The organism is Streptomyces sp. NPDC048257, assembly GCF_043201855.1.
Taxonomy (GTDB): Bacteria; Actinomycetota; Actinomycetes; order Streptomycetales; family Streptomycetaceae; genus Streptomyces.
On sequence record NZ_JBICZI010000021.1, the window covers coordinates 1 to 52,651 of the forward strand.

The 52,651-nt window shown below is 73.0% G+C and carries 51 protein-coding genes; 22 read left to right on the forward strand and 29 right to left on the reverse strand.

Annotated elements, in window-relative coordinates:
* Positions 1 to 283 precede the first annotated feature (283 nt).
* Positions 284 to 742 (reverse strand): hypothetical protein, encoded by a 459-nt coding sequence (locus ACGFZK_RS29135; protein ID WP_393851833.1) that lies wholly within the window; start codon positions 740 to 742, stop codon positions 284 to 286.
* 159 nt (positions 743 to 901) lie between these two features.
* Here ACGFZK_RS29135 and ACGFZK_RS29140 point away from each other — a divergent pair, with 159 nt between their 5' ends.
* Positions 902 to 1,396: a hypothetical protein gene (locus tag ACGFZK_RS29140; RefSeq protein ID WP_393851834.1), complete on the forward strand. Its 495-nt coding sequence runs from the start codon at positions 902 to 904 to the stop codon at positions 1,394 to 1,396.
* A gap of 51 nt (positions 1,397 to 1,447) precedes the next feature.
* Here ACGFZK_RS29140 and ACGFZK_RS29145 read toward each other — a convergent pair whose 3' ends face one another.
* The 3 genes from ACGFZK_RS29145 to ACGFZK_RS29155 are packed head-to-tail and all read right to left on the reverse strand — an operon-like array spanning position 1,448 to position 3,832.
* Positions 1,448 to 2,224, reverse strand: a complete 777-nt coding sequence (locus tag ACGFZK_RS29145) for an enoyl-CoA hydratase/isomerase family protein (RefSeq protein WP_393851835.1) — start codon at positions 2,222 to 2,224, stop codon at positions 1,448 to 1,450.
* Positions 2,221 to 2,676: a Zn-ribbon domain-containing OB-fold protein gene (locus ACGFZK_RS29150; protein WP_393851836.1), complete on the reverse strand. Its 456-nt coding sequence runs from the start codon at positions 2,674 to 2,676 to the stop codon at positions 2,221 to 2,223. The genes ACGFZK_RS29145 and ACGFZK_RS29150 overlap by 4 nt, the downstream gene beginning before the upstream one ends.
* Before the next feature lie 4 nt (positions 2,677 to 2,680).
* Positions 2,681 to 3,832 (reverse strand): lipid-transfer protein, encoded by a 1,152-nt coding sequence (locus ACGFZK_RS29155; protein ID WP_393851837.1) that lies wholly within the window; start codon positions 3,830 to 3,832, stop codon positions 2,681 to 2,683.
* Between the two features lie 94 nt (positions 3,833 to 3,926).
* Here ACGFZK_RS29155 and ACGFZK_RS29160 point away from each other — a divergent pair, with 94 nt between their 5' ends.
* The gene (locus ACGFZK_RS29160; protein ID WP_393851838.1) at positions 3,927 to 5,561 is read left to right on the forward strand and encodes a FadD3 family acyl-CoA ligase; all 1,635 of its coding nucleotides are present in this window, start codon (positions 3,927 to 3,929) and stop codon (positions 5,559 to 5,561) included.
* 6 nt (positions 5,562 to 5,567) lie between these two features.
* Here ACGFZK_RS29160 and ACGFZK_RS29165 read toward each other — a convergent pair whose 3' ends face one another.
* From ACGFZK_RS29165 to ACGFZK_RS29180, 4 genes are all read right to left on the reverse strand, one after another.
* Positions 5,568 to 6,140 (reverse strand): Uma2 family endonuclease, encoded by a 573-nt coding sequence (locus ACGFZK_RS29165; protein WP_393851839.1) that lies wholly within the window; start codon positions 6,138 to 6,140, stop codon positions 5,568 to 5,570.
* A 77-nt stretch (positions 6,141 to 6,217) separates the two neighbouring features.
* A complete protein-coding gene (locus ACGFZK_RS29170) occupies positions 6,218 to 6,949 on the reverse strand; it encodes a class I SAM-dependent methyltransferase (RefSeq protein WP_393851840.1) in 732 nt (243 codons plus the stop codon).
* A 125-nt stretch (positions 6,950 to 7,074) separates the two neighbouring features.
* On the reverse strand, positions 7,075 to 7,257 hold the full coding sequence (locus ACGFZK_RS29175) for a hypothetical protein (RefSeq protein WP_393851841.1): 183 nt from the start codon (positions 7,255 to 7,257) through the stop codon (positions 7,075 to 7,077).
* A gap of 178 nt (positions 7,258 to 7,435) precedes the next feature.
* Positions 7,436 to 10,618, reverse strand: a complete 3,183-nt coding sequence (locus tag ACGFZK_RS29180) for a BTAD domain-containing putative transcriptional regulator (protein ID WP_393851842.1) — start codon at positions 10,616 to 10,618, stop codon at positions 7,436 to 7,438.
* Positions 10,619 to 10,750: 132 nt separating this feature from the next.
* Between ACGFZK_RS29180 and ACGFZK_RS29185 the strand changes: the two genes are divergently transcribed.
* On the forward strand, positions 10,751 to 11,977 hold the full coding sequence (locus ACGFZK_RS29185) for an amidohydrolase family protein (protein WP_393851843.1): 1,227 nt from the start codon (positions 10,751 to 10,753) through the stop codon (positions 11,975 to 11,977).
* Between the two features lie 40 nt (positions 11,978 to 12,017).
* Here ACGFZK_RS29185 and ACGFZK_RS29190 read toward each other — a convergent pair whose 3' ends face one another.
* Complete coding sequence (locus ACGFZK_RS29190; RefSeq protein WP_393851844.1) at positions 12,018 to 13,334, reverse strand: MFS transporter; 1,317 nt, start codon at positions 13,332 to 13,334, stop codon at positions 12,018 to 12,020.
* A 302-nt stretch (positions 13,335 to 13,636) separates the two neighbouring features.
* On the opposite strand from ACGFZK_RS29190, the gene ACGFZK_RS29195 reads away from it, so the two are divergent.
* Complete coding sequence (locus tag ACGFZK_RS29195; RefSeq protein ID WP_393851845.1) at positions 13,637 to 14,131, forward strand: GNAT family N-acetyltransferase; 495 nt, start codon at positions 13,637 to 13,639, stop codon at positions 14,129 to 14,131.
* 90 nt (positions 14,132 to 14,221) lie between these two features.
* Positions 14,222 to 15,082, forward strand: coding sequence for a trypsin-like serine peptidase (locus ACGFZK_RS29200; protein ID WP_393851846.1), 861 nt, complete (start codon positions 14,222 to 14,224; stop codon positions 15,080 to 15,082).
* 74 nt (positions 15,083 to 15,156) lie between these two features.
* On the opposite strand, the gene ACGFZK_RS29205 is transcribed toward ACGFZK_RS29200, so the two are convergent.
* From ACGFZK_RS29205 to ACGFZK_RS29225, 5 genes are all read right to left on the reverse strand, one after another.
* Positions 15,157 to 15,600 carry an NUDIX hydrolase gene (locus ACGFZK_RS29205; RefSeq protein WP_393851847.1) on the reverse strand — a complete coding sequence of 148 codons (444 nt, stop codon included), beginning with the start codon at positions 15,598 to 15,600 and terminating at the stop codon, positions 15,157 to 15,159.
* A 159-nt stretch (positions 15,601 to 15,759) separates the two neighbouring features.
* Positions 15,760 to 16,986, reverse strand: coding sequence for an ABC transporter permease (locus ACGFZK_RS29210; protein WP_393851848.1), 1,227 nt, complete (start codon positions 16,984 to 16,986; stop codon positions 15,760 to 15,762).
* On the reverse strand, positions 16,983 to 17,699 hold the full coding sequence (locus ACGFZK_RS29215; protein WP_393851849.1) for an ABC transporter ATP-binding protein: 717 nt from the start codon (positions 17,697 to 17,699) through the stop codon (positions 16,983 to 16,985). Before ACGFZK_RS29215 ends, ACGFZK_RS29210 begins: the two co-directional genes overlap by 4 nt.
* A gap of 5 nt (positions 17,700 to 17,704) precedes the next feature.
* Complete coding sequence (locus ACGFZK_RS29220) at positions 17,705 to 18,808, reverse strand: peptidoglycan-binding protein (RefSeq protein ID WP_393851850.1); 1,104 nt, start codon at positions 18,806 to 18,808, stop codon at positions 17,705 to 17,707.
* Positions 18,805 to 19,284: a hypothetical protein gene (locus ACGFZK_RS29225; RefSeq protein ID WP_393851851.1), complete on the reverse strand. Its 480-nt coding sequence runs from the start codon at positions 19,282 to 19,284 to the stop codon at positions 18,805 to 18,807. Before ACGFZK_RS29225 ends, ACGFZK_RS29220 begins: the two co-directional genes overlap by 4 nt.
* A gap of 90 nt (positions 19,285 to 19,374) precedes the next feature.
* Between ACGFZK_RS29225 and ACGFZK_RS29230 the strand changes: the two genes are divergently transcribed.
* The 3 genes from ACGFZK_RS29230 to ACGFZK_RS29240 all read left to right on the forward strand — a co-directional run bounded on the left by ACGFZK_RS29230 (position 19,375) and on the right by ACGFZK_RS29240 (position 22,249).
* Entirely contained in the window at positions 19,375 to 20,037 is a 663-nt protein-coding gene (locus ACGFZK_RS29230) for a response regulator transcription factor (protein WP_393851852.1), read from the forward strand.
* Between the two features lie 116 nt (positions 20,038 to 20,153).
* Entirely contained in the window at positions 20,154 to 21,374 is a 1,221-nt protein-coding gene (locus ACGFZK_RS29235) for an ATP-binding protein (RefSeq protein WP_393851948.1), read from the forward strand.
* 41 nt (positions 21,375 to 21,415) lie between these two features.
* Positions 21,416 to 22,249, forward strand: coding sequence for a hypothetical protein (locus ACGFZK_RS29240; RefSeq protein ID WP_393851853.1), 834 nt, complete (start codon positions 21,416 to 21,418; stop codon positions 22,247 to 22,249).
* Here the strand turns inward: ACGFZK_RS29240 and ACGFZK_RS29245 are convergent.
* Positions 22,221 to 22,850 (reverse strand): hypothetical protein, encoded by a 630-nt coding sequence (locus tag ACGFZK_RS29245; protein WP_393851949.1) that lies wholly within the window; start codon positions 22,848 to 22,850, stop codon positions 22,221 to 22,223. The genes ACGFZK_RS29240 and ACGFZK_RS29245 overlap by 29 nt on opposite strands.
* A gap of 251 nt (positions 22,851 to 23,101) precedes the next feature.
* On the opposite strand from ACGFZK_RS29245, the gene ACGFZK_RS29250 reads away from it, so the two are divergent.
* The 5 genes from ACGFZK_RS29250 to ACGFZK_RS29270 all read left to right on the forward strand — a co-directional run bounded on the left by ACGFZK_RS29250 (position 23,102) and on the right by ACGFZK_RS29270 (position 30,008).
* Positions 23,102 to 24,049, forward strand: a complete 948-nt coding sequence (locus tag ACGFZK_RS29250) for an LLM class F420-dependent oxidoreductase (RefSeq protein ID WP_393851854.1) — start codon at positions 23,102 to 23,104, stop codon at positions 24,047 to 24,049.
* A 13-nt stretch (positions 24,050 to 24,062) separates the two neighbouring features.
* Complete coding sequence (locus ACGFZK_RS29255) at positions 24,063 to 24,848, forward strand: SDR family NAD(P)-dependent oxidoreductase (protein WP_393851855.1); 786 nt, start codon at positions 24,063 to 24,065, stop codon at positions 24,846 to 24,848.
* Between the two features lie 94 nt (positions 24,849 to 24,942).
* Positions 24,943 to 26,064 (forward strand): LLM class flavin-dependent oxidoreductase, encoded by a 1,122-nt coding sequence (locus ACGFZK_RS29260; protein ID WP_393851950.1) that lies wholly within the window; start codon positions 24,943 to 24,945, stop codon positions 26,062 to 26,064.
* 738 nt (positions 26,065 to 26,802) lie between these two features.
* A complete protein-coding gene (locus tag ACGFZK_RS29265) occupies positions 26,803 to 28,542 on the forward strand; it encodes an amidohydrolase family protein (protein ID WP_393851856.1) in 1,740 nt (579 codons plus the stop codon).
* A complete protein-coding gene (locus ACGFZK_RS29270) occupies positions 28,539 to 30,008 on the forward strand; it encodes an aldehyde dehydrogenase family protein (protein WP_393851857.1) in 1,470 nt (489 codons plus the stop codon). The genes ACGFZK_RS29265 and ACGFZK_RS29270 overlap by 4 nt, the downstream gene beginning before the upstream one ends.
* Before the next feature lie 71 nt (positions 30,009 to 30,079).
* Here the strand turns inward: ACGFZK_RS29270 and ACGFZK_RS29275 are convergent, their stop codons facing one another.
* From ACGFZK_RS29275 to ACGFZK_RS29285, 3 genes are all read right to left on the reverse strand, one after another.
* Positions 30,080 to 31,921 (reverse strand): hypothetical protein, encoded by a 1,842-nt coding sequence (locus tag ACGFZK_RS29275; protein WP_393851858.1) that lies wholly within the window; start codon positions 31,919 to 31,921, stop codon positions 30,080 to 30,082.
* A gap of 54 nt (positions 31,922 to 31,975) precedes the next feature.
* Complete coding sequence (locus tag ACGFZK_RS29280) at positions 31,976 to 33,064, reverse strand: DNA alkylation repair protein (RefSeq protein WP_393851859.1); 1,089 nt, start codon at positions 33,062 to 33,064, stop codon at positions 31,976 to 31,978.
* 185 nt (positions 33,065 to 33,249) lie between these two features.
* A complete protein-coding gene (locus tag ACGFZK_RS29285; RefSeq protein WP_393851860.1) occupies positions 33,250 to 33,939 on the reverse strand; it encodes a hypothetical protein in 690 nt (229 codons plus the stop codon).
* A gap of 335 nt (positions 33,940 to 34,274) precedes the next feature.
* Here ACGFZK_RS29285 and ACGFZK_RS29290 point away from each other — a divergent pair, with 335 nt between their 5' ends.
* Positions 34,275 to 35,834, forward strand: a complete 1,560-nt coding sequence (locus ACGFZK_RS29290) for an APC family permease (protein ID WP_393851861.1) — start codon at positions 34,275 to 34,277, stop codon at positions 35,832 to 35,834.
* A 171-nt stretch (positions 35,835 to 36,005) separates the two neighbouring features.
* The gene (locus ACGFZK_RS29295) at positions 36,006 to 36,296 is read left to right on the forward strand and encodes a hypothetical protein (RefSeq protein ID WP_393851862.1); all 291 of its coding nucleotides are present in this window, start codon (positions 36,006 to 36,008) and stop codon (positions 36,294 to 36,296) included.
* Positions 36,297 to 36,298: 2 nt separating this feature from the next.
* On the opposite strand, the gene ACGFZK_RS29300 is transcribed toward ACGFZK_RS29295, so the two are convergent.
* Together ACGFZK_RS29300 and ACGFZK_RS29305 are read right to left on the reverse strand one after the other, a co-directional pair.
* Positions 36,299 to 36,766, reverse strand: a complete 468-nt coding sequence (locus ACGFZK_RS29300; RefSeq protein WP_393851863.1) for a nitroreductase/quinone reductase family protein — start codon at positions 36,764 to 36,766, stop codon at positions 36,299 to 36,301.
* Complete coding sequence (locus ACGFZK_RS29305) at positions 36,763 to 37,383, reverse strand: NAD(P)-dependent oxidoreductase (RefSeq protein ID WP_393851864.1); 621 nt, start codon at positions 37,381 to 37,383, stop codon at positions 36,763 to 36,765. The genes ACGFZK_RS29300 and ACGFZK_RS29305 overlap by 4 nt, the downstream gene beginning before the upstream one ends.
* Before the next feature lie 59 nt (positions 37,384 to 37,442).
* Here ACGFZK_RS29305 and ACGFZK_RS29310 point away from each other — a divergent pair, with 59 nt between their 5' ends.
* The 3 genes from ACGFZK_RS29310 (at position 37,443) to ACGFZK_RS29320 (ending at position 39,005) form a co-directional block, all read left to right on the forward strand.
* Positions 37,443 to 37,856: a winged helix-turn-helix transcriptional regulator gene (locus tag ACGFZK_RS29310; protein WP_393851865.1), complete on the forward strand. Its 414-nt coding sequence runs from the start codon at positions 37,443 to 37,445 to the stop codon at positions 37,854 to 37,856.
* 7 nt (positions 37,857 to 37,863) lie between these two features.
* A complete protein-coding gene (locus ACGFZK_RS29315) occupies positions 37,864 to 38,658 on the forward strand; it encodes a DUF4239 domain-containing protein (RefSeq protein ID WP_393851866.1) in 795 nt (264 codons plus the stop codon).
* Positions 38,659 to 38,786: 128 nt separating this feature from the next.
* The gene (locus ACGFZK_RS29320) at positions 38,787 to 39,005 is read left to right on the forward strand and encodes a hypothetical protein (RefSeq protein WP_393851867.1); all 219 of its coding nucleotides are present in this window, start codon (positions 38,787 to 38,789) and stop codon (positions 39,003 to 39,005) included.
* On the opposite strand, the gene ACGFZK_RS29325 is transcribed toward ACGFZK_RS29320, so the two are convergent.
* Positions 39,002 to 39,400: a VOC family protein gene (locus tag ACGFZK_RS29325; protein WP_393851868.1), complete on the reverse strand. Its 399-nt coding sequence runs from the start codon at positions 39,398 to 39,400 to the stop codon at positions 39,002 to 39,004. The two genes, ACGFZK_RS29320 and ACGFZK_RS29325, sit on opposite strands and share 4 nt — an antisense overlap.
* 343 nt (positions 39,401 to 39,743) lie before the next feature.
* Between ACGFZK_RS29325 and ACGFZK_RS29330 the strand changes: the two genes are divergently transcribed.
* Positions 39,744 to 40,274, forward strand: coding sequence for a hypothetical protein (locus ACGFZK_RS29330; protein WP_393851869.1), 531 nt, complete (start codon positions 39,744 to 39,746; stop codon positions 40,272 to 40,274).
* Between the two features lie 58 nt (positions 40,275 to 40,332).
* Here ACGFZK_RS29330 and ACGFZK_RS29335 read toward each other — a convergent pair whose 3' ends face one another.
* From ACGFZK_RS29335 to ACGFZK_RS29355, 5 genes are all read right to left on the reverse strand, one after another.
* Positions 40,333 to 40,575: a hypothetical protein gene (locus ACGFZK_RS29335; RefSeq protein WP_393851870.1), complete on the reverse strand. Its 243-nt coding sequence runs from the start codon at positions 40,573 to 40,575 to the stop codon at positions 40,333 to 40,335.
* Between the two features lie 173 nt (positions 40,576 to 40,748).
* Positions 40,749 to 41,609, reverse strand: a complete 861-nt coding sequence (locus tag ACGFZK_RS29340) for a TIGR03619 family F420-dependent LLM class oxidoreductase (RefSeq protein ID WP_393851871.1) — start codon at positions 41,607 to 41,609, stop codon at positions 40,749 to 40,751.
* 89 nt (positions 41,610 to 41,698) lie between these two features.
* Positions 41,699 to 43,039: an ADP-ribosylglycohydrolase family protein gene (locus ACGFZK_RS29345; RefSeq protein WP_393851872.1), complete on the reverse strand. Its 1,341-nt coding sequence runs from the start codon at positions 43,037 to 43,039 to the stop codon at positions 41,699 to 41,701.
* Between the two features lie 238 nt (positions 43,040 to 43,277).
* The gene (locus ACGFZK_RS29350) at positions 43,278 to 45,854 is read right to left on the reverse strand and encodes a bifunctional FO biosynthesis protein CofGH (protein ID WP_393851873.1); all 2,577 of its coding nucleotides are present in this window, start codon (positions 45,852 to 45,854) and stop codon (positions 43,278 to 43,280) included.
* Positions 45,855 to 45,894: 40 nt separating this feature from the next.
* Positions 45,895 to 46,677 (reverse strand): SDR family oxidoreductase, encoded by a 783-nt coding sequence (locus tag ACGFZK_RS29355; RefSeq protein WP_393851874.1) that lies wholly within the window; start codon positions 46,675 to 46,677, stop codon positions 45,895 to 45,897.
* Between the two features lie 274 nt (positions 46,678 to 46,951).
* Here ACGFZK_RS29355 and ACGFZK_RS29360 point away from each other — a divergent pair, with 274 nt between their 5' ends.
* Together ACGFZK_RS29360 and ACGFZK_RS29365 are read left to right on the forward strand one after the other, a co-directional pair.
* A complete protein-coding gene (locus ACGFZK_RS29360; RefSeq protein ID WP_393851875.1) occupies positions 46,952 to 48,307 on the forward strand; it encodes a diacylglycerol/lipid kinase family protein in 1,356 nt (451 codons plus the stop codon).
* Positions 48,308 to 48,335: 28 nt separating this feature from the next.
* Positions 48,336 to 48,584 (forward strand): amphi-Trp domain-containing protein, encoded by a 249-nt coding sequence (locus tag ACGFZK_RS29365; RefSeq protein ID WP_393851876.1) that lies wholly within the window; start codon positions 48,336 to 48,338, stop codon positions 48,582 to 48,584.
* A 9-nt stretch (positions 48,585 to 48,593) separates the two neighbouring features.
* Here ACGFZK_RS29365 and ACGFZK_RS29370 read toward each other — a convergent pair whose 3' ends face one another.
* A complete protein-coding gene (locus tag ACGFZK_RS29370; RefSeq protein WP_393851877.1) occupies positions 48,594 to 49,811 on the reverse strand; it encodes a PLP-dependent aminotransferase family protein in 1,218 nt (405 codons plus the stop codon).
* A gap of 130 nt (positions 49,812 to 49,941) precedes the next feature.
* Here ACGFZK_RS29370 and ACGFZK_RS29375 point away from each other — a divergent pair, with 130 nt between their 5' ends.
* Positions 49,942 to 50,856 carry a hypothetical protein gene (locus ACGFZK_RS29375; RefSeq protein ID WP_393851878.1) on the forward strand — a complete coding sequence of 305 codons (915 nt, stop codon included), beginning with the start codon at positions 49,942 to 49,944 and terminating at the stop codon, positions 50,854 to 50,856.
* A 214-nt stretch (positions 50,857 to 51,070) separates the two neighbouring features.
* Here the strand turns inward: ACGFZK_RS29375 and ACGFZK_RS29380 are convergent, their stop codons facing one another.
* Positions 51,071 to 51,280, reverse strand: coding sequence for a DUF397 domain-containing protein (locus tag ACGFZK_RS29380; protein ID WP_393851879.1), 210 nt, complete (start codon positions 51,278 to 51,280; stop codon positions 51,071 to 51,073).
* 241 nt (positions 51,281 to 51,521) lie between these two features.
* A complete protein-coding gene (locus ACGFZK_RS29385; protein WP_393851880.1) occupies positions 51,522 to 52,406 on the reverse strand; it encodes a helix-turn-helix domain-containing protein in 885 nt (294 codons plus the stop codon).
* Between the last annotated feature and the right edge of the window lie 245 nt (positions 52,407 to 52,651).

Consider the following 52,651-nt stretch of genomic DNA (forward strand, 5'->3'; position numbering starts at 1 on the left):
TCCCGGTAGGCGTCCTCGTCCACATTCGGCCAGGCCACACCGATCAGATCCAGCAGTGTGTCCGCCCAGTCCGGCACCGTGACAGACATGCTCCCGCACCCCCCGTGCTCATGGGAATTCCCCCGACGCTTCTGCGAATCATCCTTACATGGAGTCCGACAACACGGCAGGAAGGGGTCGGCAGTTGGGATCGTTAGGAGACATGGAGGGGCTGGTTCGGCTTCTCTGTGCTCGTTTGCTCAGGCGATCTGCGGTGATGGCCGAGCCGCTGTCCGCGCCACCCCTAGACGGGGGTCGTCGGGGGGAGGGGGCGGGCGCGGCGGGTGGGGCGGCCGCGCATGACCGCCGCGCCCAGGAGGATGAGGGCACCCGCGCCGAAGGCGTTCGCGAGGCCGTCGCCGAGCCCCGAGGCGTCGCCGCCGACCGTGAGGCTTCCGGCGGCCTGTCCCTGGCGGACCGTCCACAGGACGGTGAAGCCGAGGACGACGATCCCGGCCAGGGCCATGAGCAGCCGCGAGCGGAGCAGGACCGCGCACAGGGTGAGGACGGCGGCGAAGAGGTACGGGAGCAGGATCGAAGCCAGCAGGGTCGACCCGCGGTCGGTGATCCCGGCGGAGCCGAAGAGCTCCTGGACGCGGTAGTCGCGTCCGAGACGGCCGTCGTACCAGGCACGGAAGGGGCTCCAGACGGCGGCCGCCGCTCCGATCAGACCCATCAGGGAGCCGAGTGCGTTGCGGAGCATGCCCGGCCCTCCGGGATAGGGGTCTCGATCCCGACGCTACGCCCGGCCCCCGCGGCCCGCACCCCGGACGGGGTGGGAATCGGCCCGTCCGCCCCCCTTGCGGGGCGCGCCCCGGCTGGTAGCGTGGCCCGCCGTTGTCCCAGGGGAGGAATTCGGGCCATGGTGGCTGGGCGTCGTATCAGGTTCACCGCGGTGCTGGTGGCCGTCGTGTTCGCACTGACCGGGTTCTCGTCGCACGGCGGGAGCAGCAGCAGCGGGAGCAGTGGCAAGAGCGGCAAGAGCAGTAAGAGCAGCAGCGGTGGCGGGTGCTCCAGCTCCAAGAGCAAGAAGAAGACCCACGGCAGCAGCAACGGCACGGCCTCCGCGTCGCCCTCGGCAAGCCCGAGCGGTGCCCCGGCCACGGCCGTGGTGGTCACCTGCGTCGGCGGCACCTCGCCGGTCACCACGGTCAGGTTCACCTCGAACGTGGACCGCAGGGCGACCTTCGTGGTGAACCTGTACCGGGAGGGCGCGAACGGCGTCACGGTCGAGTCGACCGTCGTCAAGGAGACCCTGAAAGCCCGCGAGACCCGCACGGTCGAGGTTCCGCTCAAGGAGCCCTCGCGCGCGGCCGAGGTCAAAACGTGCCGACTCGACCGGCCGTTCGAATCCTGAGGCTCGCCAGGCTCGCCCCGCGCCTGCCGCCCACCGCCGCCGCCCGGCCCGTCAGCGGAGCCTGAACTCCGTACCGGGCCGCCGCGCGCCGAACAGCTCCGCCTGCCGCTCCGGTGCCAGGTTGCCCAGCGAGATCAGCGCCGGGGCCTGGGCCAGGGCCTGCTGCAGTGCGGCCTGCTTCGCCGACCACAGGGCCCGTACGGTGCCCTGCACGGCCTCCGTCGGGAAGCCGGCCAGGGTTTCCGCCGCGTGCACGGCCGCCGGGAGCAGCCCGTCCGGGGCGGTCAGCTCCGAGACGAGGCCGATCTCGTGGGCCCGGCGTGCGGAGAGCCGTTCGGCCGTGCCCATGAGGGACATCCGGGCGGCCTCGCCGAAGGGCATCCGCTGCGCCATGTAGACGGCCTCGTAGGCGCTGACCATCCCGTAGGTGGTGTGCGGGTCGAAGAAGGTGGCGCTTTCGGAGGCGATCAGGAACTCCGCCTCGCCCAGCAGGTAGAAGGCCCCGCCGCAGGCCATGCCGTTGACGGCGGCGACGACGGGCTTCCACAGGTCGCCCGCCTTGGGCCCGATGGCGATCAGCGGGTCGTCGGTCGAGTAGGGCGAGGCGGGCTGCGGCACGTCGACGCCGCGGTCGATGCCGGTGCAGAAGGCGGCCGCCCCGGCGCCCGTCAGTACCACCGCCCGTACCTCGTCGGCGAAGCGGAACTCCCGCCACACCGCGCTCAGTTCGGCGGCCGTCGCCAGGTCGATGGCGTTGTGCCGGTGCTCGCGGTCGAGGGTGACGACCGCGACCCCGGTCGCCTTGTCCCGTTCCACCCGCACGGTCATGACTTCTCCAGCACCCAGCGGGGCACGGCCATGCCGCCCGTCTCGGTGAAGACCACCTGGACGCGCGAACCGATGCGCAGCCGGGCCGGGTCCACCGAGTCGAGCGGGGCGTCGGCCGAGGTCACCAGGTTCCCGGCGAGCCGGATGTGCGGGGCGTCGGCGAGCTCCACGAGGATCACGTTGTACGGAGCCTGCGCGGCGTAGGCGGGCAGCAGCGGCGGGTGCGGGCGTACGTAGGACCAGATGCGGCCGCGGCCGCTCATCCGGCGCCACTCGCTGTCGAAGGACCGGCAGTGCGGGCAGCAGGGGCGGGGCGGGAAGCGCAGCCGGCCGCAGGCGGAGCAGGCCTGGACGCGGAGCTCGCCGCGGGCGGCGTACTCCCAGAAGGGGGCGCCGTCCTCGTCGGGGACCGGCAGCAGCAGCTCGTCCGCGGAGGGGGTGGTGCTGGTCATCGGGTCAGCTCCTCAGCAGGATCGCGGACGTCGGGACTCCCTCGCCCGCCGTCACCAGGCAGGTCGCGGCGTCCGGCACCTGGGCGGTGGAGACGCCGCGCAGCTGCTTGACGCCCTCGTTGATCAGGTTGAAGCCGTGCACGTACGCCTCGGACAGGCCGCCGCCGCCGGTGTTGATGGGGAGCCGGCCGCCCATCTCCAGGGCGCCGCCCTCGGTGAAGGCGGCGCCCTCGCCGCGTCCGCAGAAGCCGTAGCCCTCCAGCGAGAGCGGGATCAGCGGGGTGAAGGCGTCGTAGATCTGGGCGACGTCCACGTCCTGGGGCCCGAAGTCGGCCTGCTTCCACAGGTGGCGGGCGGCGGTCCAGGCGGGGCCGGACAGCGGGTCGTCGTTCCAGTAGTTGACCATGCCGTGGTGCTGGGCGGGCAGGCCCTGGGCGACGGAGTGCACGTAGACGGGCTTCTGGCGGCAGTCGCGGGCGCGCCCGGCGGAGACGATCACGCAGGCCAGTGCCCCGTCGGTCTCCAGGCAGTTGTCGAAGAGGCAGAGCGGGTCGCTGATCATGCGGGAGGTCATGTACATCTCGCGGGTCAGCGGGCGTTCGTACATCATCGCGGCCGGGTTGGCGTTGGCCCGGTTGCGGCAGGCCATCGCGACGTTGAAGAGGTGGTCGCGGGTGGCGCCGTACTCGTGCATGTAGCGGCGGGCGAGCATGCCTATCTCGTCGGCGGGGCGCAGCAGGCCGAAGGGTCTGGTCCACTGGCCGGGGGTGGGCAGCTGGACGGCGGTGTTCTTCCAGGGGCGGGGGCCCGAGCCGCGTTTGCGGGAGCGCCAGGCGACGCCGACGGTGGCCTGGCCGGTGGCGACGGCGGAGGCGAGGTGGCCGACGGTGGCGCAGGAACCGCCGCCGCCGTAGCCGATCTTGGAGAAGAAGGTGACGTCGCCGGCGCCGATGGCCTTGGCGACCTCGACCTCGTCGGTCTCCTCCATGGTGTAGGAGGCGAAGGCGTCGACCTCGGACGGTTCGATGCCGGCGTCGGCGAGTGCCGCCAGGATGGCCCGGCAGGCCAACTCCTTTTCGGACTGCGGTAGTTGTTTGGCAAAGGCGGTCTGCCCGATGCCGACTATCGCCGTAGCGTCCTTGAGCGTTGCGCCCATCGCCACCTCCGGGGTGCGCCAGTACTGACAGCCGCGAAGGCTACAGCTAATCTGACGGATAGTCAGCTACTGGGTCTGCGGGAAGGTGGCACGCATGGGCGACTACGGGCGCGACGACCGGCACGAGGACGTGCGCGGGGACCTGCGCTGGGGCAGCATCGCCGGGCTCGTCCGGGCGGCAGCGGCACAGTACGCCGACCGCGAGGCCGTCGTCGACGGGCGCGCCCGGATCGGTTACGCGCAGCTCGGCGAACGCGTCGAGCGCGCCGCGGCCGCCTGCATCGCCACCGGGATAGAGCCCGGCGACCGGGTCGCCGTCTGGGCCCCCAACACCCTGGAGTGGATCGTCTCCGCCCTCGGCGCCGTCTCGGCGGGCGCGGTGCTCGTCCCCCTCAACACCCGTTTCAAGGGCGCGGAGGCCTCGTACGTCCTCCAGCGCAGCCGGGCCCGGCTGCTCTTCGTCACCGGCACCTTCCTCGGCACCTCCTACGTCGCCTCCCTGCGCCGCGCCGCCGCCGAGGGCCCCGGCACCGGCCCGCTGCCCGGACTGCCGCACCTCGAACAGGTCGTCGTCCTCTCCGACGACGCCCCCGACTCCTTCCGCACCTGGAAGGACTTCCTCGCGGGCGGGGACGGCGTACCGGCCGCGGCGGTACGCGAGCGCGCCGGGGCCATCCGCCCCGAGGACCCCTCCGACATCATCTTCACCTCCGGCACCACCGGCAGCCCCAAGGGCGCGGTCATCACCCACGCCCAGTCCCTGCGCTGCTACGACGTGTGGAGCGAGCTCGCCGGACTGCGCGAGGGCGACCGCTACCTGATCGTGAACCCCTTCTTCCACACCTTCGGCTACAAGGCCGGGATCATCGCCTGCCTGATGCGCGGGGCCACGATGGTCCCGCAGTCCGTGTTCAACGTGGACACCGTCCTCGCGAACGTCGCCGCCGAGCGGATCTCCGTACTGCCCGGACCGCCCACCCTCCACCAGTCGCTCCTCGACCACCCGCAGCGCGACCACCACGACCTCTCCGCCCTGCGCCTGGTCGTCACGGGCGCGGCGGTGGTCCCGCTCCGGCTCGTCGAACGGCTGCGCGGCGAGCTGCGCATCGCCACCGTCCTCACGGCGTACGGGCTCTCCGAGGCCAGCGGCATCGTCACCATGTGCCGCCGGGGCGACCCCGCGGAGATCGTCTCCGCCACCTCCGGCCGGGCCATCCCGCACACGGAGGTGCTGATCCAGGACGCGGACGGGCATCCGCTCCCGGCCGGGCAGGCGGGCGAGATCGTGGTCCGCGGCTACCACGTCATGCAGGGCTACTTCGAGGACCCCGAGGAGACCGCCCGGGCGATCACCCCGGAGGGCTGGCTGCACACCGGCGACGTGGGGTTCATGGACGAGGACGGCAACCTGCGCATCACGGACCGGATCAAGGACATGTTCATCGTCGGCGGCTTCAACGCCTACCCCGCGGAGATCGAGCAACTCCTCGGCCTCCACCCGGACATCGCGGACGTCGCCGTGATCGGTATCCCGGACCCCCGCCTGGGCGAGGTCGGCAAGGCCTACGCGGTCCGCCGCCCCGGCTCCACCCTGACCGCCGACGACCTGATCGCCTGGTCCCGCCGCGAGATGGCCAACTACAAGGTCCCCCGCACGGTCGAGTTCGTCACCGAACTCCCCCGCAACGCGAGCGGAAAGATCCTCAAACGGACCCTCCGCACCCGTTGAACCGGATCAGGGAACGAGCGAGCCCAGCTCGATGGCCGCGGGGAACGGCACCGCGACCTTGAGCCACCCACGGTGGATTCCGGTCGCGACGTAGGACCGGGTGACGGTGTCCAGCTCGTAGACGTGGACGGCGGGCCCGGTCGTCTCGTCCTCGACGCGCCAGAAGTGGGGGATTCCCGCCTGGGCGTACTTGAAGGGCTTGATGGAGCGATCGCGGTCGGCCGACTCCTCGGACACCACTTCGATCACCAGAACCACCTCGTCCGGGAGATAGCGGGTACGGTCCGGGTCGTAGGGGGCGGCCGCAGCCAGGACGTCAGGTTCCGGGCGGCTCTTCCGGTCGAGCCGTACGGTCATCTCCCGTTCGATCTCGATGCCGTCAGGTGCCGACTGCCGCAGGGCGAAGGTCAGGTTCTCCACGAGCCGGGAGTGCCAGGACCGCTGTGGGGACATCATGAAGATCAGCGCTCCGTCGATGAGCTCGGTGTGCCGGGGAGCCTGGGGCAGGTGATCGAGGTCGTCCGCTTCCCAGCCGCTCGGGCGGGGCGGGAGCATCCATTCGGGGAGCTCGGCGGCCATGGTGTCCTCCAGGGGGTGCGCTGGTTCAGCCTACTCGGCGGCGCCCTCGCCTTCCGGGATACGGCGGGGCGGCCACGCTACCGGCGGCGGGCCAGGAGGAGGCGCCAGTGGGGGGTGCCGTCCGGGCGGCGGCCGAAGTGGTCCAGGGGGACCGTTTCGACCGTGAAGCCCGCCGCCTGGAGGTCCGTGCGGACTCCGGCCAGGGGGAAGGTCCGGTAGTACATGACGAACGGGGGACGCCACACCGCGTTGCGGACCCGCATCGCCGCGTCGAAGCCCGTCACCGCCCACCACACCGGTGAGCCGAGGGGCAGCGGGGCGCCGATCGGGAAGGCGAAGACGCCGCCCTCGCGCAGCGCGGAGTGGATCCCGGAGAAGAGCGCGGGGCGCTCCGACGGGAGGAAGTGGCCGAAAGCGCCGAAGCTGACCGCCAGGTCGTAGGTGTCCGCGAGGGCGGGCGGCAGGGCGCGCGCGTCGGCCCGCACGAAGTCCACGCGGTCGGCGTCCGCGCCGTACCTGCGCCCGGCCTGCGCCAGCATCCCCGCGCTGAGGTCGACGCCGGTCACCCGCCCCCGGCACAGCCGGCGCAGCATGCCGATCCCGGCGCCCGTGCCGCAGCACACGTCCAGGCCGGCGTCGAAGCCGCCCTCCCACTGGGCCAGGGTCTCCTCGACGGCGTCGAGCATCCGGTCCGGGGTGCGGAAGGGGGTGTGGTCGAACTTCGGCGCGAGGAGGTCGTAGCCCCGTTCGACCGAGGAGAGGCCCTGCACTGCCAGTTCGCGGACGCTCGGCCCGTGGGAGGAGAACACACCCCCAGCCTATGCCGCCGCCGGGCTCCGGCCCGGGCGCACGCGTGCGGCGGTCGCGGTGGCTCCCCCTCCGGGCCACCGCGACCGCCGTTCCCCCGTTGAATCCCCCGTACGTCTTCTACGTGCTACGGACGCGGGCCGGACGCGTGGTTGTCCAGCGTCTGGATCTCTTCGTCCGTGGTGGCGGCGGGAGCCGCGTCCTTCTCGAGCGGCTTGATCTCGATGCCCGAGGCGTGGTTGTCCAGGGTCTCGATCTCGACGCCCGAGGCGTGGTTGTCGAGCGGCTTGAGGTTCTCGTTCGTCGTCATCGGTTCTCCTGATGGATGGGTGGGGCTGGGCCCGTTCGGCGATTCCCCCGATGACCGCCGAACGGGTAGTCCTCCAACCGGCCCGAGCGCCCCCCCGACGCGCCGGGTCGATGCACCTATCGTGTCGGAGCGCGATAAACGAACGATGAACGCCGCGTTCAACCGGCGTCCGTGCAGCTCAGGCCGCGATCTCCGAGGCCAGCAGGGCCTGCACCTCGCCCAGTTCGGCGGATCGCAGCTGCGTGAACACGGTCTCCGCGTCCCGCCAGCAGGCCCGCGCCCGGTCCGTCTGCCCCAGCCGCCGCAGCGCCTTCCCGAGCACCGTCAGGACCGTCGCCCGGCGCCACTCCCCGCCGATGCCGCGCAACGCGATGGCCTGCTCGGCGTGCGAGGCGGCGAGGGTCGGCCGGCGCGCCGCCAGGTGGGCCTCGGCGAGCCGGAAGTGCGTCACGCCCTCCCACAGCGGCTGGCGGTTCTCGTGGAACAGCGACAGCGCCTCGGCGAGCTGCGCCAGGGCCTCGCCGAGCCGCCCCGCCTGGGTGAGGGCGATGCCCAGCGCATAGCGGCCGTTGGCCAGGCGCAGGCTCAGCCCCATCCGGTCGTAGATGGCGATGCCCTGCTGGGCGAGGTCTATGGCGCTGGTCAGGCGGCCCAGTTCCACGTGGATGCGGGAGAGGTTGCACAGGGCGCTGGCCTCGCCGACGTTGTTGCCGTCGGCGCGGAAGCACTCGATGGCCTCCAGCAGGTAGCGCTCGCCGTCCGCGTGCCGGCCCTCGTAGAGGGCGATGATCCCGCGGTCGTTGGGCGCCCAGCACCGGGGCAGCGGGTCGCCGGCCTCGCGGGCGAGCACGGTGGCCCGGGCGGCCTCGTCGTCGGCCTCGGCGAAGCGGCCCGCGACCAGGTGGACGTTGGTGAGGGTGGTGCGGGCGCGGCCCTCGGCGTACGGGTCCTTCGCAGCCTGGCCCGCGTCGCGCACGGCCACCGCGGCCGACTCGTACTGCCGGGAGTTGGCCCCGGACTCGGCCAGGTCCTTCGCGGCCCACAGCAGGTCCACGGCCCGGCGCAGGACCAGCGTCTCGCCGCCCCGTACGGCGGCCTGCCGTACGCACGCCAGCAGCGGGTCGGCCTCGGCGTACAGCCAGTCCAGGGCGGCGCGCGGTTCGGCGAAGACCAGCCCCGGGTAGTGGGTGTCGGACAGGTGCGCGGGCAGCCGGTCGCCGGGCCGTTCCAGGGCGTAGACCCCGGAGGCGGTGGCCAGGTAGAAGTCCAGCAGCCGGTCCAGGGCCGCCTCGCGCCCGCTCGGCGGCTGCTCGTCGCGCTCGGCGCAGGCACGCGCGTAGAGGCGTACGAGGTCGTGGAAGCGGTAGCGGCCGGGTGCGGCGGATTCCAGGAGGGAGCAGTCGACTAAAGCCTCGAGGAGGTCCTCGGTGTCGTACTCGGGCAGGTCGAGTACGGCGGCTGCCGCGGACAGCGAGATGTCGGGCCCGTCGGCGAGCCCCAGGAGGCGGAACGCGCGCTGCTGGGCGGGCTCCAGCTGGCCGTAGCCCAGCTCGAAGGTGGCCTTGACGGCGAGGTCGCCGGCCTGGAGCTCGTCGAGGCGGCGGCGTTCGTCGCCGAGTTTGGCGGCCAGGACGGAGACGGTCCAGGTGCGGCGGGCGGCGAGCCGGGAGGCGGCGATGCGGATGGCGAGCGGCAGGAAGCCGCAGGCACCGACGACGTCGAGGGCGGCCTGGCGTTCGGCGCGCACGCGCTCCTCGCCGACGATGCGGGTGAAGAGCTGGAGGGCCTCCTCGGGGCTCATCACGTCGAGGTCGACGAGATGGGCCCCGGCGAGGCCCGCCATGCGGACCCGGCTGGTGACGAGGGCGGCGCAGCCGGCGGTGCCCGGCAGCAGCGGCCGGACCTGGGCGGCGTCGCGGGCGTTGTCGAGGAGGACCAGGACGCGGCGGCCGTCGAGGGTGGAGCGGTAGAGCGCGGCCCGGTCGGCGGGGGAGTCGGGGATGGCCGTGTCGGGGGTGCCGAGGGCGCGCAGGAAGGAGCCGAGGACGGCCTCCGGTTCGGCGGGGCGGGCCTCGGTGCCCTGGAGGTCGACGTACAGCTGGCCGTCGGGGAAGTGCGGTCGGGCGGCGTGGGCGACGTGCACGGCGAGGGTGGTCTTGCCGACGCCGCCGATGCCGGCGAGCGCGGAGACGGCCATGACCTGGTCGAGGGCGCCGCCGGTGAGGACGGCGCCGAGCTCGTCGACGAAGCTGGCACGGCCGGTGAAGTCGGGGACGGTCGCAGGCAATTGGGCGGGCCTCACGTGAACGGTCGCGGCGGCGGGGGCCGGGTCCTCCGCGCGGGCGAGGTCGGCGTCGGCGCTCAGTATGCGCTGCTGGAGTGCGGCCAGTTCGGGGCGCGGGTCGACGCCGAGCTCGTCGGCGAGGAGGCGGCGGGTGTCGGCGTAGACGGCGAGGGCCTCGGCCTGCCGTCCGCTGCGGTAGAGGGCGAGCATCAGCAGCTCGCGCAGGCGCTCGCGCAGCGGGTGGGCGGCGGTGAGGGCGGTCAGCTCGGAGACGGCCTCGGCGTGGTGGCCGACCTCCAGGTCGAGGTCGAGACGGGTCTCCAGCAGCTGGAGGCGCCATTCGGCGAGCCGGATGCGCTCCGTCTCGGCATGCGGGCCGGGGACCCCGGCGAGCGGCTCGCCCTCCCAGAGGTCGAGGGCGCGGGCGAGGAGCGTACGGGCGAGGGAGCGGTCGCCGGCGGCGCGGGCCGCCTCGGCGTCGGCGGCGAGGCTGCGGGCGACGCCGAGGTCGAGGGTGGCTGCGGAGCGCAGCCGGATGGCGTAGCCGCCGGACTCGGTGACGAGCAGGCCGGGGGCGACGACCTTGCGCAGGCGGGAGGCGTAGGTACGGATGGTGGCGAGGGCCTGCTGCGGCGGGTCCTCGCCCCAGATGGCGTCGATGAGCTCGGGCGCGGTGGCGGTGCGGCCGTCGCGCAGCAGGAGTACGGCGAGCAGGGCGCGCTGCTGGGGGGTGCCGGAGGGCAGCACCTCGGCGCCGCGCCAGGCGCGGACGGGGCCGAGGACGGCGAAGCGGGACTCGCCGGGGCCTGCGGCGCATGCGGTGGCCCCGGCGGCGGGGTGGGCGGGGCTCCCGGCGGCCGCCGGGCCCGCGCCGGTGGTTCCGGCCCGTGCGGCGGTGGGCGCCGTCCGCGGCGCGGACCCGGTGGCGGAACGGCCGCCTCCTGCGCCTCGCGCCCCGGCGGGACGGCCGTCGGTGCGGGCGTCGGTGCGGGCGTCGGCTTCGGGTGCGGGTGCGGCGGCAGCCGTAGGGGCCTCGGGGTGTTTCCGCGGGCGCGGGATGGCCGGTACGCCGTCCATCAGTCGTCCCCCTGCCTTCCGGTCGTTGTCATGGTCAGTCTGCCCTGTCTCGCGCGTACACGTCAGCCCGTCCTTGACCGATCACCGGCCAACTAGCTGACGGTTCGTCAGATCAGCGCTACCGTATGGGTCATGGAGACCTTCCCGAAGATCATCTCGGTGGACGACCACACGGTGGAGCCCCCCCACGTCTGGCGGGACCGGCTCCCGTCCAGGTACCGCGACATCGGGCCCCGCGTCGTCCGCGCACCGCTGAAGGAAATGACCTTCCTCGGCGGCAAGTTCGCCCCCGTCATGGGGGCCCCGGGCGACGACGGCCCCATCGGCGACTGGTGGGTGTACGAGGACCTGCACCGGCCGCTCACCCGCCTCGACACGGCAGTCGGGTACGACCGGGACGAGATCAAACTGGAAGTCATCACCTACGAGCAGATGCGCCCGGGGTCCTTCTCGGTTCCCGACCGCCTCGCGGACATGGACGTCAACCACGTCCAGTCGGCCCTCTGTTTCCCGACCTTCCCCCGCTTCTGCGGCCAGACCTTCACCGAGGCCAAGGACCGCGAGCTGGGACTTCTCGGCGTACGGGCCTACAACGACTGGATGGTGGAGGAGTGGTGCGGCCCCGACGCCCGCGGCCGGCTGATCCCCCTCACCCTGATCCCGCTCTGGGACGCCCGCCTGGCCGCCGCCGAGGTCCGCCGCAACGCCGCGCGGGGCGTGCGCGCGGTCGCCTTCTCCGAGATACCCCCGCACCTGGGCCTCCCCTCCATCCACACGGACGAGTGGGACCCCTTCCTGGAGGCGTGCAACGAGACCGGAACGGTCATCGCCATGCACATCGGCTCCTCCTCCCGCATGCCGTCCACCTCCGCGGACGCCCCGCCCGCGGTCGGCTCCACCATCACCTTCGCCAACTGCTGCTTCTCGATGGTCGACTGGCTGATGAGCGGCAAGTTCGAGCGCTACCCCAACCTGAAGATCATGTACGCGGAGGGCCAGATCGGCTGGATCCCGTACATCCTGGAGCGCGCGAACGTCGTCTGGGAGGAGAACCGGGGCTGGGGCGGAGTCGCGGACAAGGTGCTGCGCCCGCCGTCGGAGCTCTTCGCCGAGCACGTCTACGGCTGCTTCTTCGACGACGCCTTCGGCCTGAAGAACCTCGACTCGATCGGCGTGGCCAACGTCCTGTACGAGACGGACTACCCCCACTCGGACTCGACCTGGCCCAAGTCCCGCGAGGTCGGCGAGTCCCAGATGGGCCACCTCGCGCCGGACGTGGTGGACCGCATCGTGCGCGGCAACGCGATCGACCTGCTCGGGCTCACCGCGGAGGGCCTGTGGGCGGGACCGGGGGCGTGACGCCGTAGCCGGTGGGACGTGACCGGCGCCGCCCGCCCGGTCACGCCCCGCCCCTGCGCCCGTGCCCGTGCCCGTGCCCGCGCCCGCGTCTGCGCCTGCGCCCGCACCCGTGGGCACGCTCACGCCCGCGCCCCCGCGGCCCGGTTACGAGCAGCAGCGCCGTGGCCAGCCCCGCCACCATCAGCAGCGGCAGCAGCGCCCGTACGTCCACGCAGGCCACCAGGCCGGCCCCCAGCGCCAGGGCCACCGCGTTCGGTACGAAGATCAGGGTGTTGGCCGTGGCCGCCGCACGGCCCAGCACCGCGTTCGGGACCTCGCGCTGCACCGCCGTCAGCGCGGCGATCAGCACGCACGGCAGTCCCGCGCCGATGGCCGCGCTGCCCGCCAAGGCCGCCGCGTCGTACGGCAGCGCCCGGGAACCGGCCCCGAGCGCGAACAGGGCCACTCCCGCGGCCGTGAACACCCGCTCCGGCAGCCGCCGCAGCAGCGGGCCCGCCGCGAGACCGCTCAGGACCGAACCCGCCCCCTGCACCGCGTACAGCGCCCCCACGTAGGTGGGCGCGCGTCCCAGGACGTCATCGGCGACCGCGTAGACCAGCGCGCCGTTCAGCCCGGCCAGGAACATCACCGCGGCGCCGGCCGACACCAGCGTGCGCAGCGCGGGCGACGCCCACAACTGCCGCCCGCCCGCCGCCATCCGCGCGAAACCGCCCGCGTCGGCCGCGTCCCCGGCTCCGTCCCCGCCCGGCTGCCGGTAGCGCTCCCGCTGCGGCGGCTCCTCGTGCACCCGCAGCAGGGCGAAGATCCCCGCCGACAGCGCGAAGGTGGCCGCGTCGAGCAGCGCCACCGATGGGCCGCCGAACCGGGCGAACAGGCCCGCGCCCACCAGGGGCGCGAGCAGCTTCGTGCTCTCGTTGGCGGTCAGCCGCAGCCCGTTGAAGTCCCCGAGGAGCCGGTGGCCGACGGCCCGCGGCACCAGAGCCGCCTCCGCCGCGCCGTGTACGGTCCCGCAGATCCCGTACACGAGCAGGACCGCGAACAGCAGCCACACCCGGTCCGCCGAGTCCAGCAGGAGCAGTACGGGCAGCAGTGCGGCCATCACCAGACCGAGGGCGACCAGCAGCGGCCGCCGGGGCAGCCGGTCGGCGAGCGTCCCCAGCGCGGGACCGGCCAGGACCGGTGCCCACATGGTGAACACGGTCAGGGCCGCGAGCGCGTCCGAGCCGGTCAGCGACTTCACCCAGACTCCGGCGACCAGCCACATCGCGGTCGTGCCAAATCCCGAGACCACCACCCCGGAGAGGTAGAGCCCCGCGTTGCGGTCCCGCAGGACCTTTCCCGTTCCCCAAGTGGCCACCAGGTCAGCGTGCGTTCTAAGGCGGGGCGCGGGGATCGGGCAGACGCCCTATAGGGCGCGCCGGACGGGAGGCGCCGCATGGCTGCTCGAACCGCTTGCCCATCCGCAGTCCGCCCGGCCAGGGCCTAAGGGCTGTCCCGTAATCCCCGGTGGATCAGCGCACGGCGTCAGATGCGGTGCATCGCAAGGCGGAGGGGCGTCCTCATACTGTGCGTGTTCGGGCGTTCCGACCACGCAGCGAGGTGCCGTAGCTGTCGTCGTGCGCCCGCCGGGGATTACGGGACAGCCCTTAGCATCGGGGCGTGCCCCGACTCGAGTTGCTGCGCTTCGACCATGCTCCGGCCCTGCTCGCGTTCGAGCGGGAGAACCGGTCCTACTTCGCCGCGTCGGTGCCCGACCGGGGCGACGACTACTTCGACCGCTTCGACGCGCGGCACTCCGCGCTGATGGCCGAGCAGGCCGCCGGGCTGTGCTTCTTCCACGTACTGGTGGACGGCGGCGGTGCGGTGGTGGGCCGGGTCAACCTCGTCGACGTGGCGGACGGTTCGGCCGAGCTCGGCTACCGGATCGCCGAGCGCGCCGCGGGGCGGGGCCTGGCCACGGCCGCGGTCCGGGAGGCGCGCGGGCTGGCGGTCGCGGAGTACGGACTGACCGCGCTGCGGGCGGTCACGACGCTCGACAACCCCGGCTCGCGCGCGGTGCTCGCCCGCACCGGATTCGTGCCCACCGGTGATGTCGATCTGGACGGCCGCCCGGGCCTGCGTTTCGCATGCGATCTGCGGCTCGACACCGTGTGAGGAACGGGCCGTGAGCCGCCCCCGGCCTTGCACCCACCCCCGTCGCCGAGGCATGCTTCGCCAGGGCAAAGCGGGAGGATGATCATGCCGGTGGACAAGCGGACCGTCGTGACGGCGGTGCTGTGTGCGGTGGCGGCGCTGGGGGCGTCCGCCGCGGTGGCCAAGCTGGCACCGCCGCCCGAAGGGGCCCCGCAGGTGCAGGCGAAGGCCGCGCCCACCGCCTCGCCGACGGGACCGCCGTCGCGTTCGCAAGCCGCGAAGCCTCAGCTCTCCCCGCCGCCCGCGGCCACTCTGCCGCCGGCCGTCACACCGCCGCCCGGTGGGCCCGCCGCCTTCACCGGGGCCCTGTTCACCAACGGCCTGGACAGCGATCACTTCTGCACCGCCACCGTGGTCGGCAGCCCCGGCCGGAACATGATCATCACCGCCGGGCACTGCCTGCTCGAAGGCGACCAGAGCGACGGAAGCGCCGTCTTCGCGCCTGCGTACGCCAACGGGGTCGCCCCGTACGGCACATGGAAGATCGAGGAGGTCTTCGAGGACGACCGCTGGGCGGAGGGTACGGACGACGACTACGACCTCGCCTTCGCGCGCCTCGCCCCGGACGCCCAGGGCCGCACCATCGAGGACGTGACCGGCGCGGCCGTGCTCGACACCAGTGGCCGCGCGGGGGAGGAGGTCACCGTGACCGGATACCCCGCCGACCGCAAGGTGCCCCGTACCTGCACCTCGGTCGCCGTCCGCGAGAGCCCGACCCAGCAGCGTTTCGACTGCGCCGACTTCCCGGGCGGCACCAGCGGCAGCGCGTGGATCGCCCGCGACGGAAAGATCATCGGCATCCTCACGGGCGGGGACACCGACGACGTGTCGACCAGCACGGTCCTCGGGGAGTACGCGGCCTCGCTGTACGCCAAGGCCACCGCGAAGCCTGCCGCGAAGCCGACCGCCTAGACCGACCGCCTAGACCGACCGCCTAGACCGACCGCCTAGACCGACCGCCTGGGCCCACCGCCTGGGCCGGCCGCCTACGCCAGCAGCCCCAGGTGGACCGGCTCCGCCGGGGTGTCGGCCAGCAGGTCCGCCAGGCGTGGCGGCCACAGGGGTTCGCCCAGGGTGGCGAGGCGCTGCGGCGAGAGCCACTGCCAGTGGATGCCCGGCGCCTCCAGGACCGGCTCGCGGTGGGGGCCGCTGGTCACGTAGATGTGCTCGTGCTGGCGGACCGGGATCCCCTGGTGCGTGAAGTCGTGCTCCCAGGTGCAGAGCAGCCGTTCGGGCTCCAGGTCGGTCCACCCGGTCTCCTCGCGCAGTTCGCGCCGCACGCAGTCCTCGGGGCTCTCGCCGGGATCGATCCCGCCGCCGGGCGGCAGCCAGTGGATGCCCACCTCCACGTTGTCCTCGCGGAAGAGGAACACGGATCCGGCGGGGGACAGGATGACAACGCGCGCTGCGTGACGTGGAGTTCGCCTCATCGATTCAATGTACGCCGGTGATCGGTTCCGGGGAACGGACCGGGGGATGGCCTGGGGCCCGGCCTTTGGCCGCCGTCTGCCCGGGCGATCCCCCGGTCCCCGGGTCCGATCCCGGTCCGGTCCCCCGGTCCGATCCCGGTCCGATCCCGGTCCGTTCCCCTACGCCGCCGCCAGCGCCAGCGTCGGCGACAGCCGGGCCGCGCGCACCGCCGGGTAGAGGCCGGCCAGGGTGCCGATCACCAGCGTGGAGGCGAAGCCGCCGGTCACGGCCCAGAGCGGGACGACCCAGGGCAGGTCGCCGGCCCGGGCGTAGACCGCCGTGGCCGCTCCGCCCAGGACGATGCCCGCCAGTCCGCCGAGGCCCGACAGCAGCAGGGACTCCGTCACGAACTGGATCCGGATCTGCCCCTTCGTGCCGCCCAGGGACCGCCGCAGACCGATCTCATGACGCCGCTCCAGCACCGAGATGATCATGGTGTTGGCGACGCCGACCCCGCCCACCAGCAGCGCGATCCCGCCGAGCCCCAGCAGCAGCGTGCTGAACGCGCCCTCCGTGGCCGCCTTCGCCTGGAGCGCCGCCGAGGGGTCGCTGACCTGCACCGCGCTCGGGGTCTGCGGGTTGGCCGTCTGCGGGATCAGCTTGCGGACCGCCGCCACCCGGTCGTCCGCCGACCGCTCGTACACCGCCGTGGGGTGACCGCCGAAGCCCAGCAGCTGCTCGGCCGCGTCCCACCCGATCAGCGCGGAGCGCTCGATCTCCGGGGCCAGCGGGATCGGCTCCAGGATGCCGATCACCGTGAAGTACCGGCCGCCGATGAAGACCTGCTGGCCCGGTTCGGTGATGCCGAGCCGGCGCGCGGAGACGTCCCCGAGGACCACCGAGGGGTAGCGGCCGGTGACCGCGTTGAGCCAGGTGCCGCTCGCCATCCGCGCGCGCAGGGTGCCCAGCAGATCGTCCTTGGCCGCCTTGAGCACGATGCCGCCCGTCTCCCCCTTCGGGATGTTCTCCGACCGGCGCACGGACTCGGCCACGTCACCGGTGGTGCCGACCGACTCGACCCCCGCGATCCGGGAGATCATGCCGGGGGCGTCCTTGGGCAGTGTGGTGTCCTGACCCGTGAACATCCCCTCGCCCGGCTTCGCGACCAGCATGTTGGTGCCGAGCTTGTCGAGCTCCCGCAGCAGTTTGGCCTGGCTGGAGGAGGAGATCCCGACCACCGCGATCATCGTCGCGATGCCGATGGCGATGCCGAGCGCGGACAGGAACACCCGCATCGGGCGGGAGCGCAGGCCCGCCGATCCGACGTGCAGGACGTCCCGCGGCGACAGCCTCGGCGGGGTCAACCGCCGTGCGCGTGACCCCGTACGGGACCTCGCGCGGCTCATGACGCCACCCCCGCGCGGCTCCGCAGGTCCGCCACGATCTCCCCGTCACGGATCCGCACCTGCCGCGGCAGGCTCGCCGCGATCTCCTGGTCGTGGGTGATCACCGCGATGGTGGCCCCGTCCCGGTTCAGCTCGCGCAGCAGCTCCATCACCGATTCCCCGGACGCCGTGTCCAGCGCGCCCGTCGGCTCGTCGGCCAGCAGCAGGTCCGGTGCGCCCGCCACCGCCCGGGCGATCGCCACCCGCTGCTTCTGCCCGCCGGACAGCTCGTGCGGCCGGTGGTCCATCCGGTCCCCGAGGCCCACCCGCTCCAGCGCCTCGGCCGCCCGGCGCAGGCGCTCGGCCCGCGAGAGGCCGCTGTACAGCAGCCCCTCGGCGACGTTCGCCCGGGCGCTGATGCCCGGCACCAGGTGGAAGGACTGGAAGACGAAGCCGACGTGCCGGGAGCGCAGGGCCGACAGCGCACGGTCCGAGAGGGCCGCGATGTCGTAGCCGGCGATCCGTACGCCGCCCGCCGTCGGGCGGTCCAGGGTGCCGACGATGTGCAGCAGGGTGGACTTGCCGGAACCCGACGGGCCCACGATGGCGAGCAGTTCCCCGGCGGTGACGGTCAGGTCGACCCCGCGCAGGGCCGCGACCCCGCCCGGGTACTCCTTGGTGACCCCGGTCAGCTCCACGACCGTGTCCGGCCGCGTCGCCGGATGCGTCGTCATGGCCGTCACAGCTTCGGGATCCCCACCTGCATGCCCTCCTTGAGGGCGTCGCCGGTCACCTCGACCCGGCCGTTGCCGAACATGCCCAGCTCGACCGGGACCTCGCGGGCCCGGCCGTCCTCCACGACCTGGACGCCGAAGCCGCCGCCCGCGAGCGCGAGCAGCGCGTTGACCGGTACGGAGAGCACGCCCTTGCGGGTCTCGCCGGTCAGGGCGACGGTCACCGGGGACTGGTCCGGGGCGTTCACCTCGGCGGGCTTGTCGAAGGTGACCATCACCTCGACCTTGGCCTTCTTGTCGCCGCCGCCCGGGCCGCCCGCGCCGCCGTCGCCCTTCTCGTCGGGCTGGGCGGACCCGCCCACCGAGTCGATCCGCCCGGTGGCGCTGCCGCCTCCCGGCAGCCGTACGGTCACCGGGTCGCCGGACTTCGCCGCGCCCGCCTTGGCCGCGTCCAGCTGGAAGCGGACGATCCGCTCGGTGCCCGTGACCGTCAGCACCGGCTTGCCGGGCCCCGGCTCGTCACCGACCGCCGCGTCGTTCGCGCGCACCCGCTGCGGTCCCGAGGCGAAGGCGACGTCCTCCTTGCCGACCTCGCCCGTCTCCGCCGCCTTGTGCGCCTTCTGCCAGCGCTTGACCGCGGCGGCCGTACCCGCCGTGAAGGCGCCGTCCTGCGGGTCGAGCCCGCTCCCGTACCCGAGGGCCTGAAGGTTCCGCTTGAGCTGCTTGACGTCCTCGCCCTTGTCACCGGACTTCAGCGGCCGGTACATGGGAGTGGACCCGTACATGAGCCGCACCGCCCGGCCGTTGACCTCGTAGAGCTTCCCGTCCCGCTCCACCGCCGACCCCGCGCCCGCGATCCAGGTCAGCACGCCCGGCCCGCCCGCGTTGAGCTTGCGCTCCTGCGCGTAGCCGAGGGTGCCCTCCACCTGGAGGCCCGAGCTGAGGTCGCCGCGCTTGACCGGCGCCGTGGCCGGCGGCAGCCCGCCGGCCGCGCGCCGCTCCTGCCCGTCCGGGTCGCCCTGCGGCTGCGCCATGACGGCCCAGCCGCCGCCCGAGACGGCCAGTACGGCAGCCAGCGAGCCCAGCAGCCACTTGGCCCGTTTGCTCATCGGGCCGTGTCGCACTTCTTCTGGGCCTCCTCGAAGGCCTTCTCCTGCCCCTTGGGGATCTCGGTGGCGCTCTTCATGCCGCCGTTGTACTCAGGGTCCTTGAGGGCGACCCCGTTCTCGCGCATGCACCGGATCCACTCCAGCTCCTTGTCCTTCTCCTCCTGCGTGGGCTCCTTGCCGCTCCCGGTGCTCATCCCGCAGGCCTTCATGGCCTCCTGCATCTTCTGCGGGTCGGCGTCCCCGCCCAGCGTCATCCCGCGCGGGTCCTGGCCGGGCTCGGGGTCGGGCACGTCTATGCCGTGCTCGCGCAGGCACTGGCGCATCTTCACGGCGTTGTCGGCCACCGTTTCGGAGCCGCCGCCGGCGCCCCCGGAGGTGTCCTTCTTCCCCGCCGACGAGTCGTTCGCGCAGGCGGTGGCGAACAGGGTCAGCCCGGTGACGACCGCGGCCGTGGTCATGATCAGGGATCGCTTCATGGGCCCGAGCCTGCGGTGAAAGGGGCTTTCGCTTCCCTCTCGCACCCTGCTTACAACGGCGAAATACCGATCTCCGGTAAAGAGGACGCCATGCGCGTACTGGTGGTGGAGGACGAGGAATTCCTCCGGGAGATGATCGCCGAGGGGCTGCGCCGCGACGCGCTCGCCGTCGACGAGGCGAGCGACGGCCCGGAGGCCCTGCAGCGGCTGCGGCTGGGCGAGTACGACGTCCTCGTCCTGGACCGCGACCTGCCCGGCCTGCACGGCGACGAGGTCTGCCGGCAGGTCGTGCGCGAACGGCTGCTGACCCGCGTCCTCATGCTGACCGCGTCCGGGACCGTACGGGACCGCGTCGAGGGCCTCGGTCTCGGCGCCGACGACTACCTCACCAAGCCCTTCGCCTACGACGAGCTGCTCGCCCGGGTGCTGGCCCTGGGCCGGCGGGCCCGCCCCGCCCTGCCGCCCGTCCTGGAGCGCGCCGGGATCGCCGTCGACACCGCCCGGCGCAGCGCCACCCGAGACGGGCACCGGCTCGCGCTGTCCCGCAAGGAGTTCGCCGTGCTGGAGACGCTGCTGCGCGCCGAGGGCGCCGTCGTCAGCAACGACGACCTGATCGAGCAGGTGTGGGAGCAGGACACCAGCTACTCCACCAACGCCGTCCGCGTCACCCTCAGCAAGCTCCGCGCCAAGCTGGGCGAGCCGCCGCTGATCGAGACCGTGCCGGGCGCGGGCTACCGGATCGCCGCCCGGTGAGCGGGCACGGGGTGAGCGGGCACGGGGTAAGCGGGCACGGGATGAGCGGCCGTCGTCCGTGGCGGGGTCGTCCGCCGCGGGCTCTGCGGGTGTGGGGCCGCCGGGTGTGGGGACTGCTGCGGACCGAGCGCGGACGCCTCACCGCCCTGTACGGCTCGCTGCTGCTCCTCGCGGGCGGCGGCCTGGTCGCGCTGGTGTACCTGCTGGTCGGCCAGGGCCTCTACGCGAGCGTCAGCGGGGCCGTACGGACCGTCAGCCCGGCCTACGCCGTCCAGTCGCCCTGGGCGCCCGTCCCCGGCCGGACCCTCACGCCGGGCTGCCCCTGCGAACCGGCGAAGGCCCTGCCCCCCGGTCAGGCCCCCACCCCCGAGCAGCTCAAGAGCTACGCGTACACCCAGAACCTCTCGGACGCCGTCACCGACGCCACCCGGCACCGGCTGCTGATGTACTCCCTCCTCGCGCTGGCCGTCTTCGCCGTGCTGTCGATCTGGCTCGCCTGGTGGATGGCCGGCCGGGTGCTGCGCCCCGTGGGCGTCATCACCGAGACCGCGCGCCGCCTGTCCGGGGAGAACCTGGACGAGCGGATCTCCCTCGACGCCCCGCCCGGCGAGCTCAAGCAGCTGGCCGACACCTTCGACGCCATGCTGGGCCGGATGGAGCAGCTGGTCTCCGCACAACGGCGGTTCGCGGCGAACGCGGCGCACGAACTGCGCACCCCGCTGGCCGTGCAGCGGGCGGCGGCCGAGATCGGGCTGGCGGGGGACCCGTCGCCGGAGAAGGTCGCCCGGATCCGGGCCAAGCTGATCGGGGTCGCCGACTCCAGCGAGCACCTCATCGAGTCCCTGCTGCTGCTCGCCGTCTCGGAGCAGGGGCTGGAGTCCACCGGTCCGGTGGACCTGGCGGTGCTCGCGGCGGCCGAGCTGGCGGCCTGTCCGCAGCAGGGGCTGACCGTCGTACGAACCCTCGCGCCGCTGACCGTGCAGGGCGACGGGACCCTGCTGGGGCACCTCCTGCGGAACCTGTTGGTCAATGCAGTGCGTCACAACCGCGCGGGCGGCCGGATCACCGTCTCCACGTCCCCCGAGGGGGAACTGACGGTGTCGAACACCGGCCCGGTGATCGATCCGGCCGACGTGCCGGGGCTCCTGGAGCCCTTCCGCAGGCGCGCCGAACGGCAGCACACCGCAGGTGAGGGGGCCGGGTTGGGGCTGTCGATCGTGGCGTCGATCGCACGGGCGCACGGGGCGGAGCTGGTGGCCGAGGCCAATCCGGGGCCGGCGGGCGGCCTCACGGTGCGCGTCCGCTTCCCGGTGTCCGACGAGGCGCGCACACCGTAGCCACCCGGGCTCCGCGGGCCTGCTGATGTACGGTCGGACGAATGAGCAAGCACGCCCGAGCCCGCTCCCGCCCGCCCCGCAGGACCCGTACCCGCCGGGTGGCCTTCGCCGCCGCCCTCGGCCTGGCGACCTTCACGGCCGGCTGGGTGTACGTGGCCCAGGACGCGGACCAGGCCGCCGGCGCCGCCCGGCCGCAGGCCCGCGCGGATGCCCGGCCGCAGGCCGAGGACCGTGCCGCGCGTGACGCGCAGCGGGCCGCCAAGGCCGACGCCGAGCGGGTCGCCGCCCTCCAGGGCCTGACCGGGATCAGCGAGCAGACCCGGGCCCGGATCCCGGCCGAGTCCCTCCAGCTCATCCTGGTCACCGGCCGGGCCGACGACTCCTCGGAGTCCACCGCCACCCTCTACACCCGCCCCGCGGCCGGCGCCGTCTGGGTCCGGGCCGACAGCTGGCCCGCGCGCAACGGGGCCAAGGGCTGGTCCACCGAACGCACCTACGGCGACCTGACCTCCCCGCAGGGCGTCTTCGCGCTCACCGACGCGGGCGGCCTGCTGCCGAAGCCGCCCGGCACCCGGCTCCCGTACGACCAGGACAGCGGCTTCGTCGCGACGGGCCTCGGGGTGAACGGGGAGTCCCTGGCGGGCTCCTTCGACTACGTCGTCGCCATCGACTTCAACCGCAGGCCGGGCAAGTCCCCGCTGGACCCGGTCAAGCCGGACGGGGAGGACAAGGGCGGCAACATCTGGCTGCACGTGGACCACGACGGCCCCTCGCAGGGCTGCGTCGGCATCCCGAAGGAGGCCATGAAGAAGGTCCTGGAGACCCTCGACCCGGCGGCGAAGCCGGTCATCGTGATGGGGCCGGAAGGCTTCTGATCCGGGCGAACCGGGGGCGCAGCAGCAGCCCGATGTAGGCGAGGTCGAAGACGCTGCAGAGGATCCCGAGCCCGAGGATGAACGGTTCGTCCTCCAGCACCCCGAACAGCAGGGTCGGGGCGAGCGTCCCCAGCCATTTGGCGACGGCGATGGTCAGGGACTGCCCGTGCGGTCCCTGCCGGGCGGCGTACAGGGCGATGAACAGCCCGGACATCAGCAGGTTCTGCAGGAACGCCGAGTACCGGGTCGCGTCGTGCATCCCGAAATGCGCGAGGAACAGCCACTGCACGGCGAAGCCCGTACCGAACACCAGGACGGACCAGGTCGCGAACAGCGGCCGGGTCACGAAGCCGGGCAGCTCGGCCCGCCCGAAGCGCAGATAGGTGTAGACGATCACCAGGTCGGCCACCGCCCACACCACGTTGACCACGCCCTGCGGAGAGACCCCGGCGGAGAACTCGCGGACCGCGTAGGTCGACTCCCAGGCGAAGTTGAGCGCGAGCGCGGCGACGGGCATCGCGTACGTCCGGTCCCGCAGCCCGACGCGGATCGCCTCCACGTACACGACCGTCCAGGCGATCCCGCTGACCAGCGTGAGCATCAGATCCACGCGCGCACCCTAGCGAGGGGAAGGGGCGAGGGGAACGGCCCGAACCGCTGCTGCTCGAAGCAGGGCCCCGGCCCGCCCGGGGGTGCGGCGGCCGTATGCAGGTGCGAAGGGGGAATTCCCGTCCTGTTCGGGCCGAGGCGGGCCGTGGATGTGTCGCACCTCTTGTCTGACGATTCGTCAGCTACGACGATGGCCCGGCACCGATAGGACGATTCGGCAGACGAAGGCGAGGCGGGCCCGCCATGGCGCGCGTATTTCCGGAAGGTCGGCTGGTCTACGGGATGCAGCTCCCGGTCCAGTCGCAGAGCACCATCTACGCCGAACCCTGGGAGGCCTCGGCCGCCGCCGTCGATCTCGCCGAGATCGCGCGGGCCGCCGACCGGGCCGGCTTCGGGTACGTGGCCACCTGCGACCACGTGGCCGTTCCGCGGCGGCTCGCCGGCCCCATGAGCACCGTCTGGTACGACCCGGTGGCGACCCTGTCCTTCCTCGCCGGCATCACCGAACGCGTGCGGCTGCTGAGCCACGTCGCGATCCTGGGCCTGCGCCACCCGCTGATCAGCGCCAAGCAGTACGCCACGCTCGACCACCTCTCCGGCGGCCGGCTGATCCTCGGGGTGGGCGCCGGGCACGTGCAGGAGGAGTTCGAGATCCTCGGGGTGGACTTCGCGCGCCGCGGGGCCGTCCTCGACGAGACCCTGGACGCGCTGCGGGTGGCGCTGGGGCCCGAGGAGTACCCGGAGTTCGAGGGCGAGTCGTTCTCCTTCAAGGACCTCGGCCAGCTGCCCCGGCCCGCTCAGGAGCGGATCCCCGTCTGGGTGGGCGGCTCCTCGCCCGCCGCCGTGCGCCGCGCCGCGGTCCGCGGGGACGGCTGGCTCCCTCAGGGCGACCCGCGCGACCGGCTCCCGGCGCAGATCGCCCGTATCGGGGAACTGCGCGCCGAGGCCGGGGCGGCCGGCCCCTTCGAGATCGGCGCGATCACCGAGGCCCTGTACGTCGGCGAGCCCGGCTGGGACACGGGCCGCCGCACCCTCACCGGCAAGGCGGAGGCGCTCGCCGAGTCCCTGCGGGAGTACAAGGCGCTGGGCGTGGACCAGATCCAGGTCCGCTTCCGCAGCCGCGACCGGGCCGAACTCGTCGACCAGATCACCGCTTTCGGGGCCGAGGTGGCCCCCCTCCTCAACGACTAGGGGCTGAACGACCATGGGCAAGCTGGACGGGCGCGTCGTCATCATCACCGGCGCGGCACGCGGCCAGGGCGAGCAGGAGGCCCGGCTCTTCGCCGCCGAGGGCGCCAGGGTGCTCCTCGGCGACGTGCTGGACGAGCAGGGCGCGGCGGTGGCCAAGGACATCGGTGAGGACCGGGCGCGGTACGTGCGGATGGACGTGAGCCGCGAGGGGGACTGGGCGGCCGCGATTGCCGTTGCGAAGGAGACCTTCGGCCCGATCGACGGCCTGGTCAACAACGCGGGCATCCTGCGCTTCAACGAGCTGACCGCCACCCCGCTGGAGGAGTTCCAGCAGGTGGTCCAGGTCAACCAGGTGGGCGCCTTCCTCGGCATCAAGACGGTGGCCCCCGAGATCGAGGCGGCCGGCGGCGGCACCATCGTCAACACCTCCTCGTACACGGGCCTGACGGGCATGGCGTACGTCGGCACCTACGCCGCCACCAAGGCGGCGATCCTCGGCCTGACCCGGGTGGCCGCGCTGGAGCTGGCGGCCAAGGGGATCCGGGTCAACGCGATGTGCCCGGGCGCCGTGGACACCCCGATGGCCAACCCCGGCCTGCTGGACCCGGCGAACATGACCGACGAGGCCAGGGACGCGATGGCCGAGCTCTACAAGCGGGTGGTCCCGATGGGGCGGGTCGGTCAGCCGGAGGAGATCGCGAAGCTGGCGCTCTTCCTGACGGGCGAGGACTCCTCGTACATCACCGGCCAGCCGTTCGTGATCGACGGCGGCTGGATGGCGGGCGTCAGCATTCTCTGAGGGAGCGTCAGGTATTGACGCTCGCACCCCGGCGGTGGAACAGTCGAGGCATCAAATCTGACGCAACGTCAGAAACCAAAGGACGGTGAACCCCTTGGAATTCGGGCTCTTTGTGCAGGGATACGTGCCTGAGGCGCGGTCCAAGGTCGACCCCGAGGCAGAGCACAAGGCGCTGATCGAGGAGACCGAGTACGTCATACAGGCGGACAGGTCCGGCTTCAAATACGCCTGGGCCTCCGAGCACCACTTCCTGGAGGAGTACTCGCACCTGTCGGCGAACGAGGTGTTCCTCGGGTACCTCGCCCACGCCACCGAGCGCATCCACCTCGGCTCCGGCATCTTCAACCCGCTCGCCCCGGTGAACCACCCGGTCAAGGTGGCCGAGAAGGTCGCCATGCTCGACCACCTCTCCCGGGGCCGCTTCGAGTTCGGCACCGGCCGCGGCGCGGGCAGCCACGAGATCCTCGGCTTCCTGCCGGGCATCGAGGACATGAACGGCACCAAGGAGATCTGGGAGGAGACCATCGCGGAGTTCCCCAAGATGTTCCTCCAGGAGGAATACGAGGGGTTCCAGGGCAAGCACTGGTCCCTGCCGCCGCGGAAGATCTTCCCCAAGCCGTACGGGAAGGCCCACCCGGCCATGTGGTACGCCGCCGGGTCGCCGTCCTCGTACGCGATGGCGGCGAAGAAGGGCCTCGGCGTGCTGGGCTTCAGCGTGCAGAAGGTCTCCGACATGGAGTGGGTGCTCGACCAGTACAAGACGGCCATCCGGGAGGCGAAGGCCATCGGCGCCTTCGTCAACGACAACGTGATGGTCACCTCGACCGCGATCTGTGCCGAGACGCACGACAAGGCCGTCGAGATCGCCGTCAACGCCAACATGAACCGCTTCCAGTCGCTGGTCTTCCGCTACCACGACACCTTCCCGCGGCCCGAGGCGATCCCGCAGTGGCCCGAGACCCTGCCGGAGTACAACGCGGAGATCATCGAACTGCTGATCGCGGAGGAACTGCTGATCTGCGGCGACCCCTCCGAGGTCCGGGCGCAGTGCAAGCGGTGGGAGCAGGCGGGGGCGGACCAGCTGTCCTTCGGTCTGCCGACCGGGGTCTCGCCCGAGGACACGATGACGACGATCAAGCTGATCGGCGAGCACGTGATCCCCCACATCGACACGGACCCGATCCACCGCACGACCCGCTTCCGCCAGTCCGCGTAGCGCGGAGCCCGGCAGCCCCACCGAGTCCTCACCCGCCCGGGGTTCGGACCTGAACCGGGCAACGGGCTCGGCCCGGAACCCCGCGAGGGTCGCGGACCCGATCCCGCACCGGACCGCGAACGGGCCCTGGACCGGTTCGGCGGGGCTCCGCCCGGACCCGGGCGCGGCCCGGCACCCCGCCCGGGGTTCGGACCTGAACCGGCAACGGGCTCGGCCCGGAACCCCGCGAGGGTCGCGGACCCGATCCCGCACCGGACCGCGAACGGGCCCTGGACCGGTTCGGCGGGGCTCCGCCCGGACCCGGGCGCGGCCCGGCACCCCGCCCGGGGTTCGGACCCGAACCGGGCTCCCGGGCTCGGCCCGCGACCCCGGCCCGGTCCCGGACCCGAACTCGCGCCGGTCCGCGAACGGGCCCGGGACCGATCCCGCACGGGACCGCGAACGGGCCATGGCCCGGGACCGGTTCGGCCGGGGCGGGCCGGGACCCCACCCGGGGACGGGTGGGCCCAGGACGGGGGTGGCGTCTTCCCGGACCGCCCGCCCCCGGAGGGGAACGGCCGGAACGCGTTCGGCAGCGGCCTGCCGGACGTGCTCCGGCCGGCCCCGCACCGCCCGGCGCAGCCGCAGTCGCAGTCGCAGTACCCGGACCGTCAGGGCGGCCGTACCCCGCCGAGGGACCGGGACGGCCCGAAGCAGCCGCAGCACCCGCACCCGCACCCGCACCCCGAAGGGAACCGCATGCTCGACCACCTCATTCGCGGAGCGACCGTCGTGGACGGCACCGGCTCCCCCGCCCGCGTCGCAGACCTCGGCATACGCGACGGCCGCATCGCCGTCATCGCCGAGCCCGGCACCGTCACCGAAGAGGCCCGCACCACCGAGGACGCCACCGGGCTCGTCCTCACCCCCGGCTTCATCGACCCCCACACCCACTACGACGCCCAGCTCTTCTGGGACCCCTACGCCACGCCCTCCATGAACCACGGAGTGACCACCGTCGCCGGCGGCAACTGCGGCTTCACCCTGGCGCCCCTGAACCCCGCCCGCCCCGAGGACGCCGACTACACCCGCCGCATGATGAGCAAGGTCGAGGGCATGGCCCTCAAGGCCCTGGAGGAGGGCGTCGACTGGACCTGGTCCACCTTCGGCGAGTACCTCGACGCCCTGGACGGCCGGATCGCCGTCAACGCCGGCTTCATGGTCGGCCACTGTGCCCTGCGCCGGCACGTGATGGGCGAGGACGCCGTCGGCGGCCAGCCCACCCCCGAGCAGATGCAACAGATGCTCGACCTCTTCCACGACGCCATGAACGCCGGCGCCTGGGGCCTGTCCACCACCCAGTCCTCCACCCACTCCGACGGATCCGGCGCCCCCGTCGCCTCGCGCCACGCCCGGCCCGCCGAGCTGCTCGCGCTGTCGAAGGCCGTCGCCGAGCACGAGGGCACCCAGCTCGAGGCGATCGTCGCCGGCTGCCTCGACCAGTTCTCGGACGACGAGATCGACCTCTTCGTGGAGATGAGCGCCGCCGCCGGAAGGCCGCTCAACTGGAACGTCCTCACCATCGACGCCTCCGTCCCCGAACGGGTCCCGCGCCAGCTGATCGCCAGCGAGCGCGCCCGCAAGGCCGGCGGCCGGATCGTCGCGCTGACCATGCCGATCCTCACCCCCATGAACATGTCGCTCGGAACCTTCTGCGCCCTCAACCTCATCCCCGGCTGGGGCGAGGTCCTCGGCCTGCCCGTCCCCGAGCGGATCGAGAAGCTCCGCGACGCCGACGTCCGGACCGAGATGCTCCGCCACGCCGACAGCAAGGAGGCCGGAGTCTTCCGGCGCCTCGCCAACTTCGGGCGGTACGTCATCGGGGACACGTACAGCAAGGAGAACGAGGGCCTCTCCGGCCGCGTCGTGAACGACATCGCCGCCGAACGCGGCCAGGACCCCTTCCACTGCCTGGTGGAGATCTGCGCCAACGACGACCTGCGCACCGTGCTCTGGCCGATGCCCACCGACAACGATCCGGCGAGCTGGTCCCTGCGCCAGGAGACCTGGCAGCACGAGGACGTCATGCTCGGCGGCTCCGACGCGGGCGCGCACCTGGACCGGATGTGCGGAGCCCCGTACACGACCCGGTTCATCGGCGACTGCCTGCGCGGCCGCAAGCTGGTCCCGCTGGAGCAGGCGGTACGGATGCTCACGGACGACCCGGCCCGGCTGTTCGGGCTGCGCGAACGCGGCCGCCTCGCCGAGGGCTTCCACGCGGACCTGGTCCTCTTCGACCCGGAGCGCATCGAGGCCGGACCCGCGACCCTGGTCCACGACCTGCCCGGCGACAGCCCGCGGCTGGACGCCCGGGCCATCGGCATCGTCTCCGTACGGGTCAACGGCGTGGAGACCATCCGCGACGACGAAGTGACGGGCGCCGTGCCGGGCATCGTGCTCCGGTCCGGCCGGGACACGAGGACGGTGAGCACCCGATGACCGACGTGCCGCAGCGGCTCTACGTCGGCGGCGAGTGGGTGGAGCCCGCCGGCGGCCACTACGAGGTGATCAACCCGGCCGACGAGTCGGTGGTCGGGCTCGCGCCCGAGGCCTCGCGCGCACAGGTCGAGGAGGCGGCGTGCGCCGCGGCCGGGGCCTTGGAGAGCTGGTCCCGTACGACGCCCGAGGCGCGCGCGGCGATCCTGGACCGGGCCGCGGACATCATGCAGCGGGAGTTCGAGCCGTGGTCGGCGCTGGCCCGGGCCGAGACGGGTGCACCGACCGGCATCGCGCGCGGCATGCAGGTCGGGGTCGGGGTCACCCGCTTCCGGCGGTACGCCAAAGGGGCCCTCGATCCGGTCGAGAAGGGCCTGCCCCCGCAGGTCACGGAGGCCGGGCCGATGGGGCGTGCGAGCATCCTGGGCGCGCTGGAGGTGCGCCAGCCGGTCGGCGTGGTCACCTGCATCACCTCCTACAACAACCCGTGGGCGAACCCGGCGGGCAAGGTGGCCCCCGCCCTGGCCATGGGCAACACGGTGGTGGTCAAGCCCGCGCCGCAGGACCCGCTGTCGGTGTTCCGGATGGCCGACGCCCTGCACGAGGCCGGGGTGCCGGCGGGCGTGGTGAACGTCGTGGGCGGCCAGTCGGTGGAGGTCGGCGAGGCAGCGGTGGATTCGCCGTACGTGGACATGGTGTCCTTCACCGGTTCCACGGCCGTCGGGCAGCGCATCGCGGAGGTCTGCGGCCGGTCCATGAAGCGGCAGCTGATGGAGCTGGGCGGCAAGGGCGCGGCGATCGTCTTCGAGGACGCGGACCTGGACGCCGCGGTGATGGGGATCGGGACGACCTTCTCCTTCTACTCCGGGCAGATCTGCACGGCCCCGACCCGGGTGATCGCGCACCGGTCCGTCTACGACCGCCTGATCGAGAAGCTCACCGGCTACCTGGCCTTCATGCAGGTCGGCGACCCGGCGGCGGCCGGCACGGTGGTCGGCCCGGTGATCTCGGCGGCGCACCGCGACCGCGTGGAGTCGTACGTCGAGCTGGGGAGGAAGGAGGGGGCGCGGATCGCGTACGGCGGCGAGCGCCCGGTGGTCGGGGACGGCCGCGGCTTCTACGTGGCCCCGACCCTGCTGGTCGACTGCACGAACGACATGCGGGTGGTCCGTGAGGAGATCTTCGGCCCGGTGGTCGTGGTGGTCCCCTTCGACGGCGACGAGGAAGAGGCGATCCGGCTCGCCAACGACAGCGACTTCGGGCTGCTGAGCTACGTGTGGTCCGGGGACTCGGCGCGCGCGTTCCGCGTGGCGCGGCGGCTGCGGGCGGGCGGGGTCGGCGTGAACACCATCGGCCGGAACATGGAGGCGCCGTTCGGCGGCTTCAAGCGCAGCGGGGTGGGCCGGGACGTGGGCTCGTACGCCCTGCACGCCTACAGCGAGATGCAGTCGATCGTCTGGACGGGCTGAGGCGGGCCGAGCCGGGCCGAAGCGCGGCAACGGCCGGCCGGGGGTACGCTCCCCGGCCGGCCGTCGCGTTCCTACGCGTCCTGGCCGGACCCGTCCGACCAGCTGTAGCCGAGGGACGCGGCGAGTTCGCTGCTGCCCCGCCGGAGGCGGGCGAAGCCCTTCGGGTCGGACCTCCCGATCCGGTCCAGCGCGGCTGCCGTCAGCTCCTCGGGCGGGGTGCCGTCGTCGGGCAGGCGCCACTCGAAGTACAGCCGCAGCGGGGTCCCTTCCGGCCCCAGGGCGCCGTCCGGGGGAGTGAACACGAGCCACAGCACCGACGTGTGCGGATCGTCCCAGTCGGTGGCGATCCAGTTGGCGGAGAGGTCCCACCGGCTCAGCAGCTCCGGCCGCTCCCGCAGACCGGCCGCGATCAGCCGCGCCGTGCGCCGGGCCGGCCAGCACCAGGAGTGGTCCCGCTCGGCGCGTTCGACCTCGGCGTCGTAGGCGGCGGCGTCGAAGCGGTACGGGGGCGGTTGCGGGCCCACCGCCCCGCGCCAGCCGTCCCAGACCACCTCGGGGCCGTCCCGGCGGATCGTCACGTACAGCGCGCCGCAGCAGCCTTCGGTGCACTCCGCCTCGGCGAGCAGCACCTCGCGGGGCTCCGGCCCGGCGCGAAATTCGCCGCGGTCGACCAGGTGCTCGGGAGGGAGGCCCGGCCCCTTCCCGAACAGCGCGGGCAGCAGCGGGAGCCCGTCCACCAGGATCCGGGTCTCGACGGAGTTCGAGTCCGCGGCGTCGTGGACCACGGCCACCTCCCAGCGCGGGTGCGAGTCCCTCGCCGCCGTACCGGCGAACGGTTTGCGCCCGGTACGCCGGATCCAGTCCGCGCGCCGCCGCTCCGCTGCCGGAGCGGGGTCCTCGCCCCCGGACGGTGCGTCGGGTCCGAGGGCCCACGCGGGTCCGGCCAGCAGTCGCTCCAGGCCGCCGAGCAGCGCCTCCCGCCGGTGGGGCCGCCAGTCCAGCAGTGCGGCGGGCCCGCTGTGCAGGTCGAGGGCGATCGAGAGGAGCAGCTCGTGGAGCTCCGGGGTCGGGGGCAGCCGGTCGGCGTACCCGACGAAGTACGCGTACACGTTGGTGGCCGACAGGTAGTCGAGGATCTCGGCCCGGCGCCCCACATCACGGGACATCCGGTGCAGCAGGCGGCCCGTCAGGGCCAGCAGTTCGGGGTCCACGGGGCGGGCGCGCAGCAGCCCGTGCAGGTCGGCGGCCTCGGCGATGCGCCGGGCGGAGAGCAGGGCCCGTGGTTCGTCGGGCACCGCGACCAGCGCGGCCCGGACGGCCTCCGCGTCGCCGGTGGCGATCGCCCCGACGAGCGGGGTCAGCTGCTCGGACCGGTCCCGGCCACGGATCACCAGCTGGGCGGCCGCCTGCCGGTCGAGCGGGTCGAGCGCGTCGGCGGCCGGCCCGAAGCTGCTCAGCAGGCCGAGGACCTTCAAGCAGGGCACGTCCTCGGGTTCGCCGAGACGGGTCAGGAGGCCGAGGCCGACGCCGACGGCGGCCGGGGTGGTGCCGGTACGGGTCAGCTGCCGGGCGGTGCGCCGGGCGGCGTCCTCGTCCGCGAGCGGCAGCCGGGCGGCGGCCGCGCACAGGGCGCGGGAGGGCATGCCGAGGGCGTCGGCCCGCCGGTGGACGGCCTCGGCGGCCCGGACGGGGTCGGTGTCGGCCAGCAGGGGGGTGAGCGCGGAGCTCACTTCGGCCTGCGCCTGTTTCCAGGGCATGCGGGGGCGGCCGGGTTCCGGCGGGGATCCCTCGGGCAGCGGATAGCCGCGGCGCGGGACCCGGCCCTCCGGCTCGATGCCGTGACGGAAGAGGGCGTAGTCGTACAGGGAGGTCGTCCGGGGGGCGAGCGGCTCGCGCTCGTCGCGGACGCTCATCGGGCGGGGTGGGACTCGATTCCGTAGGTCATGGCCCGCAGCATGCCGCAGTGATCATCTGGCGTCCAGCGAGAAAACGGCCTCGCCGCGGACCCGGCCGTTGATCTGGAGCTGCACCAGGTGCTCACCGGAGTGGTAGCGGCGGGTGGTGATCGGCTTGAAGGAGTGCCGCTTGGTGCCGGTGAGGGTCTCGCCGGGGGCCAGCGCGCGGGTGACGAGCTTGAACACCTTGGGGGTGCGGGTGCCGTTGGCCTTGGTGTGGTGCACGACGTAGTCGACGACCAGCTCGGCCGGGAGCACGCCGGTGTTGGTGACCGCGTAGTCGAAGACGAGGTACTCGCCGACGGTGACCCGCGGGGTGGTGACCACGGGCCCGCTCACGGTGACCGGCGCGTCGGGGGAGTGCCCGAGCAGGGTCAGCGCCTCGGGCCGCCCGGCCTTGATCAGGGTGCGCAGACCGTGCCGTACGACGCGGTCCGTGGTGGCGGTGGGCTTCGCCAGCCAGCGGGCGGCGGTCTCGACCGCGAGGGCGGGGTGGTCGCGGCTGATGTCGTTGAGGTGGTTGGAGACGGAGCGGCGGACGTACTCGGACCCGTCGCGGTGGAGGGCGTCCAGCACGGGCAGGGCCGGTCGCGGGTCGGCGACGAAGGCGGGCAGCTGCGGGGCCCACGGCAGCCGGGGCCGGGTGCCCTCGCTGGCGAGGCGGCGGACGTGCGGGTCCGGGTCGGCCGTCCACTCCTGTACGACGGCCAGGGCGCGGGCCGGGTCGGTGCGCAGGAAGGGCCGTACTGCGGATTCCGCGGTCAGCCGGGAGGTGAGGTCGTGCAGCAGGGCCAGCCCGGGCTCGAACACCTCCAGCCCGCGGACGGCGACGGCCTCGTTGACGGGGAAGGTCATCCACCCCTCGAAGCCGGGTTCGGCGAGGGCGGTGCGTACGACGGCCTCGAAGGCGGGCCAGTCGGCGGGGAGGTCGGCGAGCACGGCGTCGCGGACGGCGGCGACGCGGCCGCTGTACGTCAGCCCGTCGAGGGCGTCGGCGCGGGCGCGCAGGGCGGGCGAGGCCCGGCGGCCGCCCGCGCGGGCGAGCAGTCGGGCCAGGGTGGTGACGGTGTCCGCGCTGAGGAGCTCATCGGCCGTGGGCATGGGCCAAGTCTCGCGGATCCCGCCCCGGTCCGGCCGCCCCGGGTCCGGTGGCCCGGTCCGGTGGCTCCGGTCGGGTGGCCCCGGGCGGGTGGCGCCGGGCCCGGCCGCCCCGGGTCCGGTGGCTCCGGTCCGGTGGCTCCGGCTCCGGGGCGTTGACCCGTCCGGTGCCGCTCGGTCCTTGCCGCTCAGTCCTTGTAGTAGTCCGTCAGGACACAGCCCTTCACCAGCGCCGGCTCCTTGCGGTAGCCGCTCGGCGGGTTGAAGTCCGGGTGGCAGTTGAGCATGAGCAGTCCCGCCTGCGGTTCCAGCAGGGCGCTCATGGCGTCCGAGCTCTCGGAGCCCATGGCGAAGTCCTGACCGACGACGATGCCGCTGTTGGAGTTCCCACTGCCCTTCTTCGCGTCGACCTCGGCCTTGAAGGCCGTCTGGAAGGCTTTGGGGTCCTTGATCAGGACGATGGTGGTGACGCCCCGCCTGCCGCAGTAGCCGGTCTCGGTGACGGAGAAGGCCGGGCCGAACGCGGTGTCCGGGCCCTCGCTCGCCTTGCCGTCGGCAGGGGTGCGGCTGACCGGGTCGCAAGGGGTGTAGTCGTTGATGAACCGGGCGGCCGCGGCCATGGTGCCCGCCTTGGGCAGCTTCTGGAAGGCCGTGCCGTCCTTGGGTGCGTTCCCGTTGACCCCGCCGTTCTTGGTGGGGTTGTCCAGGGTGCCCTCGTTGGGGCCGCCGTCGGTGACGGCGCCGGTGCCCGCGTCCGCACCGGAGCCTGAGCCGATCCCGACGACGGGCGACCCGTCGCCGTCCCCGCCGCAGGCGGTGAGCGTGAGCAGAGCGGCGACGGCCGTGGCCGAGGCCAGGAGTGCTGTGGTGGTGCGCATGTGCGTCTTCGTCCCCCGTGTAAACGACCTTGAACGGCGGCGACTCTAGGGCGGTGGGCATGTCCACGGCAAACCCGTCGCCACCCCCGTTACCACTGGTCACCGCAAAGTCACGAGGGAAACTTTGAAAACGCCCAAAACGGACATGGCTGCGGTTTCCGCATGCCGAAAGCTTCTCTGCCGGGCCTGGCGAAGCATGGGCGCATGCGGAAGTGAACCTTGTATTAAGTGCTTGTGAACGGGGTCGGTCTCAGGATTCCAAGGCATGTGGCGGCCTTCGATTCCGGAGTTCGATCGTCCAGATGTGGAAAACGCACCCTCTAACGTCCTGACCCATGACTCAGCTGGACGTTCGGCCTCAGGCCGGAGACACGGTAAGCGGCGTTGCCGAGGGCGACGTTCGCGGCAAGGGCCTCGGCAAGGGTTCCGTCGGACTGGTGGGAAGCGCCGTCATCGGCATCTCCACCGTCGCCCCCGTCTACTGCCTGACCTCGACCCTCGGCTCCACCGCCGGTGAGGTCGGCATGCAGATGCCCGCGATCTTCCTCGCCGGCTTCCTGCCGATGCTCCTGGTCGCCTTCGCCTACCGCGAACTCAACAAGGCCATGCCGGACTGCGGCACCTCCTTCACCTGGACGGTCAAGGCCTTCGGCCCGCGGATCGGCTGGATGTGCGGCTGGGGCCTGGTGATCGCCACGATCATCGTGCTCTCCAACCTCGCGGGCGTCGCCACGTCGTACTTCTGGCTGCTGGCCGGTGAGATCACGAACAATCCGTCGATCTCCGCCCTGGACGACAACAAGCTCGTCCACATCGCCACCTGCCTCACCCTGATCGCCCTCGCGACCGCGATCAGCTACCGCGGCATGACCGCCACCAAGGGTGTCCAGTACGCCCTCGTCGGCCTCCAGCTCGTCGTGCTGGCCATCTTCGTCGCCATGGCCTTCCAGAAGGCCTCGGCCGGCACCTTCGACACCGGCCTGGACTTCTCCTGGTCCTGGATGAACCCCTTCGCGGTCGAGTCCATGGCGGCCTTCACCGCCGGCCTCTCGCTGTCGATCTTCATGTACTGGGGCTGGGACGCGTGCCTGGCCACCAACGAGGAGACCACCGGCTCCGCCAAGACCCCCGGCCGCGCCTCGCTCATCGCGATGATCGTCCTGGTCGGCTCCTACCTGGCCACGGGCATCGCCGCCCAGATGGCCGTCGGCTCCGGCGGCGCGGGCCTCGGCCTCGCCAACGAGGAGACCTCCGACAACGTCTTCGCGGCCCTCGCCGGCCCCGTCATGGGCCCGGTCCTCGGCATCCTGCTCTTCGTGGCCGTCCTGGCCTCCGCCGCCGCCTCCCTGCAGACCACCTTCATCCCGGTGGCCCGCACGGTCCTCGCCATGTCGACGTACGAGGCCCTGCCGCCCTCCTACGCCAAGGTCCACCCGCGCTTCAAGACCCCGGGCCGCGCCACCGTCATGGCGGGCGTCGCGACCGGCGTCTTCTACACGGTGATGACCCTGGTCAGCGAGAACGTCCTGACCGACACGATCTTCGCGCTCGGCCTGATGATCTGCTTCTACTACTCGCTGACCGCCTTCGCCTGCGCCTGGTACTTCCGGGGCGAGCTGCGCCGCTCGGCCCGCGACCTGTTCTTCAAGGGCGTCTTCCCGGTCCTCGGCGGTGTGCTGCTGGCCGCGGTCTTCTGCAAGACCCTCTTCGACATGTGGGACCCGTCCTACGGCTCCGGCTCCACGGTCCTCGGCGTCGGCAGCGTCTTCATCATCGGCGTCGGCCTGCTGGCCCTCGGCCTGGTGATCATGTTCGTCACCGAGCGCCGCAGCCCGGCCTTCTTCCGCGGCCAGGTCCTGACGAAGTCCACCCCGGCCCTGGTGGTCGAGGACTGACCCACCCCCGCCCCACCTGCTGAGTCATGCCCACGGCCCCGGATCGATTCCCCCGATCCGGGGCCGCGGGCGTTCCGGGCCGTTCCACGTCCCGTTTCGCGGGACCCGGTTTCACGGCCCGAGTACCGCGCGGGCGGTGACCCGGGGTGCGGCGGGGTCGTTGGGTGGGGCATGAACGCCTTGAAGCGCACCCTCGCCGCCCTGGTCGTCTCCGGCGGCGCCGCACTCGCACTCACCCCCGTCGCCGCGCACGCCGACGAGCCCGCCGTCGAGGGCCCGCCGATCGTCGAGCGCGTCGGCGGCATCGTCAACCACCCCGGCCACACCGTGCAGGACACCAAGACCGCGGTGGGCGTGACCGCCCAGGCGGCCGGGTCCGCCACCCAGGCCACCGACTCCTCCCTCAAGGGCGCCGGCTCGGCCCTGACCGCGGGCCTCCCCAAGACCCCGAAGGTCGAGTGACCTCAGCCGCCGGCACGGGTGACCAGCACCAGCGGGATCTCGCGGGCCGTCGCGTCCCGGTAGGCCGCGTACGAGGGCATCGCGGCCACCACCGCCGGCCACAGGCGCTCCGCCTCGGCCCGGGTGGCGCGGCGGGCCGTCGCCGGGAAGGTCTCGGCGCCGACCTGGAGGGTGACGGCCGGGTCGGCGGCCAGGTTGAGGTACCAGACCGGGTGGCGGTCGCCGCCCGCGTTCGAGGCCGTCAGGACGTACGCGCCCGCCCCAGGGTCCGCCCCCGAGTCCGCCCCCGGGTCCGCGCCCGGCTCCGCGTCCGGGTCCCGGACGTAGGCCAGGGCCGTGCGGCGCTGCAGTCCCGACTTCCGGCCCCGCGTGGTCAGCAGCAGGTCCGAGATCCCCGGCCGCGGCTGCCCGGCGGTCTCCTCGAAGCGGCGGATGTGGTCGGCGACCCAGGGGACCGGGCTGTCCGTCATACCGGCCCCACCCCCGCGTGCTCGGCGTGCCGGGTCGGGGCGGTGGCCTCCTCGACCACGGCGCGGGCGAAGTCCGCGTGCGTGATCCGGCTCGCCGCCTCCGCCGCGGCGAAGGCGTACCCGCGGGCCCCGGCCCCCGCCTCCGGCCCCTCGCCGAAGTCCCCGGCCGGGCTCAGCACCGCCCAGTCCAGCCCCGCCGGAGCCGCCGCCCGCAGGGCCTCGGTCCCGGCCGCGTGGCCGACGCAGAAGCCCCGCCACTCCTGCGGGTACCCCGGCGTGTCCATCAGCGGAGCGCCCGCCTCCGTGGCCAGTACGGAGGCCAGCCCGACCACCACCAGCCGCCCCACCCCGGCCCGCGGGAGCCCCGCCGCCAGCGCGCGGCCGACGGCGGGGAAGAACTCCCCGGGCACCGCCTGCGCGTCGTACACCGCGACCACCGCCGCGTCGTGCCCCGCCGCCAGCCGCGCCACGTCCGCCGCCGACGTCACGTTCCCGTCGGCCCGGCCCGCCTCCGTGACCCCGTATCCCCGGGCCCGCGCCTCGGCGACCACGGCCCGGCCGACCCGGCCGCCCGCCCCGAACACGATGAGCTTCTTCTTCCCGCTGTCGTTCGTCATGCCGGGCAGCGTAGGAAAGGGCCTGGTTACCGATCGGATACCGGCCTACCGTGAGGATCATGATCGAACCGAGCGAACTCCGCGCGCCGAGCGCATCGAGCGAACCCCTCGACCCGGAGATGTTCGACCCCGTCTGCCCGTCGCCCCTGGTCCCGTTCCGGATCGGCGACAAGTGGGCCACGCTGATCCTGCGCTGCCTGGAGGGCGGCCCCCGTCGCTTCTCGGAGCTCAAGGTCCCCCTGCGCGGCATCACCGCCAAGTCCCTGACGCAGTCGCTGCGCGGGCTGGAGCGGGACGGCTTCGTCACCCGCACCGAGCACGAGACCCCCGAGCGCCGCGTCGACTACGCCCTCACCCCGCTCGGCCGCGGCCTCCTGGGCCCGCTGGACGCGGCGTGCGAGTGGACCCGGGAACACTGGGACGAGCTCATCGACGCCCAGGAGGCCGGGCTCCCGGGCGGCGCCGCTCGTTGAGCAGGGCATGATCCTCTGGCTCCTCAACCACCTCAGCACCCTCGTCATCGCCGTCCTGCTGGTCGGCGGCCTCACCGGCCTCGCCGTGATCGGGAGCGTGGCCGCCCGCCGCCGCTTCCCGCACCTGGCCCAGGGCGACCACAACGAGATGGTCGGGGTCGCGCTCGGCATGTTCGGCGCGATCTACGGCATCATCCTCGCCTTCGTCGTCGTCACCCTGTGGACGCAGCTGGAGAACACCCAGAACATCGTCGCCAACGAGGCCACCGACCTGGCCCTCGTCGTCCGCAGCGCCGACGCCTTCCCGCCCGCCGACCGCGCCCGGGTGAACCGGGCGGTCAGCGCGTACGCCCACGCCGTCGTCGAGATCCAGTGGCCCCTGATGCGCGAGGGCGAGCCGAGCTACGACGCGACCGGCGCGCAGACGCACGCCCTCTACGAGGCCCTCCAGGCGTACGAGCCGCAGGGCACCCGCGCCGAGACCTTCTACGCCGAGGCCGTCACCCGCCTCAACGACGTCGCCGCGCAGCGCCGGGCCCGCATCACGATGGCCGAGACCTCACTGCCGATCCTGCTCCAGGTGCTGGTGTACGGGGGCGCGCTCGTGATCGTCCCGCTCACCTTCCTGTTCGGGCTGCGCAGCCTGAAGATGCAGCTGCTCTTCGTGTCGGCGGTGGCCGGGCTGATCGGCTTCAGCCTCCTCCTGGTGGTGGCTCTGGACCGCCCCTTCGCGGGGGACCTGAGCGTGACCCCGGCCCCGTACAAGCAGTCGGCCCTGGCCCAGTTCTGGGCCGCCGACTGACCCGGCCCGGCCTGTCAAGCCCCGAACTTCAGCGACGTGACCAGATCCGGCCGCGGGGGCTGAATGGAGATACCGGCTCACCGGTACCCCCTTCACCCTCCGCCCGTCGCCCTTCGAGGAGCATTCCCATGGCCAGCATCCGGACCCGGCGTTTCGTCCTGATCATCGCTTCGGCCGTCCTGGTCGTGGGAGGCGCCTTCCTCGCCCACGGCGCCTTCTCGGCCCCCGCGGCGTCCCGCGCCCCGCACGCCCCCACGGTCACGGTGTCCGACGACGGCGGCTCCGGCCACCGCCTGTGGGCGGTGGTCAAGCACCTCTGGACGACCGCCGCCACCGCCGTGGACTAACCCCAAGTACGGGAGCAGAGCACCAGCCGGTAGCCGTCGGGGTCGGCGATCGTGACCCCCCACTCGTCCCAGTACGGGTTGTGGGCGGCGACCCGGGTCCCGCCGTGCTCGACGAGGCGCTGCACCAGTGCCTCGTCGGGGGTCTCGCCCAGGTACACCACGAACAGGTCGTCGACGGTCGGCGCCGGCAGGACCGGGTTCGCGGCGTCACGGGTGAGCTCGAAGTGCCAGCCGCCGCCGGCCGGTCCGACCATCAGCAGGTCGTGCTCACCGGGCACGCTCCCGGCGCTGCGCCACTGCACTTCCAGCCCGAGCCCGTCGACGTAGAACCGCTCGGCGGCCGCGAGGTCCAGGGAGGGCCGGGCGACGCGGACATGTGTACGTGAATCGATCATGCTCGGCAGCGTACGGAACGCCCGCCAGGAAGATTTGGCCGGTATTGGTCACGCGGCCCCGGCCCGCGGATTCCGCTTGGGTCCAGGGGCGGCCCGTCGGCCGTGCGGCACGGGCGTTCTTCGCCCGTCCGGATACGTTCAGACCGACGGCGAATATCGGCCAAATGGGGCTTGACCTGGGAAAATGCAGGGATCGAGGGGTGAAGTACCGGCCTAGGATCGACACCGCTGAACGGCTCCGGCCGCCCCGGCCATGTCGCTTTCTCGGGGGGAGCGGCAGGGCTGCGAGGGCTTCCCGGGGGCCGTTCAGCCCTTGCTCCACACTTCCACGGGGGACACACACATGAACAGGAAACTGCTGCGCGCGTCCGCCGTCGGCGCCGCCTCGGTCGCCTTCTGCGGAGTCATCTCCGTCTCGCAGTCCGCCAGCGCGGCTCAGACCTGCTCCAGCGCCGCCGCCAACGCCCGGATCCACTCGATGCCCGGCACCATTCCGGAGGCGCAGCTGAACGCGCCGGTCTGCGTCGAGTCCCTCCCGGACAACAAGGTCCGCGGGAAGGCGACCCTCGACTGGGGCTTCATCAACGACGGTCAGTCCGACCTCACCGGCAAGCGTTACACCTCGTTCAAGGTGACCGCCCGCCTGGAGAGCCGGGCGCCGGGCGGCACGGACGTCGTGGTCAACAGCAAGACCTGTGACCTCACGGCCGCCATCAACGCGAACGCCGAGGGCAGCTTCGCCTGCCTGACCCCTGCGGCCACCCTTGACCCGAGCAGGCAGTGGTCCGGCGACGCGACGGTCGTCTACGACATCGAGGGCGACGGCAAGGGAGCCGTCACCTGGCAGCTCACCGGCTCGCCCCTGATGAGCTAGACGGCCGACCCTCCGGCCGGGGCCCCTCCGACGGGCCCCGGCCGGCGAGTGTCAGTCGTCAGGCGCCGAGGTGGTGGAACTCCGCCCACTCCTTCTCGCCCTCGGCCGAGCAGTTCGAGCCGTACAGGGGGCCGATCTTCGCCGGGACACCGGCGAACGACGAGCAGTTCGACGCGAAGGCCTTGTGGCCGCCGGAGAAGTATTCGATGTCGACACCGTCGTTGGCCAGGGCCGCGCCGGCGCCGCCCAGCAGGATGCCGGCAGCCAGGACAGACGCCGTCAGGGCAGAGCGAATACGCATGACACTCTCCTAAGAATCTCGATCGTCGCGCCGGACAGACGGCACGCGACCGGCTCAACATCACGGAGAGTTCACTGGAAACGGTGCTTCACCCCAATGGCGGTCACCCTCTGTAACCCGGGCGTGGCACGTCAGGTGCCCGCCGTGGCCCCGGTAACGGCCCGGGGGTCCGGTCAGAGGTACTGGGCGAACTCGTCCAGGGTGCGGAGCACTTCCGGCTTCGGGGCCGAGGGGAGTTGCAGGACGACCTCCTCGATGCCGAGGTCGGCGTAGTGGCTCATCTTGCCGGGGGTGGGGCGGACCGCGTACGGGACCACCTGGAGGGCCTTCGGGTCGCGTCCGGCGGTCTCCCAGATCCGGCGGAGCACCGGGAGGGACTCGGTGAGGCCGCCTCCGCCGATGGGGAGCCAGCCGTCGGCGTGGTCGGCGATGGCGGCGAAGAGCTTGGGGCCGGCCGCGCCGCCGATCAGGGTGCGCGGACCGTACAGGGGAACGCCGGGGGCGAGTTCGCGCGGGGCCTGGACCGGCTTGGGGTGGGCGCTGCTGGCCTGCACGGAGCAGTACTGGCCGACGTAGGCCGTGGGCTCGGGCGACCACAGGGCGCGCATCAGCGCCATCCGGTCGCGGACCAGGTCGCGGCGGGTGGGCCAGTCGACGCCGTGGTCGGCGGCCTCCTCCACGTTCCAGCCGTAGCCGATGCCGAGGGTGAAGCGGCCGTGGGAGAGGTGGTCCAGGGTGGCGACCTGCTTCGCGAGGTCGATCGGGTCGTGCTGGGCGACCAGGGTGATGCCGGTGCCGAGATGGAGGCGCTCGGTGACGGCGGAGGCCTGGCCGAGGGCCACGAACGGGTCGAGGGTGCGCCCGTACATCTCGGGGAGTTCGCCGCCCATGGGGGCGGCGGTCTCGCGGGTGACCGGGATGTGGGTGTGCTCCGGGAGGTAGAGGCCGGAGAAGCCGCGCTCCTCGAGGCTGTGGGCCAGCCGGACGGGGGAGATGGTGCGGTCGGTGAGGAAGATGGTCGTGGCGATCCGCATGTGCTCTGACACCTCCGAGACGTGGGACCCGCCACGGTACGGGCTGGGCCCTCGAAAGTTGAGGGGGCGTCAGATGCCGGGGTCGCGGTTCAGCCGCGCGGGTAGCGGGCCAGCCAGCCCGGCGAGGAGACGGTGGGGCCGTGCAGGGTCGGGCCCTGGGTCATCTCCAGGGCGAAGTCGTCGGCGATCTCCAGCAGCGCGGCGCGGCCTTCGAGCTCGGCGAGCCAGGCGGCCGGCAGGGCCGTCTCGCCGTGCAGGGCGCCGAGGAGGGCCCCGCACAGGGCGCCGGCGGCGATGGAGTCGCCGCCGTGGTTGACGGCGAGGCGCAGGCCCTGCGGGACGTCCTCGGCGACCAGGGCGCAGTAGACGGCGGCGGCGAGGGCGTCGGCGGCGTCGGATCCGTCGCCCGCCTCGTCGGGGGCGAGGGCTTCGACGGCCTCGGGGCGGGGTGAGCCCTGGGTGACCGCGGCCAGGGCGCGCTGGAGGGCGTCCGTGACGGGCTGGTGCCCGGGGCGGGCGCCGAGCAGGCCCAGGGCGCGCTGGACGGCGGAGTCGAGGGAATCGCCGCGGATCAGGCCGTGGACGATGACGGCGACGGCTCCGGCCGACAGGTGGGCGGTGGGGTGGCCGTGGCTCTGCGCGGCGCACTCGACGGACAGCTGGAGGACGAGGGAGGGCTCCCAGCCGACCAGCAGCCCGAAGGGGGCCGACCGGGCGGCGGCGGCCGCGTCGCGTGCGGTGGGGTTCTTCGGCTGGTCGAGGGTGCCGAGGACGCCGTCGGCGAAGCCGGTCAGGCAGGCGCGGTGCGGGGCGCGGCGGGCGTAGAGCCATTCCTCCTGCGCGAGCCAGCCGTTGTCCTTGCGGCGCTCGTCGGGGCCCCAGTCGTGCTGGGTGGCGGCCCAGCGCAGGTAGGCGTGGTGGATGTCGGTGGGCGGGTGCCAGGCGCCCGTGTCCCGGCGTACGTGGGCCCGTATCAGGCCGTCCACGGTGAAGAGGGTGAGCTGGGTGGCGGCGGTGACCCGGCCGCGGCGTCCGAGGGCGGGGGCGGGGCCGGTCAGGCCGTCCGGGCCGTGGGCCTCGCGGACGGCTTCGAGGGAGAGGCCGGCGGCGGGTGCGCCGAGGGCGTCGCCGAGGGCGGAGCCGAGGAGGGTGCCGCGGACGCGGCTGCGGAAGTCCTGCTGCTCGACGCGGCCCCAGAGGCCGGTGGCGATGCCGTGGCCGAGCGTGCGGTTCGCCCCGGCGGGGGCTGGGGTGCGGGGGCCGCCGTCGGCAGCGCCGGCCGCACGGCCCGGTCCGCCCACGGGTTCGGGGCCGCATGCAGGGCCGTGGCCGGGGCCGCTCGCCGGGCCGGGGGCGGCCGGGATGGCGGAGCCGGCCGTGCCGGCGCCCGTACCGCTGCACGTGTCGTTCGTACCGTTCACTACGTCCATCCCCGGCACCGTGCCCCCCGCTGACCAAGCCACTCGACGCCCGGCGTCCCTACCCGTACCCGCCGCGCACGCGAACCCGCACTGTAGTGGACAGGATCGGTCGAATCCGGAAGTGGTCGGCCAAGCGGCCCGTAAGTGAGCGGAGATCGGCCAGAATCCGAACACTTCCGGCCGCCACCCGGCCCGCGACGCCACGGAGGGGAGCCGGGCCGCCCGGCCGGCTCCCCTCCGTCCGTGCTCAGTCCAGTACGGGAAGCAGCTCGGGCAGGTGTCCGTCCGACGCGCGGGCCGCGTCCCGGCGCTCCTGCGGCACCTCCCCGTACAGCGTCGTACGGGCCTTCGCGGGCCGCCCGGCCGCCTCCGCCACGGCGATCAGGTCCTGCACCGACTTGTACGAGCCGTAACTCGACCCGGCCATGCGCGAGATGGTCTCCTCCATCAGCGTCCCGCCCAGGTCGTTCGCCCCGGAGCGGAGCATCTCGGCCGCGCCCTCCGCCCCCAGCTTCACCCAACTCGTCTGGATGTTGGGGATGTGCGGGTGCAGCAGGATCCGGGCCATCGCCGTCACCGCCCGGTTGTCGCGGACCGTCGGACCCGGCCGCGCGATGCCCGCCAGGTACACGGGCGCGTTGGTGTGGATGAAGGGGAGCGTGACGAACTCCGTGAAACCGCCGGTCTGTTGCTGGATCCGGGCCAGTGTGCGGAAGTGGCCGAGCCAGTGCCGCGGCTGGTCCACGTGCCCGTACATCATCGTGGACGAGGAGCGGATCCCGAGCTCGTGCGCGGTGGTGACGACATCGATCCAGTCCGCCGTCGGCAGTTTGCCCTTGGTCAGGACCCAGCGGACCTCGTCGTCCAGGATCTCCGCCGCCGTGCCCGGGATCGAGTCCAGGCCCGCCTCCTTGGCCGCCGTCAGCCAGTCCCGTACGGACATGCCCGTGCGGGTCGCCCCGTTGACCACCTCCATCGGCGAGAAGGCGTGCACGTGCATGCCGGGGACGCGCTGCTTCACCGCGCGCGCGATGTCGAAGTAGGCCGTGCCGGGCAGGTCCGGGTGGATGCCGCCCTGCATGCAGACCTCGACCGCGCCCACGTCCCAGGCCTGGGCGGCCCGGTCGGCGACCTGGTCGAGGGAGAGGGTGTAGGCGTCGGCGTCCGTGCGGCGCTGCGCGAAGGCGCAGAAGCGGCAGCCGGTGTAGCAGACGTTGGTGAAGTTGATGTTCCGCGTGACGATGTAGGTGACCTCGTCGCCCACGACGGACCTGCGCAGGTCGTCGGCGATCCGGCACAACGCGTCCAGGGCCGGTCCGTCCGCGTGCAGCAGCGCCAGCGCCTGCGCGTCCGTCAGCCGCGTCGGATCGTCGGCGGCCTGCGCGAGCGCGCCCCGTACGTCGGTGTCGATGCGCTCGGCCACCATCCCGGGCGCCGCCGCCTCCCGCAGCGCCTCCCAGTCGCCGTACACGTCGTCGAAGTCGTCGCGGCGGTCGCCGGTGCGGCCCTCGGTGTCGATGGTGGCGTGCAGATCGGTGCGCCCGTACGCCGTGAAGCCCTCGTCCGGCTCCTGCCACGGCCTGCCCTCGACCGGCGCGCCCTCGTCGGCCAGCCCGGACTCCGGATCGGCCAGCGCCCGTACGTGCGGCAGCAGCCGGGGATCCAGCCAGGGCTCGCCGCGCTGGAGGAACTCCGGGTAGATGGTGAGGCGTTCGCGCAGCTCGAAGCCGGCGGCGGCGGTACGGGCGGCCAGCTCGTCGATGTGCGGCCAGGGGCGTTCGGGGTTGACGTGGTCGGGGGTCAGCGGCGAGACCCCGCCCCAGTCGTCGATGCCCGCGCCGATGAGCAGCGCGTACTCGGCGTCCACCAGGTTCGGCGGGGCCTGGATCCGCGCGCTCGGGCCCAGGATGTGACGGGCGACGGCGATGGCGGCGGCCAGCTCCTCCAGCTCCGCGTCCGGCATGCCGCGCATGGCGGTGTCCGGCTTGGCGCGGAAGTTCTGGACGATGACCTCCTGGATGCCGTGGTAGCTGCGCTGGATGCGGCGCAGCTCGAAGAAGGCCTCGGCCCGCTCCCCGTAGGACTCGCCGATGCCGATGAGGACGCCGGTGGTGAAGGGGACGTTGGAGCGCCCCGCGTCCTCCAGTACGCGCAGCCGCACGGCCGGATCCTTGTCGGGGGAGCCGTGGTGGGGGCCGCCCGGCTCGGACCACAGGCGGGTGGCGGTGGTCTCCAGCATCATGCCCATGCTCGGCGCGACCGGCTTGAGCCGCTGGAGGTCGGACCACGTCATGACCCCGGGGTTGAGGTGCGGCAGCAGGCCGGTCTCCTCCAGGACCCGGATCGCCATGGCGCGTACGTAGGCGAGGGTGTCGTCGTAGCCGTGGGCGTCGAGCCACTCGCGGGCCTCGGGCCAGCGGTCCTCGGGGCGGTCGCCGAGGGTGAAGAGGGCTTCCTTGCAGCCCATCGCGGCGCCCTGGCGGGCGATGTCGAGGACTTCGTCGGGGGAGAGGTACATCCCGTGGCCGCTCCCCCGCAGCTTTCCGGGGACGGTGACGAAGGTGCAGTAGTGGCACCTGTCGCGGCAGAGGCGAGTGAGGGGGATGAAGACCTTGCGGGAGTACGTGATGACACCGGGCCGCCCGGCGGCGGCGAGCCCGGCGTCCCTTACCCGTGCGGCGGAAGCGGCGAGGTCCTTGAGGTCCTCGCCGCGCGCCTGGAGGAGTACGGCCGCCTCGGTCGCGTCGAGCGCGACGCCGTCGCGGGCCCGCCGGAGCGCGCGGCGCATCGCGTTTTCGGTCGGAGCGTCACTCGGAGTGGTCATGGCCCGAGCATACGATCCGATGTTCCGGGGCCGGTGTGGCTCATCTCATCAGCTCACCGGCGTTGACCAGCAGCGACTGGCCGGTTATCGCCCGGGCCCGGTCGGAGGCGAGGAAGGCGGCGGAGTCGGCGACGTCCCCGTCGGTGGCGAGATCGGGCAGCGCCATCCGCTGGGTGAGGCGGGCGTGCACGTCGGCCTCGGGGACGCCCTCGGTGTGGGCGGTGAAGGTCACGAAGGCCTGCACGGGCGGACCCCACATCCAGCCGGGCAGCACGGTGTTGACGCGGATCCGGTGCGGGCCGAGCTCGCGGGCCATGGAGTACATGGCGGAGGTCAGCGCCCCCTTGGAGGCGGCGTAGGCGGCCTGCTGCACCTCGCTGGGCGCGGCGACCGCGGACTGCGTCCCGATGATCACGACGGACCCGCCGCGTTCCTTGAGGCCGGGCAGGGCGGCCCGGGTCATCCGCAGGGTCCCGAGCAGATTGACGTCCAGGATCTGCTGCCAGGTCCCGAAGTCGGCGTCCTCGAGCCCGCCGAAGTACGAGTCCCAGGCAGCCACGTGCACGACGGCGTCGATCCGGCCGAAGCGCGCGAGCGCGAGCTCGGCGAGGGCCTCGCACTGCCGCTCGTCGCCGATGTCGGTGGCGCGGTAGGCGGTGTGGACCGCCGCGGGGTCGATCTCGGCGGCGGATTTCGCGAGATTCGCCTCGGTCCGCGCCCCCAGCACGGCGTTCCCGCCGTCCCGCACGACGGTGGCGGCCACCTGATGCCCGAGCCCGGCCCCGACGCCGGAGACGATGACGGTCTTCCCTTGCAACAGCACGACGGACCTCCAGGCTACGGACCTATCTGACGACCCGTCAGGCTAGGCGAGCCCCGCGCCGGTGTGAAGGGGCGCGCGGGCACGGTGGCCCTCGAAGACACCTCCTGGGCTCCGGTCGCTCACGGGCGCCAGGGCGGTGCCCGACTCGGTGCGGCGGGTCTTCCGGCGGAGGACGGCGCGGCCCAGGTCGTCGCGTTCGCCATGGTGGGGAGATGATCGGAGTGACCGCATCCTCGTGGTGAAGATCCACGGCACGAGCCGAGGACGTGAGGACATGTCGCTCCCGGATCCTTCCGGCCGGCCCCGGCGGGGTCCGCTGTGGGCCCGGCTGGCGGTGGTGTGTGCGCTGCTCGCCGTGGTGACCCTGGTCGCCGAGGGCATCGTCGGCGGGGTGCTCGCCCTCGCCGTCGGGGTGGCCGGTGCGGCGCTCACCGCCATGGGGACCTGGTGGGTGGTGGCCCATCGCGGGGCGGTACGGATGGCCGGGACCCTGCTGGCCGTCGCCGCGCCGGTGGCCATCCTGGTCATCTACGCCCGGGCGGACCTGTGGCCCACCGCGCTGCTCGCCATCGCGCTGTGGGCAGCCGCCGTGGCCTGCGCGCGGACGGCGCTGCGCTCGGTGCGCCGGCCCGACGGCATGCGGGCGGTCGCGTGCTCCGCGCCCCGCCGACCGGTGCTGATCATGAACCCGAAGTCCGGCGGCGGGAAGGTCGGCCGCTTCGGCCTGGTCGAGAAGGGCGAGGCGCTCGGCGCCCGGGTGGTGCTGCTCGACACGTCGGCCGTGACGGACGTCGCCGCCGTCGCCCGGCAGGCGGTGGCCGACGGCGCCGACCTGCTCGGGGTGGCGGGCGGCGACGGCACCCAGGCCCAGGTGGCCGAGGTGGCGGCCGAGCACGACCTGCCGTTCCTCGTGGTCTGCGCGGGCACCAGGAACCACTTCGCCATGGACCTCGGGCTGGACCGCGAGGACCCCGCCCGGTGCCTGGACGCGCTCACCGACGGGGAGGAGCTGAGGGTCGACCTGGGCTTCGTGGGCGGCCACCCCTTCGTCAACACGGCCTCGTTCGGCGTCTACGCGGAGATCGTCCAGCGACCGGAGTACCGGGACGCCAAGGCGGACTCGGCCCTGGCCGCACTGCCCGACCTCCTGCTCGGGTACGCCGGAACCACCCTCGACGCCGTCACCGACGGGCCGCGTCTGGAGTCCCAGCAGGCGCTGCTGGTCAGCGACAATCCGTACTCGTCCCCCGAGCCGATGGGCGCCCGCAGGTCCCGGCTCGACCTCGGAGTGCTCGGTGTCGTCGGGATCCGGGTGAACAACGCCGCCCAGGCCGCCGACATCGCGCTCCGGGGCGCCCGGGCGGCGGGACTGCACATCCTGACCTCCCGCCGGGTCGTCGTCGCCTCGGCCGCGGAGCGGATCGCGGTCGCCGTGGACGGCGAGGCCATGACCCTGCCCACGCCCGTCACCTGCTCCGTCCGCCCGGGCGCACTGCGCGTACGGGTGCCCAGGCTCCGCCCGGGGGCTCCGGCGGCCACTCCGCCCATGCGGTGGAGCGAGATCCTCGCACTGGCCTTCAACCGGGTCCGGGATGCCCGAGCTCCTGTGCGGCGTCACAATGAGCCTTAGTGAGCCGAGTAGCGGACAGGAGCCATCCGTGAAGGACCTCAAGTTTGAGCAGAAGAGTTCCCTTTCACGCCTCGAGGCGGCCGATCAGCTTTCGGCCCTGGCGGAGGCGCTGCGGCACGGCGGCAACGCCGAACTGGAACTCGGCCCCGGGACGATGAGCCTGCGGGTCCCCGACGAACTCCGCACCGAGATCGAGGTGGAAGTCGGCGACGGGGAGATCGAGATGGAGATCGAACTCAAGTGGAACACCTCGCCCCCGAAGGCCAAGGCCGCCTGACGGCGCTCCTCAAGCACGCCCCTCTCCGCCGTATTCGGCCAGTGCCCGGCCCAGGCGGGCCGCGCCCTCGGTGAGTTCCTGCGGGGTGTGGGTCGTGAAGGAGAGGCGCAGGGTGCGGGGGTCCGGGGCGGTGGCGTGGAAGGGCGCGCCCGGGACGAAGGCGACGCCGTGCGTGACGGCCGTTCTGAGGAGGGCCGCCGCGTCGTGGTCCTCCGGCAGGCGGGCCCAGACGAACATCCCGCCGGCCGGCAGGTTCCAGTCGCAGTCGGCCGGGAGGGTCCGGCTCAGCGCCGTCTGCAGGGCGTCGCGGCGCTCGCGGTAGGCCGTGCGGACCGTGGCGATGTGGGCGTCGAGGTCCACCGTGCGCAGGTAGTGCGCCGCGGCCAGCTGGTCCACCGTGGAGGTGTGCAGGTCCGCCGCCTGTTTCGCGACCACCGCGGCCCGCCGCAGCGCCGCCGGCGCCCGGAGCCAGCCCAGCCGCAGCCCGGGGGCCATGACCTTCGAGAAGCTGCCGAGCAGGGCCGTACGGTCCTCCGCCCCCGGGTGCGCGGCGAGCCACGGGACGTCGGAGCCCTCGTAGCGGAGGTCCCCGTACGGATCGTCCTCCACCAGCCACAGCCCGAGCCGCGCCGCGATGTCCGCCACCGCGGCCCGGCGGCCGGCCGGGAGGGTGCGTCCCGTCGGGTTCTGGAAGGTGGGGACGGTGTAGAGGAGCTTGGGGCGTTCCCGCGCGACGATGTCCGCCAGCGCGTCCGGGAGGATGCCGTCCTCGTCGCAGGGCACGGGCACGACCCGCGCCCCCGCCAGCCGGAAGCACTGGAGCGCCGCGAGGTAAGTGGGGTTCTCGACCAGGACCGCGTCGCCGGGTTCGACGAGGGTGGCGGCGATGAGGGCGAGGGCCTGCTGGGAGCCCGAGGTGACGAGGACGTCGTCCGGGCCGGTCGGCAGGCCGCGCGCCGTCGCCCGGGCGGCGACGGCCGCGCGGAGCTCGGGTGCGCCCTCGGTGGTCGAGTACTGGAGCGCGCGCCGCGCGGACACCGCGAAGGCGGCGTCGTACGCGGCCCGCAGGCCCTCGGTGTCGAAGAGCTCGGGCGCGGGGAGGCCGCCGGCGAGGGAGATGATCCCGGGGCGTTCGGTGAGCGCGAGGATCTCGCGTACGGGGGAGCCCTCCACGGAGGTGGCGCGGGCGGCGAACGCGGGCGGTGGTGCGATGGCGGCGGCGGGCACGAACAGCTCCTTCGGGAGGCGGGTGCGCGCATCGTAACGAGGGAAAGTTGTAGACGGCACGTATGTATCACGTGGTGGACCGGGCACCGCGACCCTCCCCATCTGACGTCGCATCAGCTAGACCGGTCCCATGACCACAGGAGAGCGAAACCCGCAGGAGCAGCAACAGGCCCCGCAGGACCCGCAGGGGGCGCAGGGGGCGCAGGACCCGCAGCAGGGCACCCGCGTCGACGACTACGCCGAGCTCGCGGCCGTCGGCCCCTACGGCGTCCGCCCCGGCCATGCGCTGATCACCATGGTGGAGCCGCACCCGGGCCACGAGTACGCGTACAACCGCTGGTACGAGGACGACCACTACTACGCCGGCGCCATGGCCATGCCCTGGATGTACGCGGGCCGCCGCTGGGTGGCCACCCGCGAGCTGCAGGAGCTGCGCTACCCGGAGAAGTCGGCCGTCGCCCAGCCCGTCACCGCGGGCTGCTACATATCGACGTACTGGGTCACCCGGGGCCGCTACGACGAGCACATGAAGTGGACCGTCGGCATCAACAAGCGGCTGAACCGCGACGGGCGGGTCTACCAGGACCGCACCCACGTCTTCACGTCCTTCCAGGACCACGCGGCCACCGTCTACCGCGACGGCGCCGCCGGCCCGCGGGACTTCCATGCGATGGACCACCCCTACGCCGGTCTCGTGGTCCAGGTCGTCGACGCCGACGGGCCCGAGCAGCGGGCCGAGTTGCTGGAGTGGCTGCGCTCGCGCGCCCTGCCGAGGCGGCTGCAGGGCGGTCCGGCCGCGATGGTGACGGTCTTTAGGCCCACCCCCCTGCCGGGTGACCGGATGACGTACGTCAAGCAGGTGGAGGGGATCGACACCCGCCTCACCCTGCTGTGGTTCCTGCAGGAGGACCCCCGGACCTGCTGGGACCGTTTCAAGGGGCTGGACGCGGAGGTCGCGGAGGCGGGGCTGGGGCGGGTGGAGCTGGTGGCGCCGTTCATCCCCACGGTGCCGGGGACCGACCGTTACGTCGATCAGCTGCGCTGAGGGGAGGGGCCGGCGCCCCGGGCATGGCCGAGCCCCCTCGGCCAAGACGGCGGGTCGGTCGAGAGGGCTTCAGACAGTGGTGCAAGTGGTGCAGATGCTGCGAGTGGTGCAGATGCTGCGAGTGGTGCAGTGGACGGTCCCGCTGGTGCTGGAAGCGAGGACCGGACGGTAGGGGATCCGTGGAATCCGGGGACGGCTGGGCGCGCCGAGATGTTCAGGCGAGGCGTCCCGGCCGGCCCTCGGTGACGTCGGCGACGAACGAGGTCCAGGAGTCGGGCGTGAAGGTGAGGGACGGTCCGTCCTGCGCCTTCGAGTCGCGGACGGCGATGGCCGTCATGACAGGGGACTTGACCTCGACGCAGGCGCCGTTGGCGGAGTAGGAGGACTTGATCCAGTTGGCCGTGGCGCCCTGGCGAATAGCCATGTTTCTCTCCGGTGAGCGAGTAGTTCCGGTAGTTCCGGTGTCCTGTCGGCCACTTTTCCGGCTGACCTGATCGACGCTACCGGCAGCTCTTGACAGGTGAAGGGACCATTCACCCGACCGGGTGGCATATTCCATTCAAGCCTTCTGTGGCTGGGGAGTGACGGTGTACCGTACCGGCCCGCTCGCCACACGCCCCGGAGGATCCCGGTGGATCCCGGTGGATCCCCGGTCACATCCACCCCTATGCGCCCTTGTCTGCATATTGGTTGATGATCCCCGCGATGAAGTCACGGGTCTGGTCGACGTTCAGGGCCTGCGCGCGCAGGTGTTCGTACATCACGCTGTACTTCTGGACGTCGTTGGCCTTCTCCAGGTACAGGTCGCTCGTCACGCCCTCGATGTAGACGACGGTCGAGTCGGACGCGTCCGGGAACTCCAGGATCGCGTACTGGCCGTTCACGCCGGGGTGCGCGCCCAGCTCGAAGGGCATCACCTGCACCGTGACGTGCGGCTGCTCCGATTGCTCTATCAAGTACTCCAGCTGCCGGATCATCAGCTGGGCGTCGCCCACCCGCCGGCGCAGCGCGGCCTCGTCGATGACCGCCCACAGGCGCAGCGGCCCGAGCTCCGGGTTGTTGTTCTCCGTCTCGGAGAGCCGCTTCTGGCGGTGCATCCGGACCTGGACGCGCTTGTCCACGTCGGCCGGGGCCGTCTCCGGCCAGGCGCCGCGGACCAGGGACTGGGCGTACTCGGTGGTCTGGAGCAGCCCCGGGATCACCAGGGGCTCGTACGTGCGCAGGCTGGCGGCGTCCGTCTCCAGGCCGATGTAGACGCTGTACGGGATGTCGCCGAAGGCGTGCCACCAGCCCTGCTGGCGGGAGTCCTTCGCCATCTGCATGAGCGAGTCGATGAGGCGGCGGTCCTCGACCTCGTAGACGTCGCACAGGTCGCGGACGTCGCGCTGGCTGATGGAGCGGCGGCCGTTCTCCAGTCGGCTGATCTTCGACTGGGAGACGAGCAGGCGCTCGGCGACCTGCTCGGCCGTCATGCCCTTGTCCTCACGGAGCTTGCGCAACTCCATGCCCAGTCGGCGGCGTCGGACGGTGGGATTGACATTGGACGCCACGTGAACGGCACCTCCGCCTTCTTCTGTCGTTACAGCTGTCTCTCTGCGTATCTGGTGTTGAGCAGACTGCCACCGAAGCGGGCGGCGCCGCTGGGGAACGGCCCGAAACACAGACGCGGGGGGGGGGGGGGGCGGCGCACCCGCCCCCCCCCCCCCCCCCCGGGGGGGGGGCCGGGCCCGGGGCGCGCGGGCGGGGGGGGGGGGGGGGGGGGGGGGGGGGGGGGGGGGGGGGGGGGGGGGGGGCG

Coding starts and splice junctions, on each gene's coding strand:
- ACGFZK_RS29135 (WP_393851833.1), bottom strand. CDS start 742: ATGCTCCGCAACGCACTCGGCTCCCTGATGGGTCTGATCGGAGCGGCG.
- ACGFZK_RS29140 (WP_393851834.1), top strand. CDS start 902: ATGGTGGCTGGGCGTCGTATCAGGTTCACCGCGGTGCTGGTGGCCGTC.
- ACGFZK_RS29145 (WP_393851835.1), bottom strand. CDS start 2,224: ATGACCGTGCGGGTGGAACGGGACAAGGCGACCGGGGTCGCGGTCGTC.
- ACGFZK_RS29150 (WP_393851836.1), bottom strand. CDS start 2,676: ATGACCAGCACCACCCCCTCCGCGGACGAGCTGCTGCTGCCGGTCCCC.
- ACGFZK_RS29155 (WP_393851837.1), bottom strand. CDS start 3,832: ATGGGCGCAACGCTCAAGGACGCTACGGCGATAGTCGGCATCGGGCAG.
- ACGFZK_RS29160 (WP_393851838.1), top strand. CDS start 3,927: ATGGGCGACTACGGGCGCGACGACCGGCACGAGGACGTGCGCGGGGAC.
- ACGFZK_RS29165 (WP_393851839.1), bottom strand. CDS start 6,140: ATGGCCGCCGAGCTCCCCGAATGGATGCTCCCGCCCCGCCCGAGCGGC.
- ACGFZK_RS29175 (WP_393851841.1), bottom strand. CDS start 7,257: ATGACGACGAACGAGAACCTCAAGCCGCTCGACAACCACGCCTCGGGC.
- ACGFZK_RS29180 (WP_393851842.1), bottom strand. CDS start 10,618: ATGGACGGCGTACCGGCCATCCCGCGCCCGCGGAAACACCCCGAGGCC.
- ACGFZK_RS29185 (WP_393851843.1), top strand. CDS start 10,751: ATGGAGACCTTCCCGAAGATCATCTCGGTGGACGACCACACGGTGGAG.
- ACGFZK_RS29205 (WP_393851847.1), bottom strand. CDS start 15,600: ATGAGGCGAACTCCACGTCACGCAGCGCGCGTTGTCATCCTGTCCCCC.
- ACGFZK_RS29210 (WP_393851848.1), bottom strand. CDS start 16,986: ATGAGCCGCGCGAGGTCCCGTACGGGGTCACGCGCACGGCGGTTGACC.
- ACGFZK_RS29215 (WP_393851849.1), bottom strand. CDS start 17,699: ATGACGACGCATCCGGCGACGCGGCCGGACACGGTCGTGGAGCTGACC.
- ACGFZK_RS29220 (WP_393851850.1), bottom strand. CDS start 18,808: ATGAGCAAACGGGCCAAGTGGCTGCTGGGCTCGCTGGCTGCCGTACTG.
- ACGFZK_RS29225 (WP_393851851.1), bottom strand. CDS start 19,284: ATGAAGCGATCCCTGATCATGACCACGGCCGCGGTCGTCACCGGGCTG.
- ACGFZK_RS29230 (WP_393851852.1), top strand. CDS start 19,375: ATGCGCGTACTGGTGGTGGAGGACGAGGAATTCCTCCGGGAGATGATC.
- ACGFZK_RS29240 (WP_393851853.1), top strand. CDS start 21,416: ATGAGCAAGCACGCCCGAGCCCGCTCCCGCCCGCCCCGCAGGACCCGT.
- ACGFZK_RS29245 (WP_393851949.1), bottom strand. CDS start 22,850: ATGCTCACGCTGGTCAGCGGGATCGCCTGGACGGTCGTGTACGTGGAG.
- ACGFZK_RS29250 (WP_393851854.1), top strand. CDS start 23,102: ATGGCGCGCGTATTTCCGGAAGGTCGGCTGGTCTACGGGATGCAGCTC.
- ACGFZK_RS29255 (WP_393851855.1), top strand. CDS start 24,063: ATGGGCAAGCTGGACGGGCGCGTCGTCATCATCACCGGCGCGGCACGC.
- ACGFZK_RS29265 (WP_393851856.1), top strand. CDS start 26,803: ATGCTCGACCACCTCATTCGCGGAGCGACCGTCGTGGACGGCACCGGC.
- ACGFZK_RS29270 (WP_393851857.1), top strand. CDS start 28,539: ATGACCGACGTGCCGCAGCGGCTCTACGTCGGCGGCGAGTGGGTGGAG.
- ACGFZK_RS29275 (WP_393851858.1), bottom strand. CDS start 31,921: ATGAGCGTCCGCGACGAGCGCGAGCCGCTCGCCCCCCGGACGACCTCC.
- ACGFZK_RS29280 (WP_393851859.1), bottom strand. CDS start 33,064: ATGCCCACGGCCGATGAGCTCCTCAGCGCGGACACCGTCACCACCCTG.
- ACGFZK_RS29285 (WP_393851860.1), bottom strand. CDS start 33,939: ATGCGCACCACCACAGCACTCCTGGCCTCGGCCACGGCCGTCGCCGCT.
- ACGFZK_RS29290 (WP_393851861.1), top strand. CDS start 34,275: ATGACTCAGCTGGACGTTCGGCCTCAGGCCGGAGACACGGTAAGCGGC.
- ACGFZK_RS29295 (WP_393851862.1), top strand. CDS start 36,006: ATGAACGCCTTGAAGCGCACCCTCGCCGCCCTGGTCGTCTCCGGCGGC.
- ACGFZK_RS29300 (WP_393851863.1), bottom strand. CDS start 36,766: ATGACGGACAGCCCGGTCCCCTGGGTCGCCGACCACATCCGCCGCTTC.
- ACGFZK_RS29305 (WP_393851864.1), bottom strand. CDS start 37,383: ATGACGAACGACAGCGGGAAGAAGAAGCTCATCGTGTTCGGGGCGGGC.
- ACGFZK_RS29310 (WP_393851865.1), top strand. CDS start 37,443: ATGATCGAACCGAGCGAACTCCGCGCGCCGAGCGCATCGAGCGAACCC.
- ACGFZK_RS29315 (WP_393851866.1), top strand. CDS start 37,864: ATGATCCTCTGGCTCCTCAACCACCTCAGCACCCTCGTCATCGCCGTC.
- ACGFZK_RS29320 (WP_393851867.1), top strand. CDS start 38,787: ATGGCCAGCATCCGGACCCGGCGTTTCGTCCTGATCATCGCTTCGGCC.
- ACGFZK_RS29325 (WP_393851868.1), bottom strand. CDS start 39,400: ATGATCGATTCACGTACACATGTCCGCGTCGCCCGGCCCTCCCTGGAC.
- ACGFZK_RS29330 (WP_393851869.1), top strand. CDS start 39,744: ATGAACAGGAAACTGCTGCGCGCGTCCGCCGTCGGCGCCGCCTCGGTC.
- ACGFZK_RS29335 (WP_393851870.1), bottom strand. CDS start 40,575: ATGCGTATTCGCTCTGCCCTGACGGCGTCTGTCCTGGCTGCCGGCATC.
- ACGFZK_RS29340 (WP_393851871.1), bottom strand. CDS start 41,609: ATGCGGATCGCCACGACCATCTTCCTCACCGACCGCACCATCTCCCCC.
- ACGFZK_RS29345 (WP_393851872.1), bottom strand. CDS start 43,039: ATGGACGTAGTGAACGGTACGAACGACACGTGCAGCGGTACGGGCGCC.
- ACGFZK_RS29350 (WP_393851873.1), bottom strand. CDS start 45,854: ATGACCACTCCGAGTGACGCTCCGACCGAAAACGCGATGCGCCGCGCG.
- ACGFZK_RS29360 (WP_393851875.1), top strand. CDS start 46,952: ATGTCGCTCCCGGATCCTTCCGGCCGGCCCCGGCGGGGTCCGCTGTGG.
- ACGFZK_RS29375 (WP_393851878.1), top strand. CDS start 49,942: ATGACCACAGGAGAGCGAAACCCGCAGGAGCAGCAACAGGCCCCGCAG.
- ACGFZK_RS29380 (WP_393851879.1), bottom strand. CDS start 51,280: ATGGCTATTCGCCAGGGCGCCACGGCCAACTGGATCAAGTCCTCCTAC.